Origin of the sequence: uncultured Clostridium sp., assembly GCF_963515715.1 — a bacterium.
GTDB lineage: Bacteria > Bacillota > Clostridia > Clostridiales > Clostridiaceae > Clostridium_AW.
In genome coordinates this window covers 1-57,671 of the sequence record NZ_CAUPZS010000003.1, presented here as the reverse complement: position 1 = coordinate 57,671, position 57,671 = coordinate 1, and the positions used below count along the sequence as shown (strand labels likewise).

The following is a 57,671-nucleotide window of genomic DNA, read 5'->3' as shown; positions in this document are numbered from 1 at the left end:
AAAATTCCATATTTGTAAATAAAGAAGGAAAAAGATTTATAAATGAAGATAATAGAAGAGACAAGTTATGTGAAGCAATAATGAAACAAAAAGATGGACAATATTACATGATAAATGACTCTCAAATAATAAAAGAAAAGAATGAACTTGGTGATAATGTAGAGGAATTAATACAAAAGGGAACAATAATAAAAGCTGACTCCATAAAAGAATTAGCAGAAAAGATTAAAGTTGATGAAAAAGTATTGCAAGGAACAATAGATGAATTTAATAAAGCTGTAGATAATAAAAAAGATTCCTTCAATCGTGGTTTGTGGAAAAATAAAATAGAAAAAGGGCCATACTATGCGACGTTAAGACATCCAGCAGTTCACCACACCATGGGTGGATTGAAAATAAATGAAAAAACCCAAGTGCTAAATAAATCAGGAGAAACTATTCAAGGTTTATACGCAGCAGGGGAAGTAACTGGTGGTATACATGGTGGAAATAGATTAGGAGGAAATGCCCTTCCAGACGCTATAGTTTTTGGTAAGATAGCGGGAAAAAATATAATAAAATAAAAAATAACTATTGAAAATTTTGAAATAAAGTGGTAAACTAAAAATCAAAATTGATATGTTTAAATTCATTGATGAGGAAGAGTAGTTAAAATTGATTATTCCAAGAGAGTGGAGGATGGTGTGATCTCCATAGTATAGATTTTAATGAATGGACCTCATAGAAGTAAATTGAAATCCTTTATGGAGAGTAGTGGTTACCGGAAGCCTACCGTTAAAAAGGCTAGGATATGATTGTATCCGAATAAGAGATGTGCTTTTTAGCATAACTTAGGTGGTACCGCGAATAATACTTCGCCCTATTTTTTAGGGCGGAGTTTTTTTATTGTATAAAAACTTAAGCGCGCTTTTGTAAATATAAATTATGAAAATTGAAAGGGGTTTTTATTATGACATTGAAAAAATTTGTATTAAGCTCAGTATTGTTGGCAGTAGGTTTGCTTTTACACCAAATATCACCGAACTTTGTATTTGGTATGAAACCAGACTTTTTACTTTTAATGATGTTTGTATCCCTAGGTTTTGTTGAAGATTATAAATTTGTATTTGTTATTGGAGTGATTTCAGGAACACTTACAGCTCTCACTACAACTTTTCCAGGGGGCCAAATACCAAACTTTATAGATAAGATAATAACAGCACAGTTTGTCTATATTTTTATGAAGATATTTAATATAAAAGTAAGTGGAAATAAAGGAGTAATGATTACGACATTTTTGGGCACATTAGTAAGTGGAACTGTGTTTTTATTACTTGCTTTATTGATGGTAGGATTACCTGCAACTTTTGGTATACTATACTCTACAGTGATACTGGCTGCTTGCATTAATTCTATAGGGATGATTTTTATACTTAAAATGTTAAATAGAGCAATTAAATACTCTCACTAGATTATATATATCTTTCTTTTATAATATAATGGTTATAAGGGAGGGATAACTTTGAAAAAATCATTTTACTTAACTTTGACTGTATTTTTTACTTTAATATTTTTATTTGTTTTTTCAGTTAGATACTTTGAAAATTCAAATATGGAAAAACTAAAGAAGGATAATTCTTATACTATTACTTTAGATAATAATACTAAAGCCAGTATTGCAAAAGTATCAGATAAAGCTATATATTACAGAAAAATAAATTTAAATATTTGGTCTATTAATCTCATATTAAGTTTTGGTATACCTGTTATTTTCATAGTAAGTGGGCTATCGAAAAAGTTAAGTGAATTTGTAAAGGGAATAAGCAGAAACTATATCATTCAACTGGCATTATTTTTTATTTTCTTTACACTGATAAGCTGTATTATAACTTTTCCCTTAGACTATTATAGAAGTTTTATTCATAAGCATAATTTTGGATTGTCTAATCAAACCTTTTACAAATGGTTTAGCGATTACTTAAAAGGATTCACTATTAACACGCTGATTACCTCCATGTTTCTCTGGGTTCCATATTTTATTATTAACAAAAGCCCAAAGAAGTGGTGGCTCTATAATGGACTTTTATCTATACCAGTATTGATGTTTGTTACATTTATTTCTCCTATGTATATAGATCCTTTATTTAATAAGTATACGCCTATACAGGATAAAAATCTTCAAACTAAGATTGAGGAACAGTTAAAAATAGCCGATATAAGTAATAGTAAAGTGTATCAGGTAAACAAAAGTGTAGATACAAAGGAAATGAATGCATATATGACAGGCGTATTTAACTCTAAACGAATTGTTTTATGGGACACCACTATAAATAATTTGACTCAAGGAGAAACATTATCAATCACAGCTCATGAAATAGGTCATTATGTCATGGGTCATGTGTGGAAGTCTATAGTTTTAGGAGGAGCACTCTTTACTTTGGTTTTATACCTAGTAAATAAATCCTTGCTTTGGATTTTACATAAGTGGAGAGATGTACTTGGAGTAAGAAAAATTGTGGATATTGGAGCAATGCCTTTGATAATATTAATACTTAATATATTTTTATTTTTAGCTAATCCTATAACTAATACTTACTCTAGATATGTAGAAAAGGAAGCGGATAGATTTGCTCTTGAGCTTACTAAAGATAATTCCTCTGTAATAACATCTACAATTAAACTTCATGAAAATAGTTTGAGCTTACCAAAGGTTAGCAAAATTTATGAGGTGTGGTACTATAGTCATCCAAGTTATTATGACAGAGTTATATTTGCTAAAGAGTACGCACCGTGGAAGGAAAATAAGCCTTTAAAATATATAAAATAAAAATTATGAGGTGATTACATGTTTGTGAATCTAAGTGAATTAGAATTAGAGAGTATAGAAAATCTAATTACTGATAGGATAAGTCAATTAAGAACAGATATGGATGGAGATGCAGAAAACGAAGAGGAATTTAGAACTATAATTAGAGAGTATAAAAAATTGTTAGAGACCATAGATAGCAATAAACTTACTCGGGAAAAAATAAATTCTATAGTCACTGAACAATTTAACTCTTCCGAGAATAGCGATAAAAAACTTAAGGATGTTTTACCTCAAGGATTTGAAAATATACTTAAAGTTTATATCTACAATAACAAGGATGAAGTATTGAAGTATATAAAAGATTTTGTAGAAAAGGATAGTGTTAAAGATACTATAAGAAGAGAAGTAAATAATATGGTAGGAGGATTAAATCTTGCCATGAGAAAATTTATAAATGTAGATAGTATATGCAACAATATAATAAACGGTATACAAAATTATGTAGAAAATGAGGACAACTCATTTAAAATAATAGAATTTATATATAGCGGAATAGATATTATAAAAGAAAAGGATTTAAAAGAAGTTTTATCCTATATCCCGTATGAAGGTAAAAAGACTATTATTAATTTTATGACAGAAAAAGTATATTATATACTAGATAATTATAGTTAATATGAGAAAAATTAATATAAAGTATAAAATTTGATATTTTTTCTGTCTAAATATTAAAAATTCATTGAATTTATGGTAATATATACTTGGTAAAATATATATATATTACATAATTATAATGAGTAGGTGTTATTTATGGGGAGTGCTATGGATTCAAAACTTGAAAAAATATGTCATATATGCACCGAATCGGGTGTAATGGAGAAAGAATTTAAAAGTCAATATGAACTGTTAAAAAGAAATGAGGAAGCCCTAAGGATTAGTGAAGAAAGATACAGATTGGCTGTAGAAGGGGCTAATGACGCCTTATGGGATTGGGACTTTACAAATAATAAATTCTTCATATCTGAAAAATGGAAAGAAAAAATACCTTTAGAGGTTTTGAATCCTAAATTAAGCATAATAGGTAGATGGACCAGGCTGATACATCCTGAAGATTTAAATGACACGCTAAATACTTTTAAGGAGTATTTAAGAGGAGGTAGTGATTACTTCTTTAGTGAATATAGGTTAAAAATAAAAAACGATGAATATAAATGGGTATTAACCCGAGGAAAGCTTTTAAGAGATAGGGAAGGAAAAGCTATTAGAATGGCAGGTTCCCTATCTGATATAACTGATAGAAAAAACTACGAAGAAAAAATAAAACAATTGGCTTACTACGATAGATTAACTGGATTGCCAAATTTTCATTATTCTAAAGAGATAATTAGCGAGAAAATAAAAGCATATAATGGTAAAAGTAAAATAGGTTTATTTTTAATAGATTTAGATAATTTTAGAAATATAAATGATACTTTAGGTCATAAATTTGGAGATAAACTTTTAATAACTGTCAGCGAAAAGATAAAAAAATTTATTGGTAAAAAGGATATTTTATGTAAAGTAGGAGAAGATGAGTTTTTAATTATAAAGAATATGAAGGGAACAAAAGAAGAATATGAAGCATTTGCCCAAAAAATACTAAATCATTTTCAAGGACCAATATGCATTGAAGAACATGAGATATATACTACGGTTAGTATTGGAATAGATATATACCCTAATAATGGAGAAGATGCTTTTTCATTGCTTAGAAATGTAGATACCGCTATGTACGCTGCTAAAGAGAAAGGGAGAAATACTTATGAGTTCTTTAACACTAGCATATACAAAGAAGTTTTGGAAAGAACAAAGCTGGAGGCGGATTTAAGAAGGGCTATTGAAAATGATGAATTTGAGCTATATTATCAACCTCAAATGAATCTAAAGACGGAGAAAATTATCGGTGCGGAAGCATTAATTAGGTGGAATCATCCTAAAAGAGGCTTAGTATCACCGGCGTATTTTATCCCTTTAGCAGAGAGTACGGGGCTTATAGTATCCATTGGAAAATGGGTAATAGAAACGGTATGTAAACAACATGTGGAATGGAAGAATAAAGGATATGATGAAATCGTTATATCAGTAAATGTATCTTCAATACAACTTCAGCAAAAGGATTTTATATTTTTTATAAGAGAAACCCTGGAAAAATACGATATGAAACCAGAGTTGTTAAATATTGAAATAACGGAAAGTACCTTAATGAAATCTATAGATTCTGTAGCGGAAAAATTAAAATCCATTAAAGATATAGGAGTTGGTGTATCACTAGATGATTTTGGTACGGGATATTCTTCTTTGAGTTATTTAAAGAAACTTCCAATAGATACTTTGAAAATTGATAAAAGTTTTATTGATGATGTAAAAGATGGTTCTATTGAGGATGCTATAACTGCTGAGATAATTCAATTAGCACATAAAATGAAAATAGATGTGGTAGCCGAAGGAGTGGAAAGAGATGTCCAACTTCAAGTGTTAAGGGTACAAAATTGTGATAAAATACAAGGATATGTTTTAAGCAGACCATTGCCTAAAGAAAAAGTTGAAGTTTTTTTGAAAAAGCAATATTAGTGAAAAGGTTTTAATATATTAATTGTATTTGAAAAGAAAAAAACGGAAGAAACTTCTTCCGTTCGTAAGGGGGAGGTCTGGTTTTAACTAAACAATATTATTGTTAATTTCTACTTTAAATTTATTATATAGGTAAAATATTAAATTTAGATTATCAATATATTAACAAATAATAAACAATTTATGATTTAAATATCTTTTTTGTTCCTTTTAAATAAATTTTTAAAACTGAAGTTTTTATTCTTGTTAAAATACCTAAATATAAGTATAAAAGGTAATATAGTTATTAAGTATGGGATTGAGGATATAATAAATATTATAAATAATTTAATTAAATATCCTACATTCTCTAGTGAGGAAATAAATCCATAGTATGCCTTATCTTTAAGAGATAGTGTAGCTACTTTTTTATATTTTTGCACTTCGTATAAATTTATATTTAAAGTGGAATATTCTATTAGATTATTCCATTTTTTTAATGTTCCGGTGAGAGTTTCTATTTCATACCCCACTCTTTCCAATTCTTTTTCTATTTCTAACATATCTTTTAGTTCACCGGATTTTTTTAGTAGCTCTAAAAGTCTCTCTTGCTGTATTTTCAAAGATTTAACACGTGCCTCAGTGTCGAAATATTCATGAGTAATATCCTTGATATTTATACTTTGGTTAGTGATGTTTCCGAGATTTCTAAGATCTTTAATAAACTCATCAAATTTTTCTACTGGAATTCTTATAGATATTTCAGCGAATCTATTTTCTGCAGAGGGTTCATTATCAATTCTTTTTCCGCTAATATTAGAACTTTCTATATATCCTCCAAAAGATTTTACTTTATTGGATAAGTCTGTAGTGCTGCCATCGAAATCTAAGGTCTGTATTTCTATAGTGGCATTTTGTATGTTTTTTCTATCTACTAGTTCTGTACTAAGAGAGGAATCTTTTTTAGCCTTCTCCATAGATATAGAAGATTCCTTTTTATCAAAGTTATAGGCTTGTGGCGTTGCGTTTTCTGATGGGCTAGAATATCCATCATGGGATTTTTTTGAAGAGCTGCAGGATGTAAATATGAATAAAATCACTAATAATCCAACAAGATAATTTATGAATTTTTTCATAAATTAATAACCTCCTAAAACTATTATCTTTATAGTATATACGTAAAATAAAGGGAAAAGTATGGTAATATAAATTTACATACATATAAACATGAAGCTATACACATATAAATATACATGTATGTTTAAAAGTATATAAAGGGGATGGTTCGATTGTTGTTAATTAAAAACGGAAAAATAATTACTATGAATGGAAAAAATTATGGATATGGATGCGTATTAATAGAAAGTGGAAAAATAATTGAAGTTGGAGAAGATATAAAAATTCCTGAAAAATGTGAGGTTATAGATGCTAAAGGGGGATGGGTTACACCAGGTTTTATAGAAGCTCATTGCCATATTGGTTTAATTGAAGAAGGTATGGGTTTTGAAGGGAATGATATAAATGAAGTTACTGACCCTATAACTCCGCACTTAAGAGCTATAGATGGGATTAATCCCTTTGATACAGCATTTTATGAAGCTTTAAAGGGAGGGGTAACTACTGTAATGACAGGGCCTGGAAGTGCAAATGTAATAGGAGGACAATTTGCAATTATTAAGACTTGCGGAATTTGTGTAGATAAAATGACAATAAAATCTCCTAGCGCTGTGAAAATTGCCTTTGGAGAAAATCCGAAAAGAGTCTATAATTCCAAAGGAAAGATGCCAATAACTAGGATGGCAACGGCAGCATTGTTGAGAGAAACACTAGTAAAGGCTAAAAATTATAAGAATAAAAAGGAGGCTGCAGTATTAAAGAAAGAGAGCTTTGACATTGATTTAAAGATGGAGGCTTTAATACCAGTACTTGAAAAAGAAATACCTCTAAAAGCTCATGCTCATAGAGCTGATGATATATTGACAGCTATAAGAATTGCTAAGGAATTTGATGTAATGATGACTTTAGATCATTGTACAGAAGGGGACCTTGTTGCAGAATATATAAAAGAATCTGGATTTCCCGCTATTGTTGGGCCAACTCTTACATTTAAAAGCAAGATAGAAGTTAAAAATAAAAACTTTACTACTCCAGGAATATTGAATAGAAAAGGAATTAAAGTAGCGATAACAACAGATCATCCCGTAATGCCTGTTGAGTATTTATCAATGTGTGCAGGGCTTGCTGCTAAAGCTGGATGGACGGAAGAAGAAGCATTGAGGTCCATAACCATAAATGCCGCTGAAATAATTGGAATGGATGACAGAATTGGAAGTATTGATAATGGAAAGGACGCTGATATAGCCATTTTTGATGGAAATCCATTGGAGAGCCTCACAAAAACTTTATATACCATAATCAATGGGAAAATTGTTTATAAATATGAAGGGTAGAGTAATTTGTATGGAGAGGAGTATATGGAACCTTACCAAAAAATAAATGAGTTTAGGGATAAGATCATAGAAACTTTTAAAGATAGAGTGGATTGCATACTTCTTACAGGGAGCTTATCTAGAGGCGAAGTGAGAAAAAGAAGCGATATTGATATATGGGTATTTTTACATGAAGTGAAGTATGAGGATTTATACAAAGTAGGGGAGATAGTTAAATCCCTCTATCCTCATCCTAGGCTAAATCCCCAGATTACATCCTTTGAAGAATGCTTATTGCCACATTTTACTCGCGAGTATTCACCTATTCAGTATAGAACGGATGGGAAAATTTTATATGGTAGTTTAAAGGTACCTTATCCTAATAAAAAAGATTTTATAGAAAGAAGCAAGAATTTAGTTGTGTACATTATTATGGGAATAAGGCATTTCATATGTATCAATGAAGGAGAGGAATCCCTTTTAAGTAAAAAGTTATTAAAAAGAATTTTAAAGCCTTTAATGTGGGTCTTAAGATATAAATACGCTGCCATAAAAGGAGTTTATCCATTGACATTAGAAGAATTAAAAAAGTTTTCTAATGATGAGGAAATTTACTTAATAAATATATTTGAAAATCTATTAGAGGATAAGCAGGGTATATATGAAGGGAAAATAGAAATAATATTAGAAAAAACATATAAATTATGCCAAAAGGTAATTTTAGAGCTAGAAAGCTCCGGAAATTGTACAGAATGATATTTATATAGGATTTTTTAAAACAAATTATTAATTAATATTGATTTTTAATTAATAATTGTTTATTATATATGTAAGAAAAGGAAAATAATATACTTAGGAGGGAATTTCTATGGAAATAAAGGATAAAGTATTAGAGTTACTAAAGAGTTCAGAACCACTAAAATCAGGAGAAATCGCTGAAAAATTAGGAGTGGATAAGGCAGAAGTTGATAAAGCCATCAAAGCTTTAAAGAAAGAAGAATTAATTGAATCACCAAAAAGATGTTATTATAGTGCAAAATAAGCTCAAATTTGAGCTTATTTTTTATATACTTTTATTTACAAATTTATTGGATAAAGTGTTTAATTGTGGCATAATAAATTTAGAAGACATTAAAGAAGAATAAGTAGGTGAAGGAACTTGAAAGATAAAAAATCTGTATATGTAAGGAGAAAAAATAAATTCAATGCTTTGTATAATAAACAGAAAAAAATAGCTAATTTAATCAGTATATTTAGATTTGTAACCTTTATAGGAGGGTGTATATTTTCTTTTTTTATTTCCTATAAAATGCATAGCTATATTTTTACACTGATATCATTCCTATTATGGATTTCCTTATTTGTTTTTTTAGCTAAGATACATGAAAGGCTAATCAAAAATAAAGATTTGGTGGAAAAAATTATACATATTAATGAAAAAGGAATAGATAGAATAGAAGGTAAGTGGAGAAGTTTTAAAGAGGATGGAGAAGATTATATTGATGAAGAGCATCAATTCTCAGGAGATTTAGATTTATTTGGACCCAGCTCACTTTTTCAATACATCAATTGTACTAACACCTTTATGGGAAAAATTAAATTTAAAAGTACTCTAGAAGACCATAATTATAGTGAAGATGAAATAATAGAGAGACAGGAAGCTATAAAGGAGTTAGGAAAGGATGTAGGATGGAGACAGAGATTTGAGGGAGAGGGGATTTTAAAAGAGGATAAACAAGGACATGTAGATAGACTTTTAAATTGGTGTGTTGATAGAGAGAATTTGTATAGCAAAGCCTATATAAAAACTTTAACCAATAGTATACCGCTATTTACTATAGTATTTATAATATTATCTTACCTCATGGGAGGATTATATTATTACGGAGCATTATCTTTTATTTTTATTAGTGTAGCAATATTGTTTAATGATAAGAAGAAAAGAAACTATGCATTACAAACTGTATTTTTATATAAAAAATACATAGAGAGCTACTACAATATGATAAGTTTAATAGAAAAAGAAAAGTTTCATTCTGAATATCTTGTAAACTTGAAGGAAATAATAGTTGAAAATGAAGATGAAAAAGCTTCAACGGCTATAAAGGAATTAATGAATATTTCTAATAATATTTCTGATAGAAGCAATTTCTTTTATGCTATATTTAATGTCTTATTTCTATTGGATTATAAACATATGATTAAATTGGAGATGTGGAAGGAAAAATGGGGGGATTATTTAAAAGAGTGGCTTGAAGTTGTAGGAGAATTCGAATCCCTATCCAGCATATCTGTTCTTGGTTTTGAAAATCCTAATTGGGTTACTCCCACTATACAGAAAGAAAAGCTTGTAATAAGAGGGAAAAAGGTTGGACACCCACTTTTAGGAGAAAGAGCAGTAAAGAATGATTTCTCCATAGGCGATGGAGAAAAAATTCTTTTGATAACAGGCTCTAACATGTCTGGTAAAAGTACTTTTTTAAGGACTACTGGAATAAATCTTTTACTTGCATACATGGGAGCACCAGTGTTTGCGGAGGAATTTACTTGTTCCTTGATGGATATATATACATGCATGAGAATTAGCGATAATTTAGAGAGAAATATATCTTCTTTCTATGGGGAATTGTTAAGGATCAATAAGCTTATTGAAGGAGTTAAAATAAAAAAGCCAATATTCTTTTTGCTAGATGAAATATTTAAGGGAACTAACTCTGTGGATAGGCATACAGGAGCAAAAATTTTAATAAATAAACTAAGTAAAGAGAAGGTTTTGGGGCTAGTATCTACCCATGATTTAGAGCTGGGTAGCTTAGAAGAATATAATTCTAAAGTTAAGAACTATCATTTTAGAGAATACTATAAGAACAACGAAATACACTTTGATTATAAACTTAGAAAAGGAATATCAACTACTAGAAATGCTCTATATTTAATGAAAATAGCAGGTATAGAGGTTGAAGAGGAGTAGATTATATGTGTGGAAGGTTTTTCTTGAATGGTGATTTAGAAAATGTTATAACATCTTTTGATTTAATAAATAAAGAAGAAAAAGAAAAATATTTTAATGGAAAAGAAATATTCCCTAGTAATACAGCGCCTATAATTAAAGCGGATAATAAATTGTATTTTATAAAATGGGGATTTACCTTAAAAAGCAATAAAAACTTAATAATAAATGCTAGAAGTGAGAGTATTGAAGATAAGTATTTATTTAAAAAAGCCCTTAAAAATAGATGTGTAATTCCAGCTAATGGATTTTATGAATGGAAGGGTGAAAAAGGTAGTAAGATAAAGTATAAAATTTCCTTAAAAGACGAAGAAATTTTTTCTATGGCAGCGTTATATGATACCTTTTTAAATGAAAAGGGAGAAGCTTATGAAGCTTTTACAATTATAACAACGGAAGCTAATGAAGAGATGAGTGAAATTCACCATAGGATGCCGGTTATGTTTAAATTGGGAGAAGAGAAAGCTTGGCTGGCTGGAGATGATAACTTAGAAGAAATATTAAAGCCCTATAAAGATGGCTCATTAAAGATTGCAGAAGATAGTGGATATGAACAGATGTCACTGTTATTTTAATACTCTTAATAATAAAAACTACCTAATTTGAAGTCAAGTTAGGTAGTTTTTTAGATGAAAATTTATAATTAAAGTTCAAAAGCATTTTTGTATAGATTATTTAAATCTATTATTATTATAGAATTTGACCTGGATTTACTTATGATATTTTCTTGCCTTAAGTAGTTTAATATTTTTGTAACAGTTACTCTGTGAAGTGAAGTAATAGAAGCGATTTCGTAATGAGAAATATTTAGTTTTAGAGTTATTCCATCATGGCATTGGACACCGTAATGTTGTGCCATGAGATAAAGCAGTTTGCACACACGAGCAGTTGGATTTAAAAAAGATATATCTTGAATAGTATTTACTAATATTCTAATTTTTTTGGATACTATAGTTAACATTTCTTCATAAATGGAGGGTTCTTTTAACAATATTTCAGAAAAGGTTTTTTTGTCAAAAGAAAATAATTCACAATCTTCTACAGCAATCATTCCTGCGTTGGAGGGTAGATTGTGGTAGTAAGGCACACACCCTACGATATTTCCTCCTAAAGCGTACCAAAATGTTTTCTCTTGTCCACTTGCGGTAAGTAATACAATTTTCACCTTACCTTTATGTAGATAATGTATTTTATCTATAGTTTCTCCTTGTTTAACGATATAGGTACCTTTTTTAGAATATTTCTTTACTCCTAAATGAAGATAATTTTTAAGAGCGGAGTCAATATCATTATAATCAAACCAAGGTAATAAGCTATCATCACTAAAATGCTCTAAGTAATCATTCATAAAACTCACCCTTATATATGTATTTATTTTAAGATATAATTCTGCATTTTAATTATATCAAACATATCATTATAAATAAAAGTAAAAAAATATAGTAAATGGTAGTGGTGGCTACATTTTTATAATGATATTTATGCTAACATGAAATTAAGGAATTATTTACCTGTGACTAAAATGTTTAATAGCATGTTAGAAAGATGTATGTTTGGATTGTATTTTATAATAAATTTTAAATTACTGGGGTTTAAGGGGGAAATTTTTATGAGCAAGTACATGCCAGAACCATTTAAAATTAAAGCGGTGGAGCCGTTGAATATCTTATCTAGAGAAGAAAGGGAAAAAGCTATAATAAGATGTGGGTATAATTCATTTTATCTAAAAAGCAAGGAAGTATATATCGATTTATTAACGGATAGCGGAACTAATGCTATGAGTGATAATCAGTGGGCTGGACTTATGATGGGGGACGAAGCTTATGCAGGAAGTGATAATTTTTACAATTTAGAGAAAGCTGTTCAAGAGTTGTTTGGATTTAAATATGTAGTCCCAACTCACCAGGGAAGGGGAGCTGAAAACTTATTATCTCAAATAACTATAAAAGAAGGGGACTATGTTCCGGGAAATATGTATTTTACAACAACAAGAGCGCACCAAGAGATAAACGGTGGTAATTTTGTAGATGTAATCATAGATGAGGCTCACGACCCAAATAGAGGGGATGTACCATTTAAGGGAAATGTGGATTTGAATAAATATGAAGTATTGATTAAAGAGGTTGGTGCTGAAAAAATACCATATATATGTGTTGCTGTAACAGTTAACTTAGCAGGTGGACAGCCAGTAAGCATGGGAAATTTAAAACAAGTTTATGAAATGTCTAAAAAATACGGTATAAGAGTGATGTTTGATGCCACAAGATGCGTAGAAAATGCTTATTTCATAAAAGAAAGAGAAATAGGTTATGAAAATAAAACTATAAAGGAAATAGTAAGGGAAATGTTTTCTTATTCGGATGGTTGCACTATGAGTGGGAAAAAAGATGGTATAGTAAATATAGGTGGATTCTTAGCTATAAATGAAGAGGAATTATATCAAAAGGCTACTAGCTTAGTAGTTGTTTATGAAGGGATGCCAAGCTACGGTGGAATGGCAGGAAGGGATATGGAGGCACTAGCTAGGGGGCTTCATGAAGCTATGGACTATCACTATATAAAACATAGAGTAAAGCAAATTGAATATCTTGGAGAAAAATTAGATGAAGCCGGAGTGCCTATTGTTAAACCAATAGGAGGACATGCGGTATTTTTAGATGCAAGAGGGTTTTTGCCACATTTAACTCAAGAACAATTACCCGCTCAAGCATTAACCGCAGAAATATATGTACATTCAGGAGTTAGAACGGTGGAAAGAGGAATAGTATCTGCTGGCAGGGATGTTAAAACTGGTGAAAATCACTATCCAAAATTGGAATTAGTTAGACTAGCAATTCCAAGAAGGGTATACACATATGCTCATTTGGATTATGTAGCTGAATCTATTATTGAAGTATATAAGAAAAGAGATAGAATAAAAGGATTGAAATGGGTCTATGAGCCACCAGTGCTAAGATTTTTTACTGGAATATTTGAGCCTATTGAATAAATATCTAGCAAAAAAGAGAGAGCTTAAATCCCATTGATATAGGTTGTAGAAGTAAATTTGATTTGCTTTTACAGCCTTTTTCCTTTTTAGTTTGCAAATGACCTGTACAACTTACCTATGAATTACTATAATTGGTTTAGAGGATACTTTGTTTAGAGGAGATGATTATTTGAAGAAAAAAAACGCAGCTAAATATATAGTATTTGGTTTAATTATGGTATTTTCTTTATTTCTATTTGGATGTGTAGAAGAAATTGATCTGATTTTTGAAAAGGATGGAGCTAAGGGGAATGGAAAACTACAGGTTCATTTCATAGATGTCGGACAAGGAGATAGCATATTAGTACAATATGAAAACAATTATATGTTAATTGATGGAGGACCTAATGCATCAGCAGATAAAGTATTGAGCTATTTAAAAAAGACAGGAGTTGAAAAAATAGATTACTTAATAGCTACTCATCCCCATGAAGATCATATTGGTGGAATAGATGTGGTTATAGATAATTATGATATAGGAAAAATGTACATGCCAAAAGCAACAGCTAATACAAAAACTTTTAAAGATGTGGTTGCTAGCATGAAAAAGAAAAATTTAAAGGCAACAGCTCCAAAGCCAGGTGAAACTTTTAAACTAGGGGATGCGGAAGTTTTGCTATTAGCACCTAATAGTTCTACTTATGAAAATACAAATAATTATTCCATTGCATTAAAAGTTACTTATGGTGATAATTCTTTCCTATTTACTGGAGATGCAGAAACTCTAGCGGAAAAAGAAATAATTAAAAATGGATTTGATATTAAAGCAGATGTAATTAAATTAGGACATCATGGAAGCAAAACTTCTAGCTCAGCAGCATTTTTAAAAGAAGTAAATCCAGAGTATGGAGTAATTACTCTTGGCAAGGGAAATGATTATGGACATCCACATAAGGAAGTTATGGACAGAGTTGAAAAAATGGGGATTAAGATTTACAGAGTGGATGAAGCAGGAGATATTATAGCAACTAGCGATGGAAAAAACATAAAGTTTAATGTGGTTGAAGGAAGCTATAAAACAGGTAAAAAGTAATTCCTTAAAATTGGGGTGAGAAAGTATGGTTAATAACAATATTAAACTAAAAACCAAAATAGTATATTTAAGTTTTGCAGTTGTTTTTATATCCTTGGCAATCACTGTTGTGTTTATGAGCCAACTTAGGATGTCTTGGGTTAGAAAAGAAATGGAAATTAACTTGATGAATACTACTAAAATACTTTCAAAATCCCCAATGGTTATAGAAATTCTAAAAGATAAAGGAGAAAAAGAACCTTTACAAAAATACATAAAAGATATAGCAGTATCCTCTAAGAATATAGACCAAATAGCAATAATGGATTTAAGTGGGAATACATATGCAAATTCTAATTTGGAAGAGATTGGAACTAGTGAAGATATAAGCATAGGTGAAGAAGCGGCCTTAAAAAATAACATATATTTAAAAGATATGATAGAAAATTTTGGTAGGCTTATTATTACATTTGTTCCAGTAAGAGATGAAAATAACTTACCAGTAGGCTATGTAACTGCAAAGGTAACCATGAAAAGCATAGAAACATATAATTATGAAATATTAGTTGCAATAATATTAGTGGTTACTTCAGGGCTGATGATTGGTGCTGTTAGTTCATTAATAATTTCAAACAGTATAAAGAATTCCTTATTAGGATATGAAGCGGAACAGATATCGAAATTATTCATTCAAAAACAGGAAGTATTGGATTCGCTAGATGAAGGGATAGTAGCTGTAGATGAAAATCTTAAAATCACTCTTTATAATAGGGCAGCTATTGAAATTTTGGGAGGAAAAGAAGATATTATTGGAGAAGATGTATTTAAGTTAATTCCTAATTCTAATTTGCCAGAAGTATTTTTATCTGGTGAAGCCCAATATAACAAAGAGATGATAATAAATGATACAATAATATTAACTAATAGAATTCCTATATTAGAAAAAGAAAAAGTCATTGGCGCTGTAACAATTTTCAGAGATAAAACAGAATTGACAAGACTTGCAGAAGAAGTAACAGGAATAAAACAAGTAGTAGAGGCACTAAGAGCTAATAATCATGAGTTTTTAAATAAACTTCATGTGATCTTAGGATTAATTCACATTGGAGAAACGGATGAAGCTAAAAGGTATATAATCAAGCAAACTAAGATTCATCAACAAAAAACAAGTATTGTAATCAATAGAATTAAAGACTCTACAGTGGCAGCTCTTATGCTAGGAAAAATAAGCAGAGCTAAGGAAATGGGGGTGGACTTAAGCATAAATCCTAAAAGCACACTAAATAAATGTGGTGGTAAAATCAATAGCCATAATATAGTCACCATAGTGGGAAATCTCCTTGAAAATGCTATTGAAGCTGTAAGTATAACTGAAAAGGATGAAAAGAATGTAGAAATACTTATATTAGAAAGTGACAAAAGTATACTTATAAAGGTCATTGATACAGGAGATGGAATTGAAAAAGAAAATATCAAATATGTATTTAATAGTGGCTTTTCTACTAAAGGAGAGAATAGGGGTAGGGGGCTTTTTATGGTTAAAAGAATATTAGATAATTTAAAGGGAGAAATCTATTTCTTTACCGAACCTACCAAAGGATCAGAAGTTAAAGTAATTATTCCAAAGGGGGATTAATATGATTAAGGTTTTAATTGTTGAAGATGATCCAATGGTTGCTCAAATTAATAGAAAATATGTGGAGAGCATAGATGAATTTATTGTAATAGGCGTATGCAACAATGGAAAGGAAGCCTTAGGATTAATTAAAGAAAAAGAAGTAAACCTAATAATATTAGATCAATACATGCCCAAACTTGATGGTTTAAGTTTCTTAAAAGAATTACGAAGTTTAAATATTATGACTGATATAATAATGGTAACAGCTGCAGATGATACTGATATATTAAATGAAGTTTTAAAATTAGGAGCAGTTGATTATCTTATAAAACCTTTTGAATATGAAAGATTTAGAGATGCGTTAAATAAATTTAAGATGAGATATAGGATATTTAATTCAAAACCTACAATCAATCAAGGGGATATAGATAAAATTACGAATGCCAATAGTATAATATTTAACGAGGATGTACAGAAGGGTATAAATGAAAGAACATTAAATAGAATTAAGAACTTCATAAAAAGATATGAACAAGAATATTTTACCTGTGAGGAGATAGCGGAAGAAATGAAGCTATCAAGGGTTACTATAAGAAGATATTTAGAATATTTAAACCTTATTGAAGAGGTGTGCAGAGATGTTGAATATGGTGAAGTGGGACGACCAAAGACAACTTATAAATGCATGTAAAATGGTCATGATATAGAATTATTCAAATATTTAAAATATTTTGTTATAATCTTAACAATAATAAATAAACTTACAAAATGTTAATAATACTTACAAAATATTGGAATTATCTGAATTTTGAATTATTATATACATATATTAGTAATATATGGATCAATCCTAGAATTGATTTTTATATAAACTTATTTGAAGGAGAGATGGGATTATGGATTACAAAGAAATGAGTTTAAAACTTCATGAAGAAAAATGCGGAAAAATAGAGATTGTATCAAAGATACCAGTGAAGGATAAAAAGGATCTGAGCTTAGCTTATACACCAGGAGTTGCAGAGCCTTGCAAAAAAATCCATGAAGATGTTGAAAATGTTTATAAATATACTGCTAAAAAGAATTTAGTTGCTGTGGTTTCAGATGGTACAGCTGTTTTAGGGCTTGGAGACATTGGACCAGAAGCTGCCATGCCTGTAATGGAAGGAAAATCAATATTGTTTAAAGAATTCGCGAACGTAGATGCTTTTCCAATATGCTTAGCAACGAAGGATGTTGATGAAATAGTCAAAACTGTAAAATATTTAGCACCAACTTTTGGTGGAATTAACCTAGAGGATATAGGTGCTCCAAGATGCTTTGAAATAGAAAGAAGACTAAAGGAAGAACTTGATATACCGGTATTTCATGATGATCAACATGGTACAGCTATTGTTGTTTTTGCAGGATTAATTAACGCATTGAAGCTAGTTAATAAAAAGATCGAAGAAGTAGAAATTGTTATCAATGGAGCGGGAGCAGCAGGTATATCCATATGTAAGTTGTTAATGGCTGGAGGAGCTAAAAATATAGTAATGGTTGACAGAAAAGGTGCTTTAGTTGAAGGAGCTGAGTGGATGAATGAAGCTCAAATGAAAATTGCCAGCCTTACAAATAGAAAGTTTGAAAAGGGGGAATTGAAGGAAGTAATAGGAGAAAAGGACGTATTCATAGGAGTTTCAGCACCAAATGTGTTGACTACTGAAATGGTAGCTACAATGAATAAGGATGCTATAGTTTTTGCCATGGCTAACCCAACACCAGAAATATTTCCAGAGGAAGCAATAGCAGGTGGTGCAACTGTAGTAGCAACAGGAAGATCAGATTTTCCAAATCAAATCAACAATGTGTTAGTTTTCCCAGGTATATTCAGAGGAGCTTTAGATGTAAGAGCTAAAGCTATAACTGAAGATATGAAATTAGCTGCTGCAATAGCCATTGCAAGCATAGTTAAGGAAGAGGAATTAAATGCAGAATATATAATTCCAGATGTTTTCAACAAGGAAGTAGCTCATGTAGTAGCAAAGGCAGTGGGGGATATTGCAATTAAAACTGGAATGTCAAAATTATAATTTAAATTAATAAATAAGGGGGCTTTTTTATGGGGAAGAAAAAAATAAGTCTGGTTACTAAAATTATGCTCGGTCTTATTCTTGGAGTTATAGTGGGTTTATTCTTTGTATCTAATCCTAAAATTGCAAATACCTATATAAAACCATTTGGTACCCTATTCTTAAATCTAATTAAGATGACCATAGTACCACTGGTATTTGCATCATTAGTTGTTGGAGCAGCAAGTATTGGAGACGTTAAAAAGCTTGGAAGAATAGGCGGAAAAACAATGCTTTACTTCTTCGTTACAACAGCTTTTGCTATAGTAATTGGTTTAGTAGCAGCTAATATATTTAAACCAGGTGTAGGTGTTTCATTAGCAGCAGCGGCTGCACAAGAGGTAACTGAAGCACCATCGATAATTCAAACTTTTTTAGACATAATACCAACAAATCCAATAGATGCAATGGCTAAGGGAAATATGCTTCAAATCATATTCTTTGCACTATTTACCGGAGTTGGTGCAACATATATAGGGGAAAAAGGACAACCATACTTGAAATTCTGTGATAGCTTAGCAGAAATAATGTATAAGATTACAGAAATAATAATGGGATTAGCACCATATGGCGTATTTGCATTAATAGTTCCTGTTATTGCAAGTAATGGTCCAAAGGTATTGTTACCACTTATTAAAGTAATAGCGGTTTGTTATGTGGCATTCTTATTACATGCAGTATTAACTTATTCAGTTTCAGTTAAGATTTGGTCAAAGATATCACCAATGAAGTTTTTTAAAGGCGCATCACCAGCTACAGCAATAGCTTTCAGTACAAGCAGTAGCGCAGGTACATTACCAGTTAGTATGAGAATAGTTCAACAAGTCTTTGGTGTATCAGAATCAGTTGCAAGTTTTGTTCTTCCACTTGGAACAACAATTAATATGGATGGAACAGCTATATATCAAGGAGTTTGTGCTGTGTTCATAGCTCAAGCCTATGGAATACCACTGACAATAGGTCAACAGGTAACTATATTATTGACGGCTACATTAGCATCTGTCGGTACAGCAGGAGTACCAGGTGCAGGATTTATGATGCTTATGATGGTTCTATCGTCAGTAGGACTTCCACTAGAAGGTGCAGCATTAATAGCTGGTATAGATAGAATATTAGACATGGGAAGAACGGCTGTTAACGTTACTGGTAATATAGCTGCTTCCATTGTAGTTTCGGCAACTGAAGGGGAAATAAATTATGAAAAAGCATCTATAATGGGTGGTAATAAAGATAAGTCATTGAATGCTTAAATTAAATTGGGGGAGTTTATTATGGGTAAAACCGTAGGCATATTAGGGGGAATGGGGCCTAAGGCAACGGCAGATTTGCTTGATAAAATAGTAGACTTAACGCCAGCTAAAAGGGATCAAGATCATATCCATATTATAGTAGATAATAATCCTAAAATTCCAGACAGAACCGGTTATATTATGGGGAAAGGTGAAAATCCTATAGGTGCCTTACTAGAGACAGCTGTAAGATTGAGAAATAATGGAGTTGATTTTATTATAATTCCTTGTAATACTGCCCATTATTTTTATGATAAATTAGTAGAGGCTGTGGAGATACCCTTTATAAACATGATAGAGGAAGTGGGGAAATATATATTAGATAAATTCGGAAAGTGTAAAGTTGGATTATTAGCAACTATGGGAACTTATGAAGGTAAGGTATATGAAAAATATCTTAATCCACTAGGAATAGATGTATTAGTTCCTGAAGATGAGATTAAAGATATGGTTTTAGATTTAATTTATAAAGTTAAGGCTGGGGAAAGAAAATTTAAAATAGAAGAATTAAATTGTATTCTAAAAGGATTTAAGGAACAGGAGGTAAAGGTAGTTATTTTAGGATGTACAGAATTACCTTTGGTCTTTAATCCAATAAAAGATAATTTTAATGAATTTGACTTTATATCCTCTACAGATATTTTGGCGAAGAAAACTGTGGAGTTGGCAAAATAAGAAATTGCATTAAATAACTAGGGGAAAATTATTATTATGGAGGGATAGCATATGGCATACAGAATAGAAAGCGATTCAGTAGGTGAAAAACAGGTTCCAAAGGATGCTTATTATGGAGTGCAGACTTTAAGAGCCTATGAAAACTTTAATATTACAGGAAGAAGAATTCATCCTGAGCTTATTAAGGCATTAGCAGAAATAAAAAAGGCAGCGGCAATAACCAATATGGAAGTTGAGCTACTTAATAGAAAAAAAGGAGATGCTATAGTTAAGGCTTGCGATGAAATAATTGAAGGAAAGCTTCATGATCAGTTTATAACTGATCCCATACAAGGGGGAGCAGGAACTTCAATGAACATGAACATCAATGAAGTTGTAGCTAACAGAGCCACCGAAATTTTAGGTGGAGAGCTAGGAGATTATAGTTATGTTCATCCAAATGACCACGTTAACTATGGACAATCCACTAATGATGTAATTCCAAGCGGTGGCAAAATTGCAACTATAAGATTATTAGATAAGGCATTAGTTCAGTTAGATAACCTCATTGAGGCTTTATTAGTTAAATCTAAAGAATTTGACCATGTTATTAAAATGGGAAGGACTCAGATGCAGGATGCCATTCCTATAAGACTTGGGCAAGAATTCCATGCTTATGCAAATGTGATAAAGAGAGATGTAGTAAGAATAAAGAGAGTTAAAGATGAATTAAAATATATTAATATGGGAGCTACAGCTATAGGAACAGGTCTAAATGCAGATGAAATGTATGTTAAACATATTGCTCCAAATATTTCTAAAGTTACTGGACTGGATTTAGTTCAAAATGATGATTTAGTTGATGGCACTCAAAATTTAGATGGTTTTGCTGCAGTATCAAGTGCCCTTAAAGTTTGTGCAATAAGTCTTTCTAAAATGAGTAATGATTTAAGGTTATTATCATCAGGACCAAGGACCGGCTTTGGAGAAATAAATCTTCCTGCAAAACAAAATGGTTCATCAATAATGCCAGGTAAGATAAATCCTGTTATTCCAGAGGTTATGAGTCAGGTTGCATTTAATATTATAGGTAATGATATGACTATTACTATGGCGGCAGAAGCTGGCCAATTGGAATTAAATGCTTTTGAACCAGTATTATTCTATAATTTATTTGAATCAATAGAAACTCTTGCTCATGGAGTGGAAACTTTTATTGTAAATTGTATTAACGGTATTACTGCAAATGAAGAACGTTGCAGAGAGTTAGTAGAAAATAGTGTAGGTATAATTACAGCTCTATGCCCTCATATAGGATATAAAGATTCCGCTAGAATAGCAAAAGATGCTATAAATACTGGGCAATCTGTAAAAGAATTAATATTAAATGAAGGCCTGTTAAAAGACATAGAATTAGAAACCATATTGGATTCATATGGAATGACCGAGCCAGGCATATCAGGTAAAAAGTTGCTTAAAAAGTAAAGTTAAACTTAATTTAAGTGGGATTTTAATCTGGTCTAAACTTTAAAAGTTATTAAATTTCTATTAAAAGTTAATGGCAAATTTTGCTGTTAACTTTTAATGTTTTATAATATATTGTAAGGATGAGTAAAAAGAATATATATTTCCTTTAAATATATGAGATTTAGTGTGGGTTGATTAAATTATGGAAAAAATATATTTTTTTTTGAAAAAGCTATTGCAAATTAATAATTATTATTATATAATAATAAATGTAGACGAGAGATATGAAAAATAAATTTGAAAATGAATTATGTAGGAGGAATTTGAAAATGAAAAAATTTGTATGTACAATATGCGGATACGTTCACGAAGGAGAGCAGGCACCAGAAAAATGTCCGCTATGTGCTGCTCCAGCAGATAAATTTATAGAAAAGACTGACAACATGGCTTGGGCTGATGAACATAGAATAGGAATAGCTAAAGATGTAGATCCAGAAGTTGTAGAAGGATTAAGAGCTAACTTCATGGGAGAATGTACAGAAGTTGGAATGTACTTAGCTATGAGTAGACAAGCTGATAGAGAAGGATATCCAGAAGTAGCTGAAGCTTACAAGAGAATAGCTTTTGAAGAAGCAGAACACGCAGCAAAATTTGCTGAATTATTAGGAGAAGTTGTTTGGGCTGATACTAAGAAAAACTTAGAAGCAAGAGTAGAAGCAGAACACGGAGCATGTCAAGGAAAGAAAGACTTAGCAACTTTAGCTAAGAAACTTAACTTAGATGCTATCCATGATACAGTACATGAAATGTGTAAAGATGAAGCAAGACATGGTCAAGCTTTCAAGGGATTATTAGGAAGATATTTTAAATAAAAAATTGTTATACAATTATAAAAGGCTTCTAGGCATTTGTCTAGAAGCCTTTTATTGGTGTTGGTATTTTGTTTAGCAAAATACTTTCATTTACTATCAATTATCAACTATCAATTGTCAATTGCAAATTACATGGGGACAGTTATTATATTTAACATTTTCCTTGACAATAAAAATATCTTATGTTAGATTTAAGTTGTTAAATAATTGAATATTTCTAGGGGAGCCTATAAATAGGCTGAGAGTGAGATGGGATCTCAGACCCTCATAACCTGATTTGGATAATTCCAACGTAGGGAAGAGCTTATATAATTTAAGGACCACAATTTTATTTATATAAGGTTGTGTTTTTTTTATTATAATTAAGAAGTTAAGAAATCAGAAAGTTATGAGGGAAGCTAATGCTTTCCTTTTTTTTATTAAAATTTATAAAGGAGATGGGTTAAATGAATTATACAACTCAAATGGATGCAGCAAGGAAAGGTATTGTAACAAAGGAAATAGAAAGAGTAGCTCAAAAAGAAAATATGAGAGTAGAAGATTTAATGGAGCTAGTTGCACAAGGGAAGGTTGCTATACCAGCAAATAAGAATCATAAAAGTTTAGATGCAGAAGGGATAGGAAAAGGTCTTAGAACTAAAATTAATGTAAATTTAGGTATATCAAAAGATTGTTGCAATATTGAAGTTGAATTAGAAAAAGTAAAAAAGGCTATAGAGATGAAAGCAGAAGCTATAATGGATTTAAGTTGCTTTGGTAAAACACAAGAATTTAGACAAAGATTAATACATATGTCACCAGCTATGATAGGAACAGTTCCTATGTATGATGCAGTTGGTTTTTATGATAAAGAATTAAAGGAATTAACAGCAGATGACCTATTTAAAGTGGTTGAAGCTCACGCTAAAGATGGAGTGGATTTTATTACTATACATGCTGGTATGAATAGAGAAACGGCTAAGATATTTAAAAGAAATCCAAGACTTACTAATATAGTTTCAAGAGGAGGCTCTCTTTTGTATGCTTGGATGGAATTAAATGACAAGGAAAATCCTTTTTATGAACAGTACGATAGACTTTTAGATATATGTGAAAAATATGATGTTACTATAAGTTTAGGAGATGCTTGTAGACCAGGTTCCATAGCTGATTCAACAGATCCAAGTCAAATAAAAGAACTTATGACCTTAGGTGAATTGACAAAAAGAGCTTGGGAGAGAAATGTACAAATAATGATAGAAGGACCAGGACATATGGCTCTGAATGAAATTGAAGCTAATATGGTTTTAGAAAAGAAACTTTGTTATGATGCGCCTTTCTACGTTTTAGGACCTATTGTAACAGACGTAGCTCCAGGCTATGACCATATAACAAGTGCCATAGGAGGAGCTATTGCAGCCACTTATGGAGCAGATTTCTTATGCTATGTAACTCCAGCAGAACATTTAAGACTTCCAGATTTAGAGGATATGAAAGAAGGTATAATAGCTACTAAAATTGCCGCTCATGCTGCCGATATTGCAAAGGGCATAAAGGGAGCAAGGGATTGGGACAATGAAATGAGTACTGCAAGAAAAGAATTAGATTGGGACAAGATGTTTGGACTAGCAATTGATGAAGAAAAGGCTAGAAGATATAGAGAAAGTTCAATACCAGAAGATGAAAAAACTTGTACTATGTGTGGAAAAATGTGTGCAGTTAGAAATATGAATAAAGTAATGGAAGGTAAAAATATAAATATTTTAAGAGAAGATGATTAAGTGAATGAGGATAAATTAAAAGAGGAATGTGGAGTATTTGGTATTTTTATGAATAAAAATACCAATGCTCACACTATGACTTATTATGGTCTTTATGCGTTACAGCATAGGGGGGAAGAGAGTTCAGGTATTGCTATAACTAATGGTAGTAACATAGAGTTGTGCAAATCTATGGGATTAGTTTGTAATTTAATGCAGGTAGAGAGGTTCAAAGCTTTAAAAGGGAAAGCAGCTATAGGACATGTGAGATATTCCACCACAGGAGATAATAATATAATAAATGCTCAGCCATTTTTAATTAAAACTAGCTTAGGAGATATTGCTTTAGCTCATAATGGTAATATAATAAATGCTAATGAATTAAGAGAAAGATTTGGTGAAAAATTAAATCTTCAAAGTGGTTCAGACAGTGAAATAATTTTAAAGCTAATAGGTTTTCAAATAGAAAAGGGAAATAGCATAGAACAAGGATTGATAAAAACATTAAAGATTATAAAAGGAGCCTATGCCATAACTCTTTTAACGAAAGATAAATTAATAGGTGTAAGAGATCCTCTTGGAATAAGACCACTTTGCATAGGTAAGCTTGATGATGGGTATACAATTTCCTCAGAAAGCTCTTCTATCAATGCTTTAAACGGAGAATTGATAGAGGACATAGCCCCAGGGCAAATAGTAACCATAGATATTAGTGGATTAAAAAAGTTCAATTTTTCTAAAGGGAAAAAAAGCTCTCTTTGTGCTTTTGAGTATATATATTTTTCAAGAGAAGATAGCATAATAGACCATATTAGTGTCTATAAATCTAGATTTTTATTTGGAAAAGAATTATTCAAAGAAAACCCAATAAAAGGAGATGTGGTTATAGGAGTACCTGACTCTGGAATACCAGCTGCGATGGGTTATGCAGAAGAAGGGAGTATACCTTATAGCATTGGACTTATTAAAAGTAAGTATGTGGGGAGAACTTTTATAGAGCCTTGTAAGGAATTAAGGAAAGAAAAGATATGGATTAAGTTATCTCCAATAATTGAAAATATAAGAGGGAAAAGGGTTGTTGTAGTGGATGATTCCATGGTGAGAGGAACCACTGCAAAGATTATAGTTAAAATGCTGAAGGATTCAGGGGCTAGGGAAGTCCACTTTAGAATTGCTTCCACAATGGTAATCCATCCCTGTATCTTAGGTATTGATATCAAATCTAATAAAGAATTGATATCCTTTCATAAAGGAAAAAGTGGTATAGAAGAAGTAGTAGGAGCAGATAGTATAGAGTTTTTAAGTTTAGAAGGATTTCATAAGGTTTTAGGAAGAGATAAAAACTTTTGCTTTGGATGCTTTAATGGAGAATATCCAATAAGGAAATAAAATTTAAAGAATAACCCTAGTGTTTTTGTAGACAATAAGATTAATAAACAATATGTTGCTACTAAAACTAAAAGGGGTGAATCAATCTATATGAAATGGGAATATAAAACGCTTACCGTAGATCATTTTCTAAGTTCGGACAGTAGCTTAACAATAGAGGACCAATTAAATAAGTATGGGAAAGATGGATGGGAGTTTGTAGGAATTTTAGAAAAGCCATATACCACATTGGGGAATACAAAATTGGACAGTAATTCAATGATATTTAAAAAATCCCTTACAGAGTAATGAGTTAAAAGTTAAGAGCTATAGATAGTGAAGAGTGAAAATTGAAAAGTGAAGGGTAAAGGAAGGAATTTCATCCAGTACTCTTCATTCTTAATTTTTAACTCTTCATTTTTTTATAACTATTATTTTGACATAAGTAAAGGTATGCATTAACATGTAAATTGAGGTAAAATTTATTTATAATGCATTATATGGTCATATTTTCTGGAGGGATAATTTTTGAATAAGATTAATAGATTAAAGGAATTAGATGTTTTAAGAGCTATTTCTTTTATTTTTGTAGTAGAACAACATACCATGGGGGGATATTCTAGGATAGATGAAATTAGTTACTCTTATTTTCAAATATTTAAGTTTTTCTATACATTAGCCAAGCCTGCAGCGGCAGCTTTTCTTTGTATAAGTGCAATATCACTTTTTTACTCATACTCAAAAGAATTCGATTGGAAAAAATACTATATAAAAAGAATAACGAAAGTATTTATACCATATACACTATGGTCTATAATATATTTGCTTGTTTTTGGAAAATATACTAATCTTATTGATTTATTTGCTCAATTGTTATCTGGCGATGCTGCTTATCACTTATGGTACATGGCGATGATAATAAGATTATATATATACTTTCCTCTGATTCTATTCGCTGCTAAAAAAATACATGAACAGAATTTAATATTAAGAATATTAGTTTTTTTAACATTAGTTTTATCTTATTATCAAGTGTCAAAATATCAAAGTTTAATATCCAATAAATTTGCACATTTTATATTTAATAATCCTACAAAAATCCAAGAAAAAATTATAAATGTATCACCTTTATTTTGGAGTTTATATTTTATACTTGGTATATACATAGCATTGAACTATGAAACTTTTAAAAAAAGAATTTTAAAATTTAAAGTTCCGGTAATATTTGTTTATATTGGTTCATTTGTATATGCATACTTAAATGAAATGGAAAAGGTTGAATTTAGCAGGGGATTATCTTTACTCTATTTTGTTTTTTCAATTTTAGCTTGGTATATAATTTCAGTTAGTTTATCAAATAAAATTAAAATTTATAGTTTTTTTAACTTCATTAGTAAATATTCATTTGCTAGCTATATGTATCATATTTTAGTAGTAGGATTTGTCGTTAACAATGTAAGAATATATCTTAACTTAAATGATTGGTTAGCTATAGGTTTGACAACTTGGATGATTACGTCTATATTGACACCTATTTTAATTAAAATAATTAGTTATATTCCATACAGTGAATTTATAACAGGTATTAAGGAAAAACATCATAAGGATAAATTTATAGGTACGTATAAAGCTGAACTTTAGCTGAAGAAATCAAGAAACGTACAATACTATATTCTTAACTGAAGGTTTATTGATAAGTATTTATGGCTTTTGTAGAAAGTAGATTTATGAATTATGAAATGTAATTTTAATAAATAATGTTTTTATTTTATATTAAAAGAAATATCAGGTTAAAAATAATGCACTTATATGGTATACTAAAGATTGGTACAAGTATACGATACAATTATAATTTAATAATCAGAGTATAAGGAGGGGGTATTGTGGTAAGAGATTTTATGAAATATTATAAACCACATAAAAAACTATTTATTGTAGATTTAATTTGTGCTTTTTTTGTAGCTATTTGTGATTTGTTTTATCCTATGATAACAAGAAACATAATAAATGATTATGTTCCAAATAAAAAGTTAAATTTTCTTATTATATGGAGTGTAGTTTTACTTGTAATATATTTGGTGAAAAAGGGATTAAATTATTTCCTTCAGTATTGGGGACATGTAGTTGGAGTTAGAATGCAAGCAGATATGAGAAGAGATATTTTTAAACATCTTCAAAAATTGCCTTTTAAGTTTTTTGATGAAAACAAAACAGGAATTATAATGTCTAGGATAGTTAATGATTTAATGGACATTTCAGAGCTTGCCCATCATGGACCAGAGGATCTATTTATATCAATTGTTATGCTTATAGGTTCATTTATAATTTTATGTACAATAAATATTCCATTAACTATAATTACTTTTGCTTTTATACCAGTATTAGTAATATTTGCAATAAAGAAAAGAATTAAAATGGATGAGGCTTTTACGGAAACTAGAGTAAAAATAGGAGAGGTAAATGCATCTCTTGAGAACTCAATTGCGGGAACAAGAGTGTCCAGAGCTTTTGTTAGTACAGATTATGAAGTAGAAAAGTTTGAAAAAGATAATAATAACTTTAGAGTAGCCAGGGAATATGCATATAAAGCTATGGCAGAGTTTTTCTCAGGGATGAATTTCATAGTAGATTTTTTAAATTTAGCTGTGTTGGCTTTAGGAGGATATTTTACATATCTAGGTAAGATTAATTTAGGAGATTATGTGGCATATCTTCTATATATAAGTATGTTTATGAATCCTATAAAGAAACTTATTAACTTTGTTGAACAACTACAATCAGGAATGACTGGATTTAAAAGATTTTGTGAAATTATGAATGAGGAAGTAGAGGAAGATTCTCCTGGAGCAATAGAAATAGACGATGTAAAAGGTGATATTGTATTCAATAATGTAAGCTTTAAGTATGATGATGAAGAAGGAAGAGTATTAAATGGTATTAATCTTAATATAAAATCAGGAAAAACCATAGCCTTAGTAGGGCCATCTGGTGGAGGAAAAACTACTTTATGTAATCTGATTCCAAGATTTTATGAGGTTGATTCAGGAAAGATTACTATAGATGGTACAGACATATCCGCTGTAACAAGAGAGTCTTTGAGAAAACATATAGGAATAGTTCAGCAGGATGTATTTTTATTTACTGGTACTATCTTAGAAAATATTCTTTATGGAAATCCAGATGCCACAGAGGATGAGATAGTACAAGCGGCTAAAAGAGCTAATATTCACGATTATATAATGAGTTTACCAGAAGGATATGATACTTATATAGGAGAAAAGGGATTAAAATTATCTGGTGGTCAGAAACAAAGATTATCTATAGCAAGGGTATTCTTAAAGAATCCTAAAATATTAATACTAGATGAAGCGACTTCTGCTTTAGATAATGCTACAGAATTATTGATTCAAAATTCCTTAGAGGAATTAGCAAAGGGAAGAACTACATTAATAGTTGCCCATAGACTTTCAACTATAAAAAATGCAGATGAAATAGTAGTATTAACTCCAGAAGGAATAAAGGAAAAAGGAAGTCATGAAAAGCTAATAAATCAAGAAGGAATATATGCATCTTTGTATAATGCGGTTTAGAATAGTGAAAAATTAAGAATGAAGAGTGAAGAGTATTGGATGAAATTCCTTTATTTTTCACTTTTAATTTTTAACTATAATTTTATTTAATTGAGAATTGATAGTGGAGAGTTAAGGAAAGGATTCTGTTTAGGCAGAATCCTTAATGTATTCCTAGAAATTTATAACGAGATTCCTGCAATACAAATGGGAATTTCGCGTTACAATTCACCTTCTAAAAAAATAATAAAAATGCATGCTGCCAATCACTAATCTATCTAAGGAATTAAGGGGTGGATTCTCTGATTACAAAAAAATCGAGAGAGAATCGACCTTTATTTAGCATACTTATTTTTAATATAATACTTCAATAAATGTGAAAAATCAAACTGCATTTTGGTTACAAAAACTGCATCTCATTTACAAAACATACATTTCGGATACAAAAGTGGCGTTTCGTTTACAAATATTCAGTTGTCAGTTACAAAGATTGCTTTTCAATTTACAAAGTGGCATCTTGTGTTACTATTGAATTACAATTCACCTATGTGGCATATATTTATAGTGAAATACAATTTATACATTATATTATGTAATATATATTTGACATTTAGAAACATATAATATACTATATTTATTATAGAAAATAAAATAAAATTTGGAGATGGTTATTTTGATTAAAAAATTAAAAGATGAGCGTATTATAAAGGAAACTAATAAAATTAGTTCACCTCTTTATCTGTTAATACTTATTTTAACGGTAATAGTGTCATCCACTAAATACATTTTTTTTACACAAGAACTTTCCAATTATATTCTAGAAGTATTAGCAATATCAGTATCTATGGGTTATTTAATTATTAGTTCCTTAATTAATGGTATTCCGATTTTTTCATCAGGTGATGAATGTATAAATGAGTTGCAAAATAAATATCGTGCACGTAGTTTTGAAATTTGTTTTTATACTTATGTGTTTGGTGAATTTATCTTATTATTGATACCAGGACAATCACTTGGTATAATAGCTTTTTATATTTTAATATGGATTGTACCAGGTGCTATTTTTACAGTAAAAGCAATAAAAAGAAGACTACTCCTTTGGGGAGGGGAAAATAGAAAGAAGAAAACAATTGCAGACTTTAAAAAGAGAGTTATATTAGGTAGCTTATTTTATGGAATATTTATGAGATGGGAGCATTTATGGGAACAGGGAAAGTTTCAACCAATGGAAATACTAAAAATACTTGGAGCGGCTGCAATGTGGGGTATACCATTTTATTTTATTATGAAGCTGATTATATCTAATGGAGAAAAAAAGTCTAATAAAGAATTAGAAGCGTCAGATAGCTCTTATAAGTAAAAGTTGGTGGTGAATGATATGAAGAATAAAAAGATGAAAATTGCTAGAATCGAATGTGATATGTCTCAAGAGCAGTTAGCCGAAGCTGTTGGTGTTGCTAGGCAGACTATCGGATTAATCGAAGCAGGTAAATATAATCCATCACTTAATTTATGCATTGCAATTTGTAAGGCTTTGAATAAAACTCTAAACGATTTATTTTGGGATGAACAGTAAATAATAATTTAATAGATTTTTGTAAAATATGACAGCATAGAAAGGAGAGCTATTATGAGTAACTATTTTAAAATGACACTTCCAGCACTTATATTTTCTAGTGTAATCTTTTATTTCATTTATAAAAAAGTAAATATAGAAAAGTTAATAAGCAATAAAAATAGTGGAAAAATAGGTGCTCTTTTAATTACATTTATATTGTATCTGGGTGGTTTAGAAATTATAGATAGTTTTAACACTACAAAAGTATACCATGATGTATTTATGGGATTATTTCTTGGTCCAATTATAAGTATTATGTCATTTATTGCGTCAGTTGATAATAGTAAAACTGTATAATATTGAAACTTCTCGTTAAGATTTTATACAATGAGATTGTAAAAATTAACATTTTATAAATCAATGAGATACAATATATATTTGAAAATATATTTATGAAATAGAAAAGAGCTAAGTATGTAGTGAAATAGCGACTTTTTCTGGAGCGGCTTCACTACGTGCTTAGCTCTCTATTTGTGAAACTAAATTATCTTCGTAGAAATTCACAATTGAGATACCAAATAATTTACAAAGAATTTTTAAAATAAACTATATCAATCACACAATATTACCTCTAGACCGTTGCCTTCATACTCTTTAATTACCTCTTTCGATACTTTAGAGTTTGTAATTAGAGTATTGACTTGGCTAGTTTTAGCAAAGCTAGATATGGAGTTTTTTCCTACTTTAGAATAATCCATAAGGGCTATTACTTTTTTTGCTCGAGAAATAAGTAGTTTTTTTAATTCTGCTTCATATATGTTAAACTCAGTAAGGCCTTCATCTAAAGTAAATCCTCTAGCAGAGACGAAGGCGATATCTGCGTTGATTTGCTCTACAAGATTTTTTCCTAGAAGCCCTTCTAGGGAATTTGATTTAGGACGAACTACCCCTCCTGTGAGTATTACATTGATATTGGTATTATCTTTTAGCTTGTCTGCTATATATAATCCGTTTGTGATTACAGTTAAGTTTTTTACATTGTCCATATATTTTGATAGGTATAGAGTTGTAGAACTTGCATCTATTATAATACACTGGTTTCCAGTTATAAATTCACTAGCTTTTTTGCATATGTTTTCTTTTTCTAATTGATGCTGAGCTTCTCTTGCAGAAAAACTTAAATCTATCAGTGAGCTTTGAGGTAAAACAGCTCCACCATGCATTCGCTCAAGAAGGCCGTTTTTTTCTAATTTGTTTAGGTCGTTCCTTATTGTGCATGGGGAGACATTAAAAAGTTTTTCTAATTCTTGAGTAGTTACTTTTTTATTTTTATAAAGCATTTCTAATATTTTGTTATGTCGTTCAAAGGCAAGCATTCCATTCCCTCTTTTCTTTAACTATAATTTGCTTATAGAATTATAATTTATTTATAGTCCTGGATGCTATTATGTTTATTCCTGAATTTAGTATATTATTAATTATTATATCTCCCATTTTTATGGGGGGATTTATTTCTATTTTATTGGTAATTTCTATAATTTCTTTAAATAATTTTTGGGATATGGGTTTACTACTTCTAATAGGAAGTAGAGTTTCCTTATCATTATCTTTAATTAATAAGGTACTTGTAAAAACTCTTTGAGGGTTTATAAATTCTAATTTGGCATAGTCTATTCCTCTTGAACATTTATTGCCAGAGATACTTTCTATAGCATTGTTATTGATTGTTAATTTTAAGGTGCATTCAATAGGGCAAGTAGTGCAGACTACAGTTTTTTCTAACATTTACTCAACCTCCTCAATCTCTTCAATAGATAAGAACAAATCTTCTTCAATATTATTTAAATACTTCTTATTTAAGATGAAGTTTTCCATCTTATTTGGTCTAAAGGAGGTTAACTTTCCTTTGAAAAGTATTTCATCCTTTGACTTTAAAACTAAATGACCCTGTTCTATTGGGTTTGTTACTCTAAAGAAAATATTGATATTTTTGTCTGAAGCTTTGTTTAAATATCTTGGCACTGTATATCTAATATCTTTTTCAGTTCTAATAGGGACTTTTTCAGTTTCATACAAAACCTTTTTAGAGAAAAGAGCGGCATTTTTACCGGCTAATTCCGCTTCTAGGGTTACATTATCTGCTAAATCGTGTACGTGGAGCACATTTCCACAAGCAAAAATACCTTCTGTGGAAGTTTGAAGATAGCTATCAACTAAAGGTCCATTGGTGAGGGGGTCTAATTCAACACCTGCTTTGGTGGATAGCTCATTTTCAGGAATTAATCCAATGGAGAGAATTAAAGTATCACATTCTATTTTTTCTTCAGTACCAGCTATAGGTTTCAAGTTTTCATCTACCTTTGATAGGATTACAGCTTCTACTCTATTTTTACCTATTATATTAGTAACTGTAGTTGATAGTTTAAGAGGAATATCATAATCCTCAAGGCAATGTTTTATATTTCTATATAGTCCATTAGGATAGGGCATAAGTTCAAAAACTCCAAGGACTTTTATCCCTTCAATGGTAAGCCTTCTTGCCATAATAAGTCCAATATCCCCAGAACCTAATATAACTACTTTGTTTCCAGGTTTTAAATTTTCAATATTCATGTACCTTTGAGCAAGGCCAGCGGTAAATACTCCAGCAGGTCTAGAGCCAGGTATCATTATAGAGCCACGGGTTCTTTCTCTGCATCCCATAGATAGAACTATGGATTTAGCTTCTATTAATATGTGGCCCTCCTTATTTATTGCAGTTATTTTTCTGTCCTTTGTTATATCAGTTACCATGGTATTTAAATATACATCTATATTTGTATTACTGATTTTATCTATAAATATTTGGCCATATTCAGGGCCTGTTAATTCTTCCTTAGAATATTGAAGACCAAATCCACTGTGGATACATTGATTCAGTATTCCTCCCAATTCAGAATTTCTTTCAATAATCGCCACAGAACAATTCTCTTCATAACTTTTTAGTGCAGCAGCTAATCCAGCTGGACCGCCTCCGATAATAACCACATCATAGTTTAAGTGTTTCATATAGCTACCCTCCTAACCTTTAAGCCTATTTAATATTATATTAGAAGATTTATTTTCTAAATATATTTCATTTTCCAATAGGTGAAGTTCTTTTGACAATATGTTAAGAACTCTATGTTGGCAAAATCCACCCTGACAACGGCCCATCCCTACTCGAGTTCTCCTTTTAACGCCATCTACTGTTTTAGCGCCTAAAGGTCTATTTATACTTTGTAATATTTCACCTTCAGTTATGGTCTCGCATCTACAAATTACATTTCCATAGGAAGGATTATCTTTTATGAACTTTTCTCTTTCCTCTATTGATAAATCACTAAAATGTACTATTCCATCCCTATATGGGTTGAAATTAGGTTTAAACTTTAAGTCCAAACCTTCATTGCTTAAAATATCTCTAACATATTCAGCTATAGCGGGAGCAGATGCTACTCCAGGGGATTGTATACCAGCCACATGTATAAAGCCCTTCACTTCACTGGAAGCTTCTATATAAAAATCATCATTATTTTCTAAAGCAACAGCCCTTAATCCGGCAAATTCTCTAATTATCATCCTACTATTTATTTGTGGAAGCATTTTTCTGGCCCCATTTAACAATTCATTAATTCCTTTAGTGGTATTGGAAAGGTCTTCTTTATCATCCACCATTCTTGCAGTTGAACCAACTATTATATTTCCAGCAATACTAGGTATTACAACTATACCCTTTGTATGAGCACTTGGAATAGGGAATAATACTGTATTTAATCCTGTGTTGTGGTTTTTATCTAGTATTAAAAGTTCACCCAATCTAGGTTTAATTGAATAATTTTTTAAGTTTACCATTTGTGCAATTTCCTCTGCAAAAACTCCTGCAGCATTAATTATGTAGGAGGATTTGTATTTAAATATTTCTGTTTCTAAATAAAAATAATTCTTTTCCTTTTGAATGGATAAAACTTTTTCATTTAAGAAAATATCTACTCCATTTTCTAATGCATTTTCACCAAAGGCTAATGCAACCTCAAAAGGCTCTACAATTCCTGCGGTGGGAGCATAAAGAGCAAATTTTGCATTATTACTTATGCTAGGCTCTATTTCTTTTATTTTATCTGCTTTAAGTATTTCAATATTAGGTACTGCATTTTTTACTCCATTTTCATGTAATTTTTTTAAGTATTCTAAGTCTTCATCTTCAAAACCAACTACTAATGAACCGGTATTATTATATTTAAAATCTAGCTCCTTAGATAATTTTTCATACATTAAAGATCCATTAACATTTAATTTGCCTTTTAAAGTATTTGGCTTAGGATCATAACCAGCATGTACAACTCCACCATTTCCTTTAGTTGTTCCAATTCCTAAATCCGAATAGGCTTCTAAAAGAGCCACTGAAACATCATACTTTGATAATTCTCTTGCAATGGATGTTCCAGTAATACCTCCACCTATAATAATTACATCGTACTCTTTCATATTTACCACCTTTCTTCCTTATAGGGGATAGTTTGTTAAGAACTATCCCTTTAAGAGTAAATTAATAAAAACTTTGATAAGAGAAAATTAATAGAAGCTTTTAACTGTACTATTTAATTTATCCCAAAGATCCCACTGAGCTTTATATACATCCCTATAGCAATCATATAGCTTTTCATATTTTAAGTTGTTATCCATGTTAGGATTGAATTGTCTTTCTATTCTTACCATGTTTTCTACAGCATCTTCAAAAGAGCTAAATAGATTTATAGCAACAGAAGCATTTATTATGGCACCCTTAGCACCAAATTCACTTCCATGAGGAACCTTCATTATCTTACCAGTAGCATCTGAGAACATTTGGCACCAGAAACTGCTACTAGCCCCTCCGCCAGATAAGCGAACTTCGTTGATTTCTCCTGGCATATGTTTATAGCAATCTAACATTTCCATAGCTACTCCTTCGTACACTGCTCTTAGAAGGTCATACCTATTGTGATCCATACAAATTCCAGTAAATTGAGCTCTTGCAGTAGGTTTAACAAAAGGTGCTCTTTCCCCACCAGGGCTTAAATAAGGGTGATATATTACACCGTTAGAACCTACAGGAACGTTTTGTACCTTTTCTTCTAAGAATGAGAATAAATTAATGTTGGAGTTTTTAGAGTATTCCTTATCCAGAGCACAAATATTATCTATACACCAATCTATATTAGGAGTTCCCATCATAGCTCCAAGGGCTCTCATCCATTTATTTGGTATGCCATGAGCTATAGTCATACCTACATTTAACGGCGTAATATCTGGGCTACTCATAGTGACTTCATTAAAACAAGTTGTCCCAACTATAGAGCAAGCATTTCCATCATTTATTGCACCTACTCCTATTGAAGCGGATATTACATCGAAAGGAGAGATAACTACTGGTGTTCCTTCCATAAGTCCAGTAAAGTCCGCAACATTTTTAAGCAAAGGTGCAAAAGCTTTAGTAGAAGGAATTATTTCAGGAAAAAGATGATTCAAATCATCAATACCATATAATTTAAAAAGTTCCTGTGAATAAGTTTTTGTCCTTATATTAACATGAGGAAGTGAAGCGTCGGATTCGTCTGTTGCTACAACGCCAGTTAATTTATATCTTAACCAATCTTTACAATAGAAAGCATGGGCTACTTTGGAAAGGTTTTCTTCTTCATTATGTTTTAACCACTTCAAAATAGCATTTTGAGCACCGGGGAAAAGTGATGATCCACATATTTTATAAGCTTCATCTGAAACGCCGCTTTCTTGCCATTCATTGATAATATTTCCCGCTCTTCCGTCTGACCAAAGGATAGCGTTTCTGATAGGATCCCCATTTTTATCTATCATCCAGCAGCCATCCCCTTGAGCTGTAACTCCAATGGCTAATACATCTTTAGAGCTAATGTTGGATTCATCTACTAATTCTCTGAGTGTGTTTAAAGTAGCTTGAAAAACAGAGTACATATCCTGTTCAGCCCAATCTTGCCTAGGAGTAAGAACCTGAGTTTTTTGCTTAGATACAAATAGTTCATGTCCTTGAAGATCAAATAATACGCTTTTAACCAGTGAAGTACCAGCGTCTACCCCAATTAAGTATTTTTTCATACTTAAACCCCCTTGAGATTTATTATTTTTTATTGTTTCTTACTTTTTTATATGGAATTTTATTATAAATATATTCGACAAATGGAAATTAATACAAATAAAAAAGAAAAAGTATAAATAGTTATTTTTTAAAATGAAAAAACATAGACATGTAATACAAAACAATAATAAAAGAAAATAAATGAAAGAAAAAAATAGAAGGGGGAATAAGGGTGAGAATTTTAAAGTCTGCAACAGGGGGATGTATTGCAGGTATTTTTGCTATGAGCATTTGGGGAACTTTTGTGGATGCTTATGGCATTGTGGGGGGATGGTTTGCCGGATTTATAATTATTGGAACTATGTGGTTTATGAATCATTATCTAGGTTTATTTGAAAATGAGGACAAGGGTGCTTTTGTTGATATGGCTTTGAGTATAGGGGTTTGTGGAACTATGAGAGATGTATTTATCCACGGGGGAGAAACTTTTGGTGAATCAATCCCTACTTTTATATGTGTTATTATCGGTGGAATTATAGGAGGCGCTTTAGCAGCTGTTATTGAAAAGGACATGGAGAAAAAGGCTATTAATAATTAAATAAAAAGGGGGATTTAATATGACACTAAAATTAGCTATAGCGACGATAGCTGGAGCGGCTATATTTCCATTTTTAATAAGAATGGTATGGGGACGGTTAGTGGATAAATTCGGAGCCATAGGTGGATGGATGGCAGCAGGAATTTTAGTTGGAACTACATGGTGCCTAAACCATGGCATAAATATGATTCATCAGACAGGAAGAGCTTGGATAGATATGGCATGGGCAGCAGCTGTGGGTCTTATTACGGCCACTTATATGCATGGCGGAAGCATTAAAAAATCAAGCGAAACCATAGTAGGAGCTGTAATTGGAGGAATAATAGGTGGATTTTTATTATCATGTTTTTTAGCGTAAAAATTAGAAGGATAAAATAGGAGGGTAAAAATGAAAAGATTATTTAATGATCCATATGATATTGTGGAAGAAATGTTAGAGGGATACTGTAGAGCACATAAGGGATATGTAAAGCTTTTAGAAGATGATGGACGAGTGGTAGTCAGCAATGCTGCCCCCATAAAAGATAAGGTTGGAGTAATAATAGGTGGTGGATCCGGACATGAGCCACTGTTTTTAGGATATGTAGGGGAAAACTTTGCTGATGCGGCGGTTATAGGTAATATCAACACATCGCCTTCACCAGAACCTTGTTACAACGCTGTAAAGGCAGTGGATAGCGGCAAGGGTTGTTTATATATGTACGGTAATTATGCAGGGGACGTAATGAATTTTGATATGGGAGCTGAAATGGCAGCAGATGAGGGCATCAGAGTGGAGACGGTACTTGTTACTGACGATGTAATGTCATCTGAAGTGATAAGTGAAAGAAGAGGAGTGGCAGGAGACTTTTTTGTATTTAAATGTGCAGCAGCCAAGGCAGCTATGGGAGGAGAGCTAGATGAGGTAAAGGCAGCAGCAGAGAAAGCCAATGATAATACAAGATCTATGGGAGTTGCAATGTCTTCATCTACTTTACCAGCTACAGGAAGACCCATATTTCATATGGAAGAGGGAGATATGGAAATAGGAATGGGCATTCATGGAGAGCCAGGAGTAAAAAGAGAAAAATTAAGAGGAGCAGATGAAGTTGTAGCTGAAATAATGGAGCATATTTTACCAGATATTCCTTTCGCATCAGGAGATGAAGTGTATGTGTTAGTAAACGGATTAGGGGCAACTCCGTTGATGGATTTACATGTATGCTATAGAAAAGTTGATGAAATATTGGAGGAAAAGGGGATTAAAGTATATAAAGCCTTGGTGGGTACCTTCGCTTCTTCTATGGATATGGCAGGTATGTCAATTACCTTAATGAAGTTGGATGAAGAATTAAAAGAACTCATGAATTACCCTTGTGACACCCCTTACTTTGTTCAGTACTAAATTAACAAGAAGAAGGAGAATTAAGATACCATGTATGAAAACTTCATTATAAAGAAGGATTATTTTATAGATGTAATTAAAGATTTAGCATTTATGGTAGAAGAGAAAAGGGATTATTTTACCGAATTAGACTCTCAAATTGGGGATGGAGATCATGGAATCAATTTGAGCATAGGCTTTAGAGAGGTAAGCAATAAATTGTCAACTTGGGAAGGAGAAAATATTACAACTCTAATGAAAAAGTTAGGGATGACATTACTGGGAAAGGTGGGAGGTTCCTCAGGTCCATTGTATGGGAGTTTGTTTATGAAGATGGGACTTCCTGCAGAAGGGAAAGAAGAAGTAGATTTTAATGGATTTTATGAAATGTTTAGAGCAGGGATTGAGGCATTAGAAGGAAGGGGAAAAGCTGTTGTAGGAGAGAAGACCATGGTGGATGCTCTAAGACCAGGATTAGATGCATTCTCTCAATCAATAGCTAATAAGGAAGAACCTATAATAGCTTTTGAAAAATTCTTAAACAGTGCAAAATCAGGTGCAGAATCGACTATACCTCTAAGAGCTAGAAAAGGAAGGGCTATGAGGTTAGGAGAAAGAGCGGTAGGGCATCTAGACCCAGGAGCAGCGTCTTCGGTATGTATACTGGAGACATTTTATGAAAATCTTTTAAACTACAAAGGATAGTTTCGATGAAAGGATGAGAAAGCTTGAGAAAACAAATAGTAGGTTCAAGTTGGAAAATGCATATTAATTCTATTAGTATAGCAGAGGAAACCGGTGAGAATTTAAAGAAATTATTGGCACATGAAAGTAGAGTGGAAATGTTCATATTACCTTCTTTCCCCATGATACCTAAATTATCTGAAGTATTTAAGGATAGTTGTATAAAGTATGGTGCACAAAATATGTGTCATGAAGGAAAGGGAGCATTTACAGGAGAAGTGCCACCACTAGTTTTAAAAGAATTAGGATGCTCTTATGTAGAGATTGGTCATGCAGAAAGAAGGTCTTATTTTAATGAGAGGGATGAAATTGTTAATAAAAAGGTGAGATTAGCCTTTAAATATGGAATGACTCCCGTGGTATGTATAGGAGAAGAGGAAAGGGATAAAAAAGAAAATATAGGTGAAATAAAAATAAGAAGTCAAATACTTTGGGCTTTAAATGGATTATCAAAAGAAGAGGCACAAGAGGTTATTTTAGCTTACGAGCCTGTTTGGGCAATAGGTAAAGAGGAAGCAGCTTCTGTGGATTATGTAGAAAACATGCATGGATATATAAGGGATATTGTGGAAAAAGAGTTAGGGGAAGAAGTGAGTAAAAACATAAGAATAATATATGGAGGATCAGTAAGTCCTGAAAATTCTAAGGAATTAAGTAAAAAAGAAAATATAGATGGAGTATTTGTGGGGCGTTTTGGATTAAGAGCGGAGAACTTTAAATCCATAGTAGACAACTTCATAAAAGACAAATTATAAAAAGCAAAATTAAATAAGGGGGAAATCATGGTGGATAAAAAAGTTTTAGTCATTGACCAAGGAACTACGGGATCACGCGCTATAATTTTTGATGATAATGGCGATAGAGTTTCCATGTACTATGAAGAGTATACCCAAATATATCCTCAAGCAGGGTGGATGGAACATAATCCTTTAGAAATATGGGATGTAACAATAAAAGTGGCTAGAGAAGCTTTAGCTAAGGCAAATTTAAAAGGGGAAGATATTTCATCCATAGGTATAACTAATCAAAGAGAAACCACTACTATTTGGGATAAAAATACTGGAGAGCCACTATATAATTCAATCGTTTGGGGATGTAGAAGAAGTAGTCCACTATGTACAAAGCTAATAAAGGAAGGATATAGTTCTATATTTAATGAAAAAACTGGCTTGGTAATAGACCCCGTTTACTCTGCAACAAAAATTAAATGGATAATTGATAATGTGCCAGAAGCGAGAGAGAAGATTAAAAGAGGGGAAGAAATTTTTGGAACTATAGATACTTGGCTATTATGGAAGCTAACTAAAGGAAGAGTACATGCCACAGATTATTCAAATGCTTCAAGAACCCTATTATTTAATGTCCATACACTAGAGTGGGATAAAGAACTTTTAGAGATTTTAGATATCCCAGAAAAAATATTTCCAGAGGTAAAACCTTCAGTTAATTTTTATGGATATGCAGATAAGGAATGGTTTGGCAGTGAAATACCAATAACAGGTATAGCGGGAGATCAACAAGCTGCTCTATTTGGTCAAACTTGCTTTGAGGAGGGGTCGGCTAAAAACACTTATGGAACCAGTGCTGTACCGTTGATGTTTACGGGAGAAAAGGCAACAAGGAGTGATAAGGGATTGCTTACCCTAGCTTGGGGAATTGATGGAAAAGTTAATTATGCTATGGGAGCAAGTATTTTTACTGCTGGAGCAGCGGTACAGTGGTTAAGAGATGGATTGCAAATTATAGAAAGCTCTAAAGATGTAGAAAAGATGGCTCTTAGTGTACCTGATAATGGAGGAATTTACTTTGTACCAGCCTTTACAGGATTAGGTGCACCTCATTGGGATATGTATTCTAGAGGACTAATAATAGGATTAACTTCTTCAGTAACAAAAGCCCATTTAGTTAGAGCTACAGTAGAATCTTTGGCTTACCAAGTAAAGGACCTCTTAGATCAAATGGAGAAGGAATCGAAAATAAAGCTAAAAGAATTAAAAGTAGATGGGGGAGCAGCTAATAATGATTTTCTCCTACAATTCCAAGCGGACATATTAAATTGTAAAGTTATAAGACCAAAGGACATAGAAACAACCTCCTTAGGAGCTGCATATTTAGCAGGATTAGGCTCTGGAGTTTGGAAAAATCAAAGTGAAATAAAAGAAAAATGGAAAGCGGATAAAATATTTTATCCTCAAATGAAAGATGAAGATAGAGAAGCCTTGTATTACAAATGGAAAAAGGCAGTACAAAGATCAAAGGAGTGGTTAGATGGCTAATATAATGTTAGGAATGAATACGAGCTTTGCTTTAAATAGATATCCTCTAACAGAGGAGTGGATAGATATTATAGTAGATGAATTGGGTTTAAAATACGTTCAGTTTTATTTTGATATGTTGGATCCAGTTTTAATTGAAGAAAATATAAGAAAGAAAGTATGTTATGAAATTAGGGAATATGGTGAAAAAAAGGGTATAGAAATAATTAATACTGCTACAGGGTCAATATCTCACCAGACAAATTTTCTACTTCATCCGGATAGAGAATTGAGAAAGAGCTATATTAATTGGTATAAAAAATCCATAGATCAAACTAAAGACATGGGATGCTACTCAACAGGGGTATATTTAGGCGCTTTTAGTATGAATGATATTAAGAATGAAAAAAGAAAAAATCAATTATTAGAAGAGTTAATTGAAACCATGGGAGAATTATCTGTGTACGCTGATAAGCAAGGATTAAAAGAATTGATAATTGAGCCCATGTCAATTCCAAGAGAATATCCATCCACCATTGAAGAAACGGAATATATTTTTGAAAGATTAAATAAAGTTTCAGCGGTTCCTATATATTTAAATCTTGATGTAGGACATTTAGACATAACATCTAAAAATCAAGAGGATAGTGACCCTTATTGTTGGATTAAGAAGTTAATACACAAGTCTAAGATATTACATTTACAGCAGACAGATAAAAGCGGAAGTAATCACTGGCCTTTTACAGAGGAGAACAATAAAAAAGGAATAATAGATGGAGAAAAGGTTGTAGAGACCATAGAATCTACAGAGGTGGAAAATATATATCTAATCATGGAGTTGTTTTATAAAGCCTATGGTTTTAATGATGAAATAGTAATTCCAAGCCTTAAAGAAAGTGTGGATTATTGGAGAGGTATTCTAGATAGGAGGGCTAAATAATGAAAATAGCTATAGGATGTGACCAAAATGCCTATAATTTAAAATTAATTATAATAGAACACTTAAAAGATATTGGCATTGAGTATGTGGATTTTGGGTCCTGTGAAAATGAAGAAGTATTATATCCAGATGTTGCTCTAAAAGTTGCAAACGAGGTGACTAGAGGGGGATTTGAAAGGGGAATATTACTTTGTGGTACAGGTATTGGCATGTGTATAACCGCTAATAAGGTACCAGGAGTAAGAGCGGCTGTGTGTCATGATGTATATTCAGCTGAAAGATCAAGAAGGAGTAATAATGCTCAAATTTTATGTATGGGGGCAGAAATATTAGGACCAGCTCTTGCTAAAAAGTTAGTAGACATATGGTTAGGTTCTGAGTTTCAAGGAGGGAGATCTAAGTCTAAAGTGGATTTGATAGAAAAAATAGATAGAAACTTTAGAATTGAAATATAAACCCCAAATAAAGATAAGGTAGCTCTAAAGTTGCCTTATCTTTAAAAATATAAAAATATATATTGGGGGAATAGATTATGTATTTTATTGGATTAGATATGGGAACACAAGGGGTAAGGGGAATAATTACAAACTATAAAGGGGAATTAATGTGTTCAAGCAACATAAAGTTTAATGTTATTAATTGCTCAAATATAGAGGGGGTTATTGAGCAAGACCCCAGCATGTGGTTAAACTCAACCATCGATGTTTTAAAAGATTTAGTTTATAAGTTTAAAAATATGGGAAGAAAAGTAGAGGATATAAAGGCATTATCTCTAGATGGTACTTCAGGTACAATTATTTTTTTAGATAAAGATAATAAACCTTTGAGCAATGGAATTATGTACAATGACAGAAGAGCATATGAAGAAAGTCATATAGTTCAAAGCTATGGTAAAGAACTTGGTGAATCTTTAGGATATAAATTTAATTTTTCTTACGGCCTTCCTAAAATATTATGGGTCAAAAATCATAGACCAGATATATATGAAAAAACTAAGAGGATATTGCATCAAGGGGATTATATTTTAGGAAATCTTATAGGAAGTTTCTATACTTCTGATTATTCTAATGGATTAAAAACAGGGTATGATTTAATAAATAAAAAGTGGCCTGATTTTATTGAAAAACTGGGCATTTCTAAAGAAATATTGCCTAAAGTAGTAGCACCAGGAGAGGTAATTGGAAATATAAGCGGTGAAATTAGCAATATTACTGGCTTGAAAACCAGCACTTTAGTGGTAGGTGGCTGCACAGATGGATATGCCTCCTCTATTGCGTCAGGCATAAGTAAAGAAGGGGAGTTTAATACTTCTTTGGGCACAACTATTACAATAAAAGGCATATGGAATCATATTATTAAAGATAAACATGGAAGAGTATATTCACATCTACACCCTGAAGGATACTGGATTATAGGAGGAGCATCCAATATAGGAGGAAAATCTTTAGATTCTAGGTTTAAAAAAGAAGAATTTGATATTTATAATAAAGAGATTTACAAATATGCACCTACTGATATAGTCATGTATCCTTTAATAGGAAGAGGAGAAAGATTTCCTTTTGTAAAAGAGGATGCAGAAGGCTTTACAATAGGGGAGCCTAAAGATAAAGGAGAGTTATACACCGCGGTCTTAGAAGGGGTAGGATATACAGAAAGACTCTGCTATGAGACTATTGAAAATTTGGGATGTAGGGTTAAGGATTATGTATTTATGACTGGCGGAGGAGTAAAATCAAAAGAATGGTGCCAGATAAGGGCAAATATACTCAATAAAGTATTGTTAATACCAGAGATTTGGGAAGCTGCAATGGGTGCAGCAATATTAGCCACCTCTAGAACTTTTTATAGTAGTTTAACAGAAGGGGTGGAGAATATGGTAAAAATAAAAGAAAAAATTGAGCCTGAATATGGACAAGGAAAAACCTATGAAGAAAGATATGAGATGTTTAAAGATAAATGTAGAGAAAAATCTTATTTAATATAAGGAGGGCTCAATGGGGATTTATAAAGAATGTGATATAAGGGGAATATATATAGAAGAATTTGATGGAAAAGATGCCTACCATATAGGTAGAGCTATAGGGACACGTATCTGCGGAAAAACAGTAGTTGTGGGTGGGGATGTAAGATTGTCCACTCCAATATTAAAGGAATTACTAATCCAAGGATTGATTAATAGCGGGAGTAGGGTTATTGACATAGGAAGAGTTACCACACCAGCATTGTATTTTGCAAAAGATTATTTAAAGGCCCATGGAGGAATAATGGTAACTGCATCCCATAATCCAGCAAAGTATAATGGATTTAAGGTAGTCTTAGGAGATGAGCCAATTACGACCGGAGAAATAAATTCTATAAAGGAAATAGTGGATAAAAAAGAATATTTAAATGGAGAGGGAAAGAGGAGTTTAATAAATATTGACGAAGAGTATAAAGAGCATATAAAAAACTTAATTGGTGAAAAAGGAAATATAAAAGTAGTAATAGATTGTGGAAATGGAGCCACTTCAAAATTAGCTCCAGAGATATTTAGAGAAATGGGGTATGAAGTAGAGGAACTTTTTTGTGAATTCGATGGTAGTTTCCCAAATAGAGAACCTAACCCTGCGGTATATTCCAATTTAAAAAAACTGCAACAAAAGGTTTTAGAAGATAGAGCTGATTTAGGAGTAGCCTTTGACGGTGACGGGGATAGAGTTGTATTTGTTGATGACAAGGGAAGAATTGTTCAAAGTGAGGAAGCCTTTGTATTTTTAATTCATTATTACTTAGGGGATTATTTGCAGGAAAATTTACAGGAAAATAAAATAAATCCCTGTGTAGTATATGATTTAAAATCATCAAGTATTGTTAAAAGAGAAGTTGAGAGCATGGGTGGAAATGCCATAATGGAGAAATCTGGGCATACCTTTATTAAAGGTAGATTTATAAAAGAAAAAGCAATTTTAGCGGGAGAAATAAGTGGACATTTCTTTTTTCACGAGTTGGGTAAGGATGATGGAATTTACGCAGCTATAAAAATTGCTAGCATAATTTCAAAAGAAAAAATTAAGCTTTCGGATTTTGTAGATAACATAGAAAAAACCACAATTACTCCAGATATAAGAATCCCATGGCATAAGGATAAGAGAGAAGAACTATTAGATAAATTTAGGGAATTAAAGTCTATATATAATATTACAGAATTAGATGGAGTTAAAATAGAATTTGAAGGAGGATGGTTGTTAATTAGAAAATCTGTAACAGAACCTTGTATAACCTTAAGAATGGAAGGCATATCAAAAGAATATGTAAACTATATGAAAGAAGAAATTACTAGATTAATACCGGAATTGAGAGGGAAATTTAATTTATACATTTGAAATGGAGGGAAGCTATGTTTAAGTTAGTGGCCTTGGACATAGATGGTACTTTACTGGATAATAATCATGAATTAAGCAGTAGAGTTACAGGGACTTTAACAAAAGTAAAAGAAAAAGGCGTAAGAATAATATTAGCATCAGGGAGGGACTTTTTCGCAATAAAACCCTTTTTATACAAATTGAAAACAGAGGATTTATCTATTTGCATGAATGGATGTAAGGTATATGACTACTCAGGCAAACTAATATTTGATGAAAATATTGATAAAAAAATTTCAGAAGAGATAGTTAAGATTTGCGAAGAAAAAGAAATTTATATTGTTCTTTTTATGAATGAAGACATATATGTTGAAAAATCATTTAACTACATGAATTACGAAAACTACACGGGAAAAGGAATTGAAGTAGGGAAAATATCTAAGTTTATCCATGATAAAGCTGATAATATTTATAAAATACTCTTGGTAGGAGAACATGAAAGACTGTTAGAGATTAAAGAAATATTAAAATCTAAATATGAAGATGAAGTTAATGCAATTTTTTCATTACCTCAATTTTTAGAGATATTTAGCAATAAAATTAATAAAGGTTTAATGCTGAAAAAAATAGCTAATCTTCACAATATCTCACCAGAGGAGGTATTGTCCATTGGAGATTGGGATAACGATATACCTATGATAGAATTCGCAGGCTTAGGGGTGGCTATGGGTAACGGATCTTCTAAGTTAAAAGAAAAAGCAGATTTTATAACAAAAACTAACGAAGAACATGGTGTAGCCTATGCATTAGAGAAGTTCATATTATAGAAATTTAAAATAATGAAAAATCATTTTAGTTAGATGTTTAGATACCTAGTTTTTTAGATTTTTAGATATTGGAGAAATCCCATTAAAGGGATTCCTTCGATATCTATTATTATCTATTAATCAAAGCATTTACTTTTAGTTTCATGATTTGAAGAATAAATTAATGACAACCTGAACAAGTTGAACAACCACCATCATCAGTTTTTAACAATGGTTGTAAGTCGAAGCCTCCAAGACCGTTTTCTTCATCGCAAGTTAGTGTAAATCCGCCAAACTGTGCAACTAAGTCTTTATCTACTAAAAAAGTTAAATCTTCTATTTTAGTAACTTCATCATTTGCCCTTTGCTCATCTAGAACAATATTAAATACTGGACCACCACAGCCATGGCCAGCTAAATTCACTCTAATTGACTTTGATGGAACATTATTTTCTTCAAGAAACTTTAAAAATTCCTTATAAGCTATTTCGCTCATACTAAAAGCTTTCATAATTTTAACCTCCTTTGTGATTAATAGTATCATTTTAATATATTGAGATGTAATTTTCAAATTATATTTAAATTTGCACTTTTTCTTAAGAGGTTTGACTAGATATTCGTAAAAATATAACTATAAAATATAAAAAGGTTAAAAAATGCTTATGGTTTTAAGAAATAAAAAGTGCTATATAATGCTTCTTATGCTGCTTCGCTACAATAAGAACTTCTAAAATTTATTTTATAAAAATCCCTAATGCTGACAAACTCCCTTTGGTCAAACATGTACAGCATCTTAACGATATTTTTCTAAAATAAATTAAGAATTTCTAGATTTTGCTCAAACGCTTAGTGCGCATTACATAGCACTTCTAAGTTTCACAAAATAAATAAGTGTTTGTCATAATTAAATGAATCAATAATTAATAATATAATATTTATCATGATAAAATTGTGAAATGACATTTGCAAACTATTAAGAGCTAAGAAGGTGGTGAAATAGCGACTTTTTATTGGAGCGGCTTCACTACCTGCTTAGCTCTCTATTTTAAAACTTTAATTATTTTTGTAAAAGCTTACAATTTTAAAAAATATATATGTAAAACATAAGGGAATTGAGGTATATAGTGGGAGGAGCGCCTTTTTGTGACGCGACGTCACTATGTATCTCAGTTCCCGTTTTTGGATACCCAATTACTTTTGTAGAAGCTTACAATTGAAAGACCAATTTGATATAGCTATTTTTACATCGCAATTTTTCTTAATTATCTTCATAAAACTTAATCATATTTATGATAACTTCAAGCCTTGCCTGAACTTCGGGATAATCCATGTATTTATCACCATACTGATATTTAAAGCTTTCTTTAAGTTCTTCTAGTTCCTCTTTTAAAAGAGCTACTTTTATGTCTGTATTCATATTAGTTTACCTCCATGAACTTTATATATTTATTATTTCACATATGGAGTATAATTTAAATAATAAATAAAGTAAATTATTAAAACTAAAGGACAGTTTTTAAATAAAATGATATTTAATTTACTTAGTAATGTTTTGGTGGTGAAATTTGATGGAAAAGATTACTATAAAAGATGTGGCTAAAAAAGCTAATGTGTCCACAGCTACAGTTTCAAGAGTAATTAATGGAGATTATCCAGTAAGCAAAGAAGCAAAAGAGAGAGTATTAGAGGCTATAAATGTTTTAAATTATACGCCTAATGCTGTTGCGAGAAGCCTTAAAATAAAGAAAACTGATACCATAGGATTGATTGTACCAGATATATCCAACCCTTATTTTATGAAAATGGCAAAGGGCATTGAGAAGGTAGTAGCAAAAGAAGGGTATAGTTTATTGATGGGGAGCACCCATGATAATCCAGATAATGAAGTAGAGTTGTTAGATTTATTTCACGAAAGAAGGGTTGAGGCAATAGTTTTAGCTACTTGCCAAAATAATAAAGATAATATTGAATCTTTAATAAATCTTGGAATAAATATAATAATGGTAGATAGAAAAATTTCAGGAGTTAAAACAGCTGTTATATTATTAGATAATTTTGAGTCATCCTATAATATAACGGAAAAATTAATTAAAAATGGCCACAAAGAAATTTTAACAGTAAATGGAAATCCTACTATAAGTACTGAACAAGATAGATATCTCGGTTTTTTGAAAGCTTTAGAGGATAATAATATAGAAGTTAATAAAAATTTGCAGTTAAGAAACATTTTATCTAAAGAAAAGGCATATGATAGCATAATTAAATTCTTAAGTGAAGAAATTAAATTTCCTACAAGCATATATTGCACTAACCATTATCTACTTGAAGGAACATTACTAGCCCTTAAGAAATTAAAAATAAGAGTACCAGAGGATGTTTCATTAGTGTGTTTTGGAGAGACAAATGCTGCTAAATTATTAAAACCAAAAATAACAACAGTATCCTATGATTCTTATAAGCTTGGGGAAAAATGCGGACATATAGTATTAGATAAGATTAACAAGCGTTTAAAAGATGGAGAAATAGAATATATAATTCAAACTAAGATTTTTGGAGGGGAATCAATAAAAGAAAAGAGTGAAAATTAAAAAAAATAAGTTATTAAATTTTCAAAATTGTATTGAAATAAAATTGGAAATGAGTTACTATAATTATAGTAAACGTGTACTATAAATAAGGGGAATAAAAATGAGCAAAATTACTATAAAGGAAGTAGCTAAAAAAGCAAGAGTGTCCACAGCTACTGTATCTAGAGTACTTAATAATAATTATCCAGTAAGCGAAGAGGTAAAGGAAAGAGTGTATGATGTAATTAAAGAGCTTAACTACTCTCCTAATGCCATCGCAAGAAGTTTAAAAAATAATAAAACTAATTTAATAGGTTTTGTTGTAGGAGATATATCCAACCCTTATTTTATGAAAATCGCAAGAGAAATAGAGGATGGGATGAGGCCTAAGGGATATAATATGATAATGGCAGTAACCCATGAAGATCCAGAGCTAGAGAAGAAATTATTAAAGGTTTTATTTGAAAAAAGGGTAGATTCTATTGTCATTGCACCTAGTGGAGACAATAGTGAACAGCTGAAAAATTTAATAGATGGTGGTGTAAAGTTAATAGCTATAGATAGACAAATAGGAGATTTAAATATAGATACAGTTTTAGAGGATAACTTTTCAGCATCCTATGATTTAGTTGAACTTTTAATAAAGAATGGACATGAAAGAATAGCTATAATAAATGGTAGATTAAATGTTACTACAGGAACTGAAAGGTTAAGAGGATTTAAAGCTTCTATGAAAAGTAGCGATATAGAAATTAAAGATGAATATTTGCTATATGCTGATTTTGATAGTGATAAGGCATATAATGAAGTTAAGAAGCTTTTAAGTAATGATAAAATTAAAAGACCTACTGCTATATTTGCTACAAACAATAGAATGGCTGAAGGGGCTATGATAGCTATAGAGGAGCTTGGTTATAAAATACCAGAGGATATTTCAGTAGTATCCTATGGAGATTTAAGTATAGGAGAACTTGTGGAGCCAAGACTTACAGTGGTTAAGCAAGATGGTAGAGCTATTGGAAGAAAGGTGTGCAATATACTATTGGAAAGCACCAAAGAAGATAATGATGAAAATAACTTTAAAGAATATATACTTTGTCCTAGAATATGTATAGGAGAGTCAATAAAAAGAATATAATCCTTTTTATTGCGATTATTTAGTAAACGATTACTGTTATTTTTATAACAAATTATCTATAAAGTTTAAAAATAGGGTGAAAAAATAAAAATAAACAAAAATTTTTAAGAGTAAAGTAATCGATTACTATAATTATAAATATATTTAATTTAAAGGGAGGATTAATCTATGAAATTAAAGGGAGTAGTTGCTGCAATGGTTACACCTTTTGACGAGAGGGGAAGAATAGACGAAAAAGCTTTAAGAGAGCTATGCAGGTTCGAAGTTAGTAAAAATGTAAACGGTGTTTTTGCACTTGGAACTACAGGGGAAGGAACATTACAAGATGTAGAAGAAAGAAAATTTGCTGCTGAAGTAATTATGGACGAGCTAAAGGGGAAACTGCCTGTAGTTTTACATGTTGGAGACTTAAGTGTAAAAAATGTATGGGAATTATCAAAACATGCTATAGATATTAAAGTAGATGCGATTACATCTATTACTCCATATTACTATAAATTAACTGATGAACAGCTAAAGGATTATTATCTAGAATTATCTAAAAATGCTCCAGAAGATTATCCAGTATATATTTACAATTTTCCAGGGATAACAAACAATGATGTTAAAACACATGTAGTAAAAGAACTTATAGATGAAACTAAAAATATCATGGGAATCAAATTCAGCTCTGCTGACATGATAAGATTACAGGAATATATATCATTAAAATCAGATAGATTCAATGTGTTGAGCGGATGCGACCCATTGTTCTACACTATGTTATCTATGGGTTGTGATGGATTAGTTTCAGGTAATTCTAATGTAAATCCAGATATATTTGTGAAAATATATGAAGCTTACACTAAAGGGGAATATAAAAAAGCTGAAAGTTTACAAGTGTATGCAAGAGCAACAGCAGATCTTTTAAGAGATGGAAACATAGCTGTAATTAAATCGGGAATGAAAGTAAATGGACTAAATGGTGGATATGTAAGAAAACCACTGCAGGATTTAGATGAGGAAAGCATTAATGTGCTTTTACATAATCTTAAAAATTTAATGAATAAGATGGAGGGATAGTAATGAAAAGAAGTAAAGTTATGCTTGCATTAGGCCTTGTGGGATCAATGATGTTTATGACTGCTTGCGGTGGCGGCGGAAAAACTAACAAAAAAGAAGGAGCAAAATATCCGACAAAACAAATTAATATGATTATTCAAGCGGCACCAGGTGGATTATCTGACACGGTGGCAAGAACAGTAGCTTCTGAATTACAAAAAGAACTAGGGGTTCCAGTTGTTTCAACGAATAAAACAGGAGCAGCAGGAGCAGTCGCAATGTCTTTCTTACAGGGTAGTAATCCGGATGGATATACAATAGGATATGTACCTGTTGAATTAGCTATGGTTAAAGCACTAGGATATTCAAATGATGTAGAACCAGATGGATTTACGTTACTAGGAAGATCAAATATTTCACCAGCAACAGTAACAGTAAGAGCTGATGCTCCATGGAAGACAATAGAAGAGTTCTTGGATTATGCTAAGAAAAACCCAGGAAAAGTAAAGGTTGGTAACTCAGGGACAGGTTCAATTTGGCATATTGCTGCAGCAACAGTTGAAAGTGCTACAAATACTAAGTTTAATCACGTGCCATTTGACGGTGCAGCGCCAGCTATAGCAGCACTTATGGGATCACATATAGATGCAGTTACAGTAAGTGTTTCTGAAGTTAAGTCCGGTGTTGAAGGTGGACAACTTCGTGTACTTTCAGTAGTTGATGAGAATAAATCACCTTTCTTCCCAGAAGTTCCTACAATGAAAGAAAAGGGTTATGATACAGTGGTAGCAGCTTGGGGAGGATTCGCAGCTCCGAAAGATTTACCACAAGAGGTTAAAGATGTATTAGTTCCAGCTATAGAAAAAGCTATACAGTCAGAAAGCTTAAAGAAAATAGCAGATGAAAGAGCATTTACAGTTGCATATCAAAATGGTGAAGAATTTAACGAGTTTGCAAAAAGTCAGTTTGATTTCTACATGAGACAGATACCAGCAATGGGAATTAAAAAATAAATAGTAAAATAAGCTTGTATGTATGATTTTGTACATGCATACAAGTTCCTTTTAAAAAGGAGGGAGAGCATGTTAAATGGTGATGTTGTATTTGGCATAATTACATCTTTAATAGGTGTTTGGTGGATATATATGTCAAAGGGTTTTCCTGGTGGGACCACAGATGGTGTACCAGGGCCAGGATACTTCCCTACTATAATAGGGGTTTGTCTTATTGTAATGTCAATCATCTTAATATCTAAAGGATTAAAAAATAAAAAAGTTTATTTTAACGTAAAAGAATGGCCAAAAGAAAATAAGAAAATATTTTTAGCTACAATAGCTGTGGTTATGCTTTTCATGGCTTTGTGGATAAACCTATCATATATAATTGCATGTTTTATACTATTGTTCTCATTAGGTTATCTCTACAAAGTGAAATTAACAAAAAATATTATTTTATCGGTATGTTTAACTATAGGTACTTATTTCATATTTAACAATGTGTTTAATGTAATGTTAAATTTAAGATGAGGGGAGTGAATAGTAGTGTTATTTGATGCATTAAGAGAAGTATTACAACCTAACGTTTTTATGTATAACTTTATAGGAGTAGTGGTTGGTATGTTTATAGGTACTTTACCTGGACTATCTGCCACTATGGGTGTAGCTTTGCTTACTCCTCTTACATTTTGGTTAGAGCCTACTCAAGGATTAGCTATGTTACTTGGAGTTTATAATTCTTCAATATGGGCTGGGGGTATTTCAGCAATCTTGGTTAACACCCCAGGTACTCCAGCATCTATAGCTCAAACCTTTGATGGATATAAAATGACTCAACAGGGTAAAGTTGGGCTAGCTTTAGGAATTAATACAATATTCTCTGTTATAGGTGGATTATTCAGTACATTTGTATTGATTGTGGCAGCTTTCCCAATAGCTAAATTTGCCTTGAAATTTGGACCACCTGAATATTTTGCCTTAGCTATTTTTGGACTATCAATGATGATAAGTGTATCTGGAAAAGAAGTGGTTAAGGGATTAATTATAGGATTATTAGGACTTATAATTTCTACTATAGGAATGGATCCTATGTTTTCAGTTCAAAGGTTTACTTTTGGAAACATGAATCTTATGCAAGGAATATCTTTTATTCCAATAATGATAGGCATGTTTGGTATAGGAGAAATACTTTATCAAATTATTGAAAATATAAAGGACGATAGAGATGTGACAAATATTAAAGATTTAGGTAGGGTAGTTCCAACAGCTAAAGAGTTTAAAGCTACGGCATTACCATCCTTTGTGTCTGCAATAATTTCAGTAATAATAGGAGCAATTCCAGGTACTGGTGGAGATATAGCTTCAATTATATGCTGGCAACAAGCTAAACAGATGTCAAAGGAACCTGAAAAGTTTGGAAATGGTTCTGTAGAGGGACTTGCAGTTACATCTCTAGCAAACAATGGGGTTATAGGTGGAACTATGACCACTATGATGACCCTAGGAATTCCAGGAGACTCTGTTACTGCTATTTTAATAGGATCTCTTATGATGTATGGAATGCAGCCAGGACCGCAGATGTTTTTATCAAACTCAAAATTTGTTTATAACATAATGGCATTACTTATAGTTGCTAATCTTACTATATTGGTGCTTGGACTTTTAACTGCAAAGGGAAGCTCCTATATTTTGAAGGTACAACCTAAAGTTATTTGGGTAGTAGTGGTATTATTCTGTATAATTGGATCTTACGCATTAAACAACTCATTATTCGATGTTGGAGTAATGCTTATATCAGGGCTTGTAGGATTTCTATTTAGAAAATTAGATATACCACTAGGACCATTTATACTAGCGCTTCTTTTAGGGCCAATTGCGGAATCAAACTTTAGAAGAAGTTTAGCGTTATCATCAGGAGATTACTTAATATTTATATCAAGACCAATATCAATAGTATTATTTATATTTGCAATAGTATCCCTTTTATACACCCCTGTAAAGAACATGAGGAACAATAAAAAGGGAGTCTCGGCATAGAAGATGAAGAAAGATACGGGAATTGTAATTAAAAAAGTAATTTACAATAATGATGAAATATATGTTTACTTAAAGGATGGCGACTACTACAAAATCCAAGGGGACATATATAAGAATCATATTTTTACTAGAGAAAAGTTAGATATGGATAAGGTAGAAATAGTACCCCCCCATAACCCAAAAAATATAATAGGTGTTGGTGCAAATTATAAGAGAATGATTAAAGAGGCAGAAGACTTTCAAAAAGAGCCAGTTATTTTCTTAAAACCTGTTACCACAGTTACCTATGATTTCATACCTTATCCTAATCTTTCTTCACATGTAAAAGCAGAGGTAGAATTAGGGGTAATAATAGGGAAAGAATGTAAAAATGCAACTGAAGGAGAGTCCATGTCTTATGTATTAGGATATACTACATCTATGGATTTGACAGCGGTTGATAGATTAAACACTTCATCTGTATGGAATATATCAAAAATGTTTGATGGATTTACACCTTTAGCTTCCTTCCTTGTGAAAGATATTGATGTATCTAATCTAAAAGTTATTTTAAAGAAAAATTCTCAAATAATTGTGGATTCATCAACAGAAGGCATGATATTTTCTATACCTCATCTTATAAGCTATATATCTCATATAATGACTTTAATGCCAGGGGATATTATATTAACTGGTACACCAGCAGATGCTGTAGAGATAAATAAAGGTGACCAGTTACATGGAGAAATAGAAGGTATTGGGAAAATATGCACTAAAGTCATATAAAGGAAGGAGAATAATTATGGATATATTAGAAATAGGTAAAGAAGTTATAGAAGAAGAAATAAAAACAATAGAAAAAGTTAAAGAAGAATTGGATGAAAATTTCGTGATAGCAGTAGAGATTATAATGCAATGCAAAGGAAAGGTAATTTTCACTGGACTAGGAAAGTCGGGACACATAGGGAAGAAATTAGCGGCTACCTTTGCAAGTACAGGTACCCCATCCTTTTTTGTACATGCTACCGAGGCACTACATGGAGATTTAGGAATGATTACAAAAGATGATGTGGTGATTGCTATTTCAAACAGTGGGGAGACTAAAGAGATAATTGAAATAATCCCTTCTTTAAAAATTATAGGAGCAAAAATTATATCTATGACAGCTAATGAAAACTCTTCATTAGCTAAGAAAAGTCATATTCATATAAAAGTAAAGGCTGAGAAAGAAGCAGATCATTTAAATATCGCCCCTACGGCTAGTACAACTTCTGTTTTAGCTGTGGGAGATGCTATTGGAGTTACTTTATCCATTCTTAAGGGATTTAAAAAAGAAAATTTTGCAGTATTTCATCCTGGGGGAAGCTTAGGAAAAATGTTGTTAAGCAAGATTAATTTAGAGGGAGAAGAGTTATAAATGGGCAAAATTCTTATAGTAGGAAGTTTCATGATGGATTTAGTTGCTAAAACTCCAAGAGCTCCAATAGAAGGAGAAACCATAAAGGGAATTTCATTTTCTCAATTTACTGGTGGAAAAGGTGCTAATCAGGCGGTAGCTGTAGCAAAACTTGGTGGAGATGTAGTTATGCTTGGTAAATTAGGAAAGGATAGTTTTGCTGAAGCCCATATAGACAGTTTAAAAGAATATGGAGTAGATCATATGCATGTAATGAAAGATAATGATGAAAGTACAGGAGTAGGATTCATAACATTAGAAGACAATGGAAGGAATAGGATAATCATAATTCCTGGAGCTAATTTAAAGTTAACTCCGAGCGATATAGAAGCCCATGAAGAATTAATAAAAGAATGTAGTACTTTAATACTTCAATTAGAAATCCCATTAGAAAGTATTTATAAATCCATAGACTTAGCATATAAATATAACAAAACAATAATATTTAACCCAGCTCCTTATATGGGCTTTGATAAGAGCTATTTGAGTAAATTAACTTATATAGTGCTAAATGAAGTTGAAGCAAAAGACTGTACAGCAATAGAAATTATTGATAAAAATAACGCAAAGAAAGCTGCTGAGAAATTATTAGATATGGGATGTAAAAATGTTTTAATAACTATGGGTGAAAAGGGTGTATATTTCTTAAATAGAGAAGAGGAACATTTTGTAGAAAGCCTAAAGGTTCAAGCAGTAGATACTACCGCAGCAGGAGATGAATTTATAGGATCTTTTGCATATGGACTAGATCGAAAATGGAGTATTTACCATGCTATTAAATTTGCTAATGTATCAGCGGCTTTATCTGTGACTAAGATGGGATCGCAACCGTCCCTGCCATACTTTCATGAAGTTAAAAAGTATATAGAAGATAATGTTTATGAATTAAAGGAGTTGGTAAAATGAAAAAAACAGGTATATTACACAAAGATATATCAGAATTAGTAGCTGCTATAGGACATACTGATGGAATAATTATATGCGACGCAGGATTTCCAATTCCTTCAGGAGTTAGAAGAATAGATTTGGGTATAGAAGAGAATTTACCAACAACCATTGATTTGATTAGAGTTATATTAAAGGAGCTTCCTGTAGAAAAGATAATAGTTACTAAAGAAACGGAAGAAGTAAGCCCTAGAAGATATGAAGAAATGACAAGTTATTTTCAAGGGATTGAAAAAGAATTAATATCCCATGT

Annotated in this window: 57 protein-coding genes, 1 riboswitch and 1 other annotated feature (1 of these 59 running past the window's edge); of the genes, 48 read left to right on the top strand and 9 right to left on the bottom strand. The window is 31.4% G+C overall.

Going from position 1 to position 57,671, the window contains the following annotated elements; all coding sequences use genetic code 11:
* The 5 genes from RYO54_RS03865 to RYO54_RS03845 all read left to right on the top strand — a co-directional run.
* Nucleotides 1–563 carry the end of a flavocytochrome c gene (locus RYO54_RS03865; protein ID WP_315115967.1) on the top strand. 1,192 nt of this gene lie to the left of the window's left edge, so only the last 563 of its 1,755 coding nucleotides appear in the window; its start codon lies off the left edge, out of view; its stop codon occupies nt 561–563.
* 59 nt (nt 564–622) lie between these two features.
* Nucleotides 623–865: a binding site (T-box leader), on the top strand.
* An 84-nt stretch (nt 866–949) separates the two neighbouring features.
* On the top strand, nt 950–1,450 hold the full coding sequence (locus RYO54_RS03860; RefSeq protein ID WP_315115966.1) for a tryptophan transporter: 501 nt from the start codon (nt 950–952) through the stop codon (nt 1,448–1,450).
* 51 nt (nt 1,451–1,501) lie between these two features.
* Nucleotides 1,502–2,806, top strand: coding sequence for a M48 family metallopeptidase (locus tag RYO54_RS03855; RefSeq protein WP_315115964.1), 1,305 nt, complete (start codon nt 1,502–1,504; stop codon nt 2,804–2,806).
* Between the two features lie 18 nt (nt 2,807–2,824).
* Nucleotides 2,825–3,463: a hypothetical protein gene (locus RYO54_RS03850; protein ID WP_315115961.1), complete on the top strand. Its 639-nt coding sequence runs from the start codon at nt 2,825–2,827 to the stop codon at nt 3,461–3,463.
* Nucleotides 3,464–3,610: 147 nt separating this feature from the next.
* Nucleotides 3,611–5,398: an EAL domain-containing protein gene (locus RYO54_RS03845; RefSeq protein WP_315115959.1), complete on the top strand. Its 1,788-nt coding sequence runs from the start codon at nt 3,611–3,613 to the stop codon at nt 5,396–5,398.
* Between the two features lie 188 nt (nt 5,399–5,586).
* Here the strand turns inward: RYO54_RS03845 and RYO54_RS03840 are convergent, their stop codons facing one another.
* Nucleotides 5,587–6,513 carry a DUF4349 domain-containing protein gene (locus RYO54_RS03840; protein ID WP_315115956.1) on the bottom strand — a complete coding sequence of 309 codons (927 nt, stop codon included), beginning with the start codon at nt 6,511–6,513 and terminating at the stop codon, nt 5,587–5,589.
* 153 nt (nt 6,514–6,666) lie between these two features.
* Between RYO54_RS03840 and RYO54_RS03835 the strand changes: the two genes are divergently transcribed.
* From RYO54_RS03835 to RYO54_RS03815, 5 genes are all read left to right on the top strand, one after another.
* Nucleotides 6,667–7,827: an amidohydrolase gene (locus tag RYO54_RS03835; RefSeq protein ID WP_315115954.1), complete on the top strand. Its 1,161-nt coding sequence runs from the start codon at nt 6,667–6,669 to the stop codon at nt 7,825–7,827.
* Between the two features lie 24 nt (nt 7,828–7,851).
* A complete protein-coding gene (locus RYO54_RS03830) occupies nt 7,852–8,562 on the top strand; it encodes a nucleotidyltransferase domain-containing protein (RefSeq protein WP_315115952.1) in 711 nt (236 codons plus the stop codon).
* A gap of 112 nt (nt 8,563–8,674) precedes the next feature.
* On the top strand, nt 8,675–8,848 hold the full coding sequence (locus RYO54_RS03825) for a MarR family transcriptional regulator (protein WP_315115949.1): 174 nt from the start codon (nt 8,675–8,677) through the stop codon (nt 8,846–8,848).
* Between the two features lie 369 nt (nt 8,849–9,217).
* Nucleotides 9,218–10,777: a MutS-related protein gene (locus RYO54_RS03820; protein ID WP_315115947.1), complete on the top strand. Its 1,560-nt coding sequence runs from the start codon at nt 9,218–9,220 to the stop codon at nt 10,775–10,777.
* A 5-nt stretch (nt 10,778–10,782) separates the two neighbouring features.
* Nucleotides 10,783–11,391, top strand: a complete 609-nt coding sequence (locus RYO54_RS03815) for an SOS response-associated peptidase (RefSeq protein ID WP_315115945.1) — start codon at nt 10,783–10,785, stop codon at nt 11,389–11,391.
* Nucleotides 11,392–11,459: 68 nt separating this feature from the next.
* Here RYO54_RS03815 and RYO54_RS03810 read toward each other — a convergent pair whose 3' ends face one another.
* Nucleotides 11,460–12,164 carry a Crp/Fnr family transcriptional regulator gene (locus RYO54_RS03810; protein ID WP_315115942.1) on the bottom strand — a complete coding sequence of 235 codons (705 nt, stop codon included), beginning with the start codon at nt 12,162–12,164 and terminating at the stop codon, nt 11,460–11,462.
* A 261-nt stretch (nt 12,165–12,425) separates the two neighbouring features.
* Here RYO54_RS03810 and RYO54_RS03805 point away from each other — a divergent pair, with 261 nt between their 5' ends.
* From RYO54_RS03805 to RYO54_RS03725, 17 genes are all read left to right on the top strand, one after another.
* Nucleotides 12,426–13,805 (top strand): tyrosine phenol-lyase, encoded by a 1,380-nt coding sequence (locus tag RYO54_RS03805; protein ID WP_315115940.1) that lies wholly within the window; start codon nt 12,426–12,428, stop codon nt 13,803–13,805.
* A 169-nt stretch (nt 13,806–13,974) separates the two neighbouring features.
* On the top strand, nt 13,975–14,877 hold the full coding sequence (locus tag RYO54_RS03800; RefSeq protein ID WP_315115938.1) for a ComEC/Rec2 family competence protein: 903 nt from the start codon (nt 13,975–13,977) through the stop codon (nt 14,875–14,877).
* Nucleotides 14,878–14,902: 25 nt separating this feature from the next.
* Nucleotides 14,903–16,492: a sensor histidine kinase gene (locus RYO54_RS03795; protein WP_315115935.1), complete on the top strand. Its 1,590-nt coding sequence runs from the start codon at nt 14,903–14,905 to the stop codon at nt 16,490–16,492.
* A gap of 1 nt (nt 16,493) precedes the next feature.
* Nucleotides 16,494–17,165, top strand: a complete 672-nt coding sequence (locus RYO54_RS03790) for a response regulator (RefSeq protein ID WP_315115933.1) — start codon at nt 16,494–16,496, stop codon at nt 17,163–17,165.
* A 205-nt stretch (nt 17,166–17,370) separates the two neighbouring features.
* Nucleotides 17,371–18,543 carry an NADP-dependent malic enzyme gene (locus tag RYO54_RS03785; RefSeq protein ID WP_315115930.1) on the top strand — a complete coding sequence of 391 codons (1,173 nt, stop codon included), beginning with the start codon at nt 17,371–17,373 and terminating at the stop codon, nt 18,541–18,543.
* Between the two features lie 29 nt (nt 18,544–18,572).
* Nucleotides 18,573–19,832: a dicarboxylate/amino acid:cation symporter gene (locus RYO54_RS03780; protein ID WP_315115927.1), complete on the top strand. Its 1,260-nt coding sequence runs from the start codon at nt 18,573–18,575 to the stop codon at nt 19,830–19,832.
* A gap of 21 nt (nt 19,833–19,853) precedes the next feature.
* Nucleotides 19,854–20,546 (top strand): amino acid racemase, encoded by a 693-nt coding sequence (locus tag RYO54_RS03775; RefSeq protein ID WP_315115924.1) that lies wholly within the window; start codon nt 19,854–19,856, stop codon nt 20,544–20,546.
* A 51-nt stretch (nt 20,547–20,597) separates the two neighbouring features.
* A complete protein-coding gene (locus tag RYO54_RS03770) occupies nt 20,598–22,010 on the top strand; it encodes an aspartate ammonia-lyase (protein ID WP_315115922.1) in 1,413 nt (470 codons plus the stop codon).
* 311 nt (nt 22,011–22,321) lie between these two features.
* Nucleotides 22,322–22,864 carry an NADH peroxidase gene (locus RYO54_RS03765; RefSeq protein ID WP_315115920.1) on the top strand — a complete coding sequence of 181 codons (543 nt, stop codon included), beginning with the start codon at nt 22,322–22,324 and terminating at the stop codon, nt 22,862–22,864.
* 209 nt (nt 22,865–23,073) lie between these two features.
* Nucleotides 23,074–23,180: riboswitch (TPP riboswitch) on the top strand.
* A 130-nt stretch (nt 23,181–23,310) separates the two neighbouring features.
* A complete protein-coding gene (thiC, locus tag RYO54_RS03760) occupies nt 23,311–24,624 on the top strand; it encodes a phosphomethylpyrimidine synthase ThiC (RefSeq protein WP_315115917.1) in 1,314 nt (437 codons plus the stop codon).
* Nucleotides 24,625–25,992: an amidophosphoribosyltransferase gene (gene purF, locus RYO54_RS03755; protein WP_315115914.1), complete on the top strand. Its 1,368-nt coding sequence runs from the start codon at nt 24,625–24,627 to the stop codon at nt 25,990–25,992.
* A 90-nt stretch (nt 25,993–26,082) separates the two neighbouring features.
* The gene (locus RYO54_RS03750; protein WP_315115911.1) at nt 26,083–26,280 is read left to right on the top strand and encodes a DUF4177 domain-containing protein; all 198 of its coding nucleotides are present in this window, start codon (nt 26,083–26,085) and stop codon (nt 26,278–26,280) included.
* 219 nt (nt 26,281–26,499) lie between these two features.
* Nucleotides 26,500–27,612, top strand: a complete 1,113-nt coding sequence (locus tag RYO54_RS03745) for an acyltransferase (protein WP_315115908.1) — start codon at nt 26,500–26,502, stop codon at nt 27,610–27,612.
* A gap of 242 nt (nt 27,613–27,854) precedes the next feature.
* Nucleotides 27,855–29,561 carry an ABC transporter ATP-binding protein gene (locus RYO54_RS03740; protein WP_315115905.1) on the top strand — a complete coding sequence of 569 codons (1,707 nt, stop codon included), beginning with the start codon at nt 27,855–27,857 and terminating at the stop codon, nt 29,559–29,561.
* Nucleotides 29,562–30,213: 652 nt separating this feature from the next.
* Nucleotides 30,214–30,900, top strand: a complete 687-nt coding sequence (locus RYO54_RS03735; RefSeq protein WP_315115902.1) for a DUF6773 family protein — start codon at nt 30,214–30,216, stop codon at nt 30,898–30,900.
* An 18-nt stretch (nt 30,901–30,918) separates the two neighbouring features.
* The gene (locus tag RYO54_RS03730; protein ID WP_315115899.1) at nt 30,919–31,116 is read left to right on the top strand and encodes a helix-turn-helix transcriptional regulator; all 198 of its coding nucleotides are present in this window, start codon (nt 30,919–30,921) and stop codon (nt 31,114–31,116) included.
* A gap of 54 nt (nt 31,117–31,170) precedes the next feature.
* Nucleotides 31,171–31,455, top strand: coding sequence for a hypothetical protein (locus RYO54_RS03725; protein ID WP_315115897.1), 285 nt, complete (start codon nt 31,171–31,173; stop codon nt 31,453–31,455).
* 254 nt (nt 31,456–31,709) lie between these two features.
* Here the strand turns inward: RYO54_RS03725 and RYO54_RS03720 are convergent, their stop codons facing one another.
* The 5 genes from RYO54_RS03720 to RYO54_RS03700 form a co-directional block, all read right to left on the bottom strand.
* A complete protein-coding gene (locus RYO54_RS03720; RefSeq protein ID WP_315115895.1) occupies nt 31,710–32,474 on the bottom strand; it encodes a DeoR/GlpR family DNA-binding transcription regulator in 765 nt (254 codons plus the stop codon).
* 40 nt (nt 32,475–32,514) lie between these two features.
* Nucleotides 32,515–32,883: a DUF1667 domain-containing protein gene (locus RYO54_RS03715; RefSeq protein ID WP_315115892.1), complete on the bottom strand. Its 369-nt coding sequence runs from the start codon at nt 32,881–32,883 to the stop codon at nt 32,515–32,517.
* Nucleotides 32,884–34,146, bottom strand: a complete 1,263-nt coding sequence (locus RYO54_RS03710; protein WP_315115889.1) for an NAD(P)/FAD-dependent oxidoreductase — start codon at nt 34,144–34,146, stop codon at nt 32,884–32,886.
* Nucleotides 34,147–34,158: 12 nt separating this feature from the next.
* Nucleotides 34,159–35,604 carry an NAD(P)/FAD-dependent oxidoreductase gene (locus tag RYO54_RS03705; protein WP_315115887.1) on the bottom strand — a complete coding sequence of 482 codons (1,446 nt, stop codon included), beginning with the start codon at nt 35,602–35,604 and terminating at the stop codon, nt 34,159–34,161.
* A gap of 87 nt (nt 35,605–35,691) precedes the next feature.
* On the bottom strand, nt 35,692–37,233 hold the full coding sequence (locus tag RYO54_RS03700) for an FGGY-family carbohydrate kinase (protein ID WP_315115885.1): 1,542 nt from the start codon (nt 37,231–37,233) through the stop codon (nt 35,692–35,694).
* Between the two features lie 212 nt (nt 37,234–37,445).
* Between RYO54_RS03700 and RYO54_RS03695 the strand changes: the two genes are divergently transcribed.
* The 11 genes from RYO54_RS03695 to RYO54_RS03645 all read left to right on the top strand — a co-directional run bounded on the left by RYO54_RS03695 (nt 37,446) and on the right by RYO54_RS03645 (nt 47,281).
* Complete coding sequence (locus RYO54_RS03695) at nt 37,446–37,811, top strand: Lin0368 family putative glycerol transporter subunit (RefSeq protein ID WP_315115883.1); 366 nt, start codon at nt 37,446–37,448, stop codon at nt 37,809–37,811.
* A 19-nt stretch (nt 37,812–37,830) separates the two neighbouring features.
* Complete coding sequence (locus RYO54_RS03690; RefSeq protein WP_315115881.1) at nt 37,831–38,169, top strand: Lin0368 family putative glycerol transporter subunit; 339 nt, start codon at nt 37,831–37,833, stop codon at nt 38,167–38,169.
* Nucleotides 38,170–38,199: 30 nt separating this feature from the next.
* The gene (locus RYO54_RS03685) at nt 38,200–39,195 is read left to right on the top strand and encodes a dihydroxyacetone kinase subunit DhaK (protein ID WP_315115880.1); all 996 of its coding nucleotides are present in this window, start codon (nt 38,200–38,202) and stop codon (nt 39,193–39,195) included.
* A gap of 30 nt (nt 39,196–39,225) precedes the next feature.
* Nucleotides 39,226–39,879, top strand: coding sequence for a dihydroxyacetone kinase subunit DhaL (gene dhaL, locus RYO54_RS03680; RefSeq protein WP_315115877.1), 654 nt, complete (start codon nt 39,226–39,228; stop codon nt 39,877–39,879).
* 23 nt (nt 39,880–39,902) lie between these two features.
* Entirely contained in the window at nt 39,903–40,673 is a 771-nt protein-coding gene (gene tpiA / locus RYO54_RS03675) for a triose-phosphate isomerase (protein ID WP_315115874.1), read from the top strand.
* Nucleotides 40,674–40,700: 27 nt separating this feature from the next.
* Nucleotides 40,701–42,194, top strand: coding sequence for a glycerol kinase GlpK (gene glpK / locus RYO54_RS03670; RefSeq protein ID WP_399549002.1), 1,494 nt, complete (start codon nt 40,701–40,703; stop codon nt 42,192–42,194).
* The gene (locus RYO54_RS03665; RefSeq protein ID WP_315115869.1) at nt 42,187–43,113 is read left to right on the top strand and encodes a TIM barrel protein; all 927 of its coding nucleotides are present in this window, start codon (nt 42,187–42,189) and stop codon (nt 43,111–43,113) included. The genes glpK and RYO54_RS03665 overlap by 8 nt, the downstream gene beginning before the upstream one ends.
* Nucleotides 43,113–43,568: a ribose 5-phosphate isomerase B gene (rpiB, locus tag RYO54_RS03660; protein ID WP_315115866.1), complete on the top strand. Its 456-nt coding sequence runs from the start codon at nt 43,113–43,115 to the stop codon at nt 43,566–43,568. The genes RYO54_RS03665 and rpiB overlap by 1 nt, the downstream gene beginning before the upstream one ends.
* A 77-nt stretch (nt 43,569–43,645) precedes the next feature.
* On the top strand, nt 43,646–45,097 hold the full coding sequence (locus RYO54_RS03655) for an FGGY family carbohydrate kinase (RefSeq protein WP_315115863.1): 1,452 nt from the start codon (nt 43,646–43,648) through the stop codon (nt 45,095–45,097).
* Between the two features lie 10 nt (nt 45,098–45,107).
* Nucleotides 45,108–46,475: a phosphomannomutase/phosphoglucomutase gene (locus tag RYO54_RS03650; RefSeq protein WP_315115860.1), complete on the top strand. Its 1,368-nt coding sequence runs from the start codon at nt 45,108–45,110 to the stop codon at nt 46,473–46,475.
* Nucleotides 46,476–46,489: 14 nt separating this feature from the next.
* Nucleotides 46,490–47,281: a Cof-type HAD-IIB family hydrolase gene (locus tag RYO54_RS03645; RefSeq protein ID WP_315115858.1), complete on the top strand. Its 792-nt coding sequence runs from the start codon at nt 46,490–46,492 to the stop codon at nt 47,279–47,281.
* Nucleotides 47,282–47,441: 160 nt separating this feature from the next.
* Here RYO54_RS03645 and RYO54_RS03640 read toward each other — a convergent pair whose 3' ends face one another.
* On the bottom strand, nt 47,442–47,771 hold the full coding sequence (locus RYO54_RS03640) for a HesB-like protein (protein WP_315115855.1): 330 nt from the start codon (nt 47,769–47,771) through the stop codon (nt 47,442–47,444).
* 747 nt (nt 47,772–48,518) lie between these two features.
* Nucleotides 48,519–48,677, bottom strand: a complete 159-nt coding sequence (locus tag RYO54_RS03635; RefSeq protein WP_315115852.1) for a hypothetical protein — start codon at nt 48,675–48,677, stop codon at nt 48,519–48,521.
* 151 nt (nt 48,678–48,828) lie between these two features.
* Between RYO54_RS03635 and RYO54_RS03630 the strand changes: the two genes are divergently transcribed.
* From RYO54_RS03630 to rbsD, 10 genes are all read left to right on the top strand, one after another.
* Entirely contained in the window at nt 48,829–49,848 is a 1,020-nt protein-coding gene (locus tag RYO54_RS03630; protein ID WP_315115851.1) for a LacI family DNA-binding transcriptional regulator, read from the top strand.
* Nucleotides 49,849–49,948: 100 nt separating this feature from the next.
* Nucleotides 49,949–50,965, top strand: coding sequence for a LacI family DNA-binding transcriptional regulator (locus RYO54_RS03625; RefSeq protein ID WP_315115848.1), 1,017 nt, complete (start codon nt 49,949–49,951; stop codon nt 50,963–50,965).
* A 168-nt stretch (nt 50,966–51,133) separates the two neighbouring features.
* On the top strand, nt 51,134–52,027 hold the full coding sequence (locus RYO54_RS03620; protein WP_315115845.1) for a dihydrodipicolinate synthase family protein: 894 nt from the start codon (nt 51,134–51,136) through the stop codon (nt 52,025–52,027).
* 2 nt (nt 52,028–52,029) lie between these two features.
* Nucleotides 52,030–53,019, top strand: coding sequence for a tripartite tricarboxylate transporter substrate binding protein (locus RYO54_RS03615; RefSeq protein WP_315115842.1), 990 nt, complete (start codon nt 52,030–52,032; stop codon nt 53,017–53,019).
* 69 nt (nt 53,020–53,088) lie between these two features.
* Entirely contained in the window at nt 53,089–53,532 is a 444-nt protein-coding gene (locus RYO54_RS03610; RefSeq protein ID WP_315115839.1) for a tripartite tricarboxylate transporter TctB family protein, read from the top strand.
* A 15-nt stretch (nt 53,533–53,547) separates the two neighbouring features.
* Complete coding sequence (locus RYO54_RS03605; RefSeq protein ID WP_315115837.1) at nt 53,548–55,038, top strand: tripartite tricarboxylate transporter permease; 1,491 nt, start codon at nt 53,548–53,550, stop codon at nt 55,036–55,038.
* A gap of 3 nt (nt 55,039–55,041) precedes the next feature.
* Nucleotides 55,042–55,803 carry a fumarylacetoacetate hydrolase family protein gene (locus RYO54_RS03600; RefSeq protein WP_315115834.1) on the top strand — a complete coding sequence of 254 codons (762 nt, stop codon included), beginning with the start codon at nt 55,042–55,044 and terminating at the stop codon, nt 55,801–55,803.
* Nucleotides 55,804–55,819: 16 nt separating this feature from the next.
* A complete protein-coding gene (locus RYO54_RS03595; RefSeq protein WP_315115831.1) occupies nt 55,820–56,434 on the top strand; it encodes an SIS domain-containing protein in 615 nt (204 codons plus the stop codon).
* Nucleotides 56,435–57,379, top strand: coding sequence for a ribokinase (gene rbsK, locus RYO54_RS03590; RefSeq protein WP_315115828.1), 945 nt, complete (start codon nt 56,435–56,437; stop codon nt 57,377–57,379). It abuts the gene before it with no gap.
* On the top strand, nt 57,376–57,671 hold a 296-nt coding region (gene rbsD / locus RYO54_RS03585), incomplete at its 3' end, for a D-ribose pyranase (protein ID WP_315115826.1). The genes rbsK and rbsD, both read left to right, overlap by 4 nt.

Coding starts and splice junctions, on each gene's coding strand:
- RYO54_RS03860 (WP_315115966.1), top strand. CDS start 950: ATGACATTGAAAAAATTTGTATTAAGCTCAGTATTGTTGGCAGTAGGT.
- RYO54_RS03810 (WP_315115942.1), bottom strand. CDS start 12,164: ATGAATGATTACTTAGAGCATTTTAGTGATGATAGCTTATTACCTTGG.
- RYO54_RS03805 (WP_315115940.1), top strand. CDS start 12,426: ATGAGCAAGTACATGCCAGAACCATTTAAAATTAAAGCGGTGGAGCCG.
- RYO54_RS03700 (WP_315115885.1), bottom strand. CDS start 37,233: ATGAAAAAATACTTAATTGGGGTAGACGCTGGTACTTCACTGGTTAAA.
- RYO54_RS03595 (WP_315115831.1), top strand. CDS start 55,820: ATGGATATATTAGAAATAGGTAAAGAAGTTATAGAAGAAGAAATAAAA.
- RYO54_RS03750 (WP_315115911.1), top strand. CDS start 26,083: ATGAAATGGGAATATAAAACGCTTACCGTAGATCATTTTCTAAGTTCG.
- RYO54_RS03840 (WP_315115956.1), bottom strand. CDS start 6,513: ATGAAAAAATTCATAAATTATCTTGTTGGATTATTAGTGATTTTATTC.
- RYO54_RS03665 (WP_315115869.1), top strand. CDS start 42,187: ATGGCTAATATAATGTTAGGAATGAATACGAGCTTTGCTTTAAATAGA.
- RYO54_RS03650 (WP_315115860.1), top strand. CDS start 45,108: ATGGGGATTTATAAAGAATGTGATATAAGGGGAATATATATAGAAGAA.
- RYO54_RS03845 (WP_315115959.1), top strand. CDS start 3,611: ATGGATTCAAAACTTGAAAAAATATGTCATATATGCACCGAATCGGGT.
- RYO54_RS03715 (WP_315115892.1), bottom strand. CDS start 32,883: ATGTTAGAAAAAACTGTAGTCTGCACTACTTGCCCTATTGAATGCACC.
- RYO54_RS03770 (WP_315115922.1), top strand. CDS start 20,598: ATGGCATACAGAATAGAAAGCGATTCAGTAGGTGAAAAACAGGTTCCA.
- RYO54_RS03730 (WP_315115899.1), top strand. CDS start 30,919: ATGAAGAATAAAAAGATGAAAATTGCTAGAATCGAATGTGATATGTCT.
- RYO54_RS03830 (WP_315115952.1), top strand. CDS start 7,852: ATGGAACCTTACCAAAAAATAAATGAGTTTAGGGATAAGATCATAGAA.
- thiC (WP_315115917.1), top strand. CDS start 23,311: ATGAATTATACAACTCAAATGGATGCAGCAAGGAAAGGTATTGTAACA.
- RYO54_RS03610 (WP_315115839.1), top strand. CDS start 53,089: ATGTTAAATGGTGATGTTGTATTTGGCATAATTACATCTTTAATAGGT.
- RYO54_RS03850 (WP_315115961.1), top strand. CDS start 2,825: ATGTTTGTGAATCTAAGTGAATTAGAATTAGAGAGTATAGAAAATCTA.
- RYO54_RS03630 (WP_315115851.1), top strand. CDS start 48,829: ATGGAAAAGATTACTATAAAAGATGTGGCTAAAAAAGCTAATGTGTCC.
- glpK (WP_399549002.1), top strand. CDS start 40,701: ATGGTGGATAAAAAAGTTTTAGTCATTGACCAAGGAACTACGGGATCA.
- dhaL (WP_315115877.1), top strand. CDS start 39,226: ATGTATGAAAACTTCATTATAAAGAAGGATTATTTTATAGATGTAATT.
- RYO54_RS03600 (WP_315115834.1), top strand. CDS start 55,042: ATGAAGAAAGATACGGGAATTGTAATTAAAAAAGTAATTTACAATAAT.
- RYO54_RS03635 (WP_315115852.1), bottom strand. CDS start 48,677: ATGAATACAGACATAAAAGTAGCTCTTTTAAAAGAGGAACTAGAAGAA.
- rbsK (WP_315115828.1), top strand. CDS start 56,435: ATGGGCAAAATTCTTATAGTAGGAAGTTTCATGATGGATTTAGTTGCT.
- RYO54_RS03815 (WP_315115945.1), top strand. CDS start 10,783: ATGTGTGGAAGGTTTTTCTTGAATGGTGATTTAGAAAATGTTATAACA.
- RYO54_RS03775 (WP_315115924.1), top strand. CDS start 19,854: ATGGGTAAAACCGTAGGCATATTAGGGGGAATGGGGCCTAAGGCAACG.
- RYO54_RS03685 (WP_315115880.1), top strand. CDS start 38,200: ATGAAAAGATTATTTAATGATCCATATGATATTGTGGAAGAAATGTTA.
- RYO54_RS03615 (WP_315115842.1), top strand. CDS start 52,030: ATGAAAAGAAGTAAAGTTATGCTTGCATTAGGCCTTGTGGGATCAATG.
- RYO54_RS03710 (WP_315115889.1), bottom strand. CDS start 34,146: ATGAAACACTTAAACTATGATGTGGTTATTATCGGAGGCGGTCCAGCT.
- RYO54_RS03620 (WP_315115845.1), top strand. CDS start 51,134: ATGAAATTAAAGGGAGTAGTTGCTGCAATGGTTACACCTTTTGACGAG.
- RYO54_RS03765 (WP_315115920.1), top strand. CDS start 22,322: ATGAAAAAATTTGTATGTACAATATGCGGATACGTTCACGAAGGAGAG.
- RYO54_RS03625 (WP_315115848.1), top strand. CDS start 49,949: ATGAGCAAAATTACTATAAAGGAAGTAGCTAAAAAAGCAAGAGTGTCC.
- RYO54_RS03690 (WP_315115881.1), top strand. CDS start 37,831: ATGACACTAAAATTAGCTATAGCGACGATAGCTGGAGCGGCTATATTT.
- RYO54_RS03780 (WP_315115927.1), top strand. CDS start 18,573: ATGGGGAAGAAAAAAATAAGTCTGGTTACTAAAATTATGCTCGGTCTT.
- RYO54_RS03725 (WP_315115897.1), top strand. CDS start 31,171: ATGAGTAACTATTTTAAAATGACACTTCCAGCACTTATATTTTCTAGT.
- RYO54_RS03645 (WP_315115858.1), top strand. CDS start 46,490: ATGTTTAAGTTAGTGGCCTTGGACATAGATGGTACTTTACTGGATAAT.
- RYO54_RS03790 (WP_315115933.1), top strand. CDS start 16,494: ATGATTAAGGTTTTAATTGTTGAAGATGATCCAATGGTTGCTCAAATT.
- RYO54_RS03825 (WP_315115949.1), top strand. CDS start 8,675: ATGGAAATAAAGGATAAAGTATTAGAGTTACTAAAGAGTTCAGAACCA.
- RYO54_RS03640 (WP_315115855.1), bottom strand. CDS start 47,771: ATGAAAGCTTTTAGTATGAGCGAAATAGCTTATAAGGAATTTTTAAAG.
- RYO54_RS03785 (WP_315115930.1), top strand. CDS start 17,371: ATGGATTACAAAGAAATGAGTTTAAAACTTCATGAAGAAAAATGCGGA.
- RYO54_RS03705 (WP_315115887.1), bottom strand. CDS start 35,604: ATGAAAGAGTACGATGTAATTATTATAGGTGGAGGTATTACTGGAACA.
- RYO54_RS03720 (WP_315115895.1), bottom strand. CDS start 32,474: ATGCTTGCCTTTGAACGACATAACAAAATATTAGAAATGCTTTATAAA.
- RYO54_RS03795 (WP_315115935.1), top strand. CDS start 14,903: ATGGTTAATAACAATATTAAACTAAAAACCAAAATAGTATATTTAAGT.
- rpiB (WP_315115866.1), top strand. CDS start 43,113: ATGAAAATAGCTATAGGATGTGACCAAAATGCCTATAATTTAAAATTA.
- RYO54_RS03655 (WP_315115863.1), top strand. CDS start 43,646: ATGTATTTTATTGGATTAGATATGGGAACACAAGGGGTAAGGGGAATA.